Origin of the sequence: Nonomuraea sp. NPDC003709 (assembly GCF_040610775.1) — a bacterium.
Lineage (GTDB): Bacteria > Actinomycetota > Actinomycetes > Streptosporangiales > Streptosporangiaceae > Nonomuraea > Nonomuraea angiospora_A.
This window is the reverse complement of record NZ_JBEXMW010000003.1, coordinates 633,983-691,015: the sequence shown is the minus strand read 5'-3', so window position 1 is coordinate 691,015 and position 57,033 is coordinate 633,983. Positions and strand designations below refer to the sequence as shown.

52 protein-coding genes are annotated in these 57,033 nt (G+C 70.6%); 24 read left to right on the top strand and 28 right to left on the bottom strand.

The window, feature by feature from the left end:
• Nucleotides 1-208 precede the first annotated feature (208 nt).
• The 11 genes from ABZX61_RS11895 to ABZX61_RS11845 all read left to right on the top strand — a co-directional run bounded on the left by ABZX61_RS11895 (nt 209) and on the right by ABZX61_RS11845 (nt 12,359).
• Nucleotides 209-841 carry a GPP34 family phosphoprotein gene (locus ABZX61_RS11895; protein ID WP_355193756.1) on the top strand — a complete coding sequence of 211 codons (633 nt, stop codon included), beginning with the start codon at nt 209-211 and terminating at the stop codon, nt 839-841.
• Between the two features lie 25 nt (nt 842-866).
• Complete coding sequence (locus ABZX61_RS11890; RefSeq protein WP_355193754.1) at nt 867-2,342, top strand: APC family permease; 1,476 nt, start codon at nt 867-869, stop codon at nt 2,340-2,342.
• Nucleotides 2,343-2,364: 22 nt separating this feature from the next.
• Nucleotides 2,365-2,958 carry a GNAT family N-acetyltransferase gene (locus tag ABZX61_RS11885; RefSeq protein ID WP_355193752.1) on the top strand — a complete coding sequence of 198 codons (594 nt, stop codon included), beginning with the start codon at nt 2,365-2,367 and terminating at the stop codon, nt 2,956-2,958.
• Between the two features lie 97 nt (nt 2,959-3,055).
• Nucleotides 3,056-5,566, top strand: coding sequence for a glycoside hydrolase family 9 protein (locus ABZX61_RS11880; protein ID WP_355193750.1), 2,511 nt, complete (start codon nt 3,056-3,058; stop codon nt 5,564-5,566).
• Between the two features lie 77 nt (nt 5,567-5,643).
• Complete coding sequence (locus tag ABZX61_RS11875; RefSeq protein ID WP_355193748.1) at nt 5,644-5,964, top strand: PadR family transcriptional regulator; 321 nt, start codon at nt 5,644-5,646, stop codon at nt 5,962-5,964.
• On the top strand, nt 5,961-6,872 hold the full coding sequence (locus ABZX61_RS11870; protein WP_355193746.1) for a hypothetical protein: 912 nt from the start codon (nt 5,961-5,963) through the stop codon (nt 6,870-6,872). Before ABZX61_RS11875 ends, ABZX61_RS11870 begins: the two co-directional genes overlap by 4 nt.
• A 34-nt stretch (nt 6,873-6,906) precedes the next feature.
• Complete coding sequence (locus tag ABZX61_RS11865; protein ID WP_355193744.1) at nt 6,907-7,806, top strand: hypothetical protein; 900 nt, start codon at nt 6,907-6,909, stop codon at nt 7,804-7,806.
• Nucleotides 7,807-7,834: 28 nt separating this feature from the next.
• Nucleotides 7,835-8,725 carry a hypothetical protein gene (locus ABZX61_RS11860; protein WP_355193742.1) on the top strand — a complete coding sequence of 297 codons (891 nt, stop codon included), beginning with the start codon at nt 7,835-7,837 and terminating at the stop codon, nt 8,723-8,725.
• Between the two features lie 7 nt (nt 8,726-8,732).
• Nucleotides 8,733-10,442 (top strand): peptidoglycan-binding protein, encoded by a 1,710-nt coding sequence (locus ABZX61_RS11855; RefSeq protein ID WP_355193740.1) that lies wholly within the window; start codon nt 8,733-8,735, stop codon nt 10,440-10,442.
• Nucleotides 10,435-11,181, top strand: coding sequence for an ABC transporter ATP-binding protein (locus ABZX61_RS11850; RefSeq protein WP_355193738.1), 747 nt, complete (start codon nt 10,435-10,437; stop codon nt 11,179-11,181). The genes ABZX61_RS11855 and ABZX61_RS11850 overlap by 8 nt, the downstream gene beginning before the upstream one ends.
• A complete protein-coding gene (locus tag ABZX61_RS11845) occupies nt 11,181-12,359 on the top strand; it encodes an ABC transporter permease (protein WP_355193736.1) in 1,179 nt (392 codons plus the stop codon). Before ABZX61_RS11850 ends, ABZX61_RS11845 begins: the two co-directional genes overlap by 1 nt.
• Here ABZX61_RS11845 and ABZX61_RS11840 read toward each other — a convergent pair.
• From ABZX61_RS11840 to ABZX61_RS11815, 6 genes are read right to left on the bottom strand one after another with little or no spacing between them, the layout of a single operon-like run.
• Nucleotides 12,352-13,767: an aspartate aminotransferase family protein gene (locus tag ABZX61_RS11840; protein ID WP_355193735.1), complete on the bottom strand. Its 1,416-nt coding sequence runs from the start codon at nt 13,765-13,767 to the stop codon at nt 12,352-12,354. The two genes, ABZX61_RS11845 and ABZX61_RS11840, sit on opposite strands and share 8 nt — an antisense overlap.
• Entirely contained in the window at nt 13,764-14,399 is a 636-nt protein-coding gene (locus tag ABZX61_RS11835) for a TetR/AcrR family transcriptional regulator (protein WP_355193733.1), read from the bottom strand. Before ABZX61_RS11835 ends, ABZX61_RS11840 begins: the two co-directional genes overlap by 4 nt.
• 57 nt (nt 14,400-14,456) lie before the next feature.
• A complete protein-coding gene (locus tag ABZX61_RS11830; protein ID WP_355193731.1) occupies nt 14,457-14,876 on the bottom strand; it encodes a hypothetical protein in 420 nt (139 codons plus the stop codon).
• Nucleotides 14,877-14,923: 47 nt separating this feature from the next.
• The gene (locus ABZX61_RS11825; protein ID WP_350723572.1) at nt 14,924-15,829 is read right to left on the bottom strand and encodes a substrate-binding domain-containing protein; all 906 of its coding nucleotides are present in this window, start codon (nt 15,827-15,829) and stop codon (nt 14,924-14,926) included.
• Between the two features lie 11 nt (nt 15,830-15,840).
• The gene (locus tag ABZX61_RS11820) at nt 15,841-16,806 is read right to left on the bottom strand and encodes an ABC transporter permease (RefSeq protein ID WP_355193729.1); all 966 of its coding nucleotides are present in this window, start codon (nt 16,804-16,806) and stop codon (nt 15,841-15,843) included.
• Nucleotides 16,796-18,298, bottom strand: a complete 1,503-nt coding sequence (locus tag ABZX61_RS11815; RefSeq protein ID WP_355193727.1) for a sugar ABC transporter ATP-binding protein — start codon at nt 18,296-18,298, stop codon at nt 16,796-16,798. Before ABZX61_RS11815 ends, ABZX61_RS11820 begins: the two co-directional genes overlap by 11 nt.
• An 89-nt stretch (nt 18,299-18,387) precedes the next feature.
• Between ABZX61_RS11815 and ABZX61_RS11810 the strand changes: the two genes are divergently transcribed.
• On the top strand, nt 18,388-19,362 hold the full coding sequence (locus ABZX61_RS11810) for an ABC transporter substrate-binding protein (RefSeq protein ID WP_355193725.1): 975 nt from the start codon (nt 18,388-18,390) through the stop codon (nt 19,360-19,362).
• A gap of 51 nt (nt 19,363-19,413) precedes the next feature.
• On the opposite strand, the gene ABZX61_RS11805 is transcribed toward ABZX61_RS11810, so the two are convergent.
• From ABZX61_RS11805 to ABZX61_RS11790, 4 genes are all read right to left on the bottom strand, one after another.
• The gene (locus ABZX61_RS11805) at nt 19,414-20,553 is read right to left on the bottom strand and encodes a monooxygenase (protein WP_355193723.1); all 1,140 of its coding nucleotides are present in this window, start codon (nt 20,551-20,553) and stop codon (nt 19,414-19,416) included.
• A 113-nt stretch (nt 20,554-20,666) separates the two neighbouring features.
• Nucleotides 20,667-21,335 (bottom strand): hypothetical protein, encoded by a 669-nt coding sequence (locus ABZX61_RS11800; RefSeq protein WP_355193721.1) that lies wholly within the window; start codon nt 21,333-21,335, stop codon nt 20,667-20,669.
• Nucleotides 21,336-21,341: 6 nt separating this feature from the next.
• On the bottom strand, nt 21,342-22,259 hold the full coding sequence (locus ABZX61_RS11795; RefSeq protein ID WP_355193719.1) for a hypothetical protein: 918 nt from the start codon (nt 22,257-22,259) through the stop codon (nt 21,342-21,344).
• Nucleotides 22,256-22,576, bottom strand: coding sequence for a hypothetical protein (locus tag ABZX61_RS11790; protein ID WP_355193717.1), 321 nt, complete (start codon nt 22,574-22,576; stop codon nt 22,256-22,258). The genes ABZX61_RS11795 and ABZX61_RS11790 overlap by 4 nt, the downstream gene beginning before the upstream one ends.
• An 89-nt stretch (nt 22,577-22,665) precedes the next feature.
• On the opposite strand from ABZX61_RS11790, the gene ABZX61_RS11785 reads away from it, so the two are divergent.
• Nucleotides 22,666-23,100, top strand: coding sequence for a YbaB/EbfC family nucleoid-associated protein (locus ABZX61_RS11785; RefSeq protein ID WP_355193715.1), 435 nt, complete (start codon nt 22,666-22,668; stop codon nt 23,098-23,100).
• Between the two features lie 14 nt (nt 23,101-23,114).
• Nucleotides 23,115-23,492: a YbaB/EbfC family nucleoid-associated protein gene (locus tag ABZX61_RS11780; RefSeq protein WP_355193713.1), complete on the top strand. Its 378-nt coding sequence runs from the start codon at nt 23,115-23,117 to the stop codon at nt 23,490-23,492.
• Between the two features lie 8 nt (nt 23,493-23,500).
• Here the strand turns inward: ABZX61_RS11780 and ABZX61_RS11775 are convergent, their stop codons facing one another.
• Entirely contained in the window at nt 23,501-24,583 is a 1,083-nt protein-coding gene (locus ABZX61_RS11775) for a histidine kinase (protein WP_355193711.1), read from the bottom strand.
• Nucleotides 24,584-24,648: 65 nt separating this feature from the next.
• The gene (locus tag ABZX61_RS11770) at nt 24,649-26,592 is read right to left on the bottom strand and encodes a family 10 glycosylhydrolase (protein ID WP_355193709.1); all 1,944 of its coding nucleotides are present in this window, start codon (nt 26,590-26,592) and stop codon (nt 24,649-24,651) included.
• A gap of 322 nt (nt 26,593-26,914) precedes the next feature.
• Between ABZX61_RS11770 and ABZX61_RS11765 the strand changes: the two genes are divergently transcribed.
• Nucleotides 26,915-28,429: an N-acetylmuramoyl-L-alanine amidase gene (locus ABZX61_RS11765; RefSeq protein WP_355193707.1), complete on the top strand. Its 1,515-nt coding sequence runs from the start codon at nt 26,915-26,917 to the stop codon at nt 28,427-28,429.
• Between the two features lie 54 nt (nt 28,430-28,483).
• Here ABZX61_RS11765 and ABZX61_RS11760 read toward each other — a convergent pair whose 3' ends face one another.
• From ABZX61_RS11760 to ABZX61_RS11750, 3 genes are all read right to left on the bottom strand, one after another.
• Nucleotides 28,484-28,837 carry a DUF2809 domain-containing protein gene (locus ABZX61_RS11760; protein ID WP_355193705.1) on the bottom strand — a complete coding sequence of 118 codons (354 nt, stop codon included), beginning with the start codon at nt 28,835-28,837 and terminating at the stop codon, nt 28,484-28,486.
• Nucleotides 28,838-28,974: 137 nt separating this feature from the next.
• A complete protein-coding gene (locus ABZX61_RS11755; RefSeq protein ID WP_355193703.1) occupies nt 28,975-29,199 on the bottom strand; it encodes a DUF397 domain-containing protein in 225 nt (74 codons plus the stop codon).
• Nucleotides 29,186-30,019: a helix-turn-helix transcriptional regulator gene (locus tag ABZX61_RS11750; RefSeq protein WP_355193701.1), complete on the bottom strand. Its 834-nt coding sequence runs from the start codon at nt 30,017-30,019 to the stop codon at nt 29,186-29,188. The genes ABZX61_RS11755 and ABZX61_RS11750 overlap by 14 nt, the downstream gene beginning before the upstream one ends.
• A 136-nt stretch (nt 30,020-30,155) precedes the next feature.
• Here ABZX61_RS11750 and ABZX61_RS11745 point away from each other — a divergent pair, with 136 nt between their 5' ends.
• On the top strand, nt 30,156-30,599 hold the full coding sequence (locus ABZX61_RS11745) for an ATP-binding protein (protein ID WP_355193699.1): 444 nt from the start codon (nt 30,156-30,158) through the stop codon (nt 30,597-30,599).
• On the top strand, nt 30,596-30,799 hold the full coding sequence (locus ABZX61_RS11740) for a hypothetical protein (RefSeq protein ID WP_355193698.1): 204 nt from the start codon (nt 30,596-30,598) through the stop codon (nt 30,797-30,799). Before ABZX61_RS11745 ends, ABZX61_RS11740 begins: the two co-directional genes overlap by 4 nt.
• Before the next feature lie 19 nt (nt 30,800-30,818).
• Here ABZX61_RS11740 and ABZX61_RS11735 read toward each other — a convergent pair whose 3' ends face one another.
• Genes ABZX61_RS11735 through ABZX61_RS11715 form a run of 5 tightly spaced genes read right to left on the bottom strand, consistent with a single transcriptional unit; the run spans nt 30,819 to nt 35,510 of the window.
• Complete coding sequence (locus ABZX61_RS11735; protein WP_355193696.1) at nt 30,819-31,577, bottom strand: SDR family oxidoreductase; 759 nt, start codon at nt 31,575-31,577, stop codon at nt 30,819-30,821.
• A 20-nt stretch (nt 31,578-31,597) separates the two neighbouring features.
• Entirely contained in the window at nt 31,598-32,176 is a 579-nt protein-coding gene (locus ABZX61_RS11730) for a TetR family transcriptional regulator (protein WP_355193694.1), read from the bottom strand.
• A gap of 38 nt (nt 32,177-32,214) precedes the next feature.
• Nucleotides 32,215-33,408 (bottom strand): hypothetical protein, encoded by a 1,194-nt coding sequence (locus tag ABZX61_RS11725; protein ID WP_355193692.1) that lies wholly within the window; start codon nt 33,406-33,408, stop codon nt 32,215-32,217.
• Entirely contained in the window at nt 33,405-33,920 is a 516-nt protein-coding gene (locus tag ABZX61_RS11720) for a SigE family RNA polymerase sigma factor (protein WP_350723616.1), read from the bottom strand. The genes ABZX61_RS11725 and ABZX61_RS11720 overlap by 4 nt, the downstream gene beginning before the upstream one ends.
• A 54-nt stretch (nt 33,921-33,974) precedes the next feature.
• Nucleotides 33,975-35,510: an IucA/IucC family C-terminal-domain containing protein gene (locus ABZX61_RS11715; protein WP_355193690.1), complete on the bottom strand. Its 1,536-nt coding sequence runs from the start codon at nt 35,508-35,510 to the stop codon at nt 33,975-33,977.
• 81 nt (nt 35,511-35,591) lie between these two features.
• On the opposite strand from ABZX61_RS11715, the gene ABZX61_RS11710 reads away from it, so the two are divergent.
• Nucleotides 35,592-37,097 (top strand): IucA/IucC family protein, encoded by a 1,506-nt coding sequence (locus ABZX61_RS11710; RefSeq protein ID WP_355193688.1) that lies wholly within the window; start codon nt 35,592-35,594, stop codon nt 37,095-37,097.
• Nucleotides 37,098-37,101: 4 nt separating this feature from the next.
• Here ABZX61_RS11710 and ABZX61_RS11705 read toward each other — a convergent pair whose 3' ends face one another.
• The gene (locus tag ABZX61_RS11705) at nt 37,102-38,190 is read right to left on the bottom strand and encodes a sialidase family protein (RefSeq protein ID WP_355193686.1); all 1,089 of its coding nucleotides are present in this window, start codon (nt 38,188-38,190) and stop codon (nt 37,102-37,104) included.
• A gap of 165 nt (nt 38,191-38,355) precedes the next feature.
• Between ABZX61_RS11705 and ABZX61_RS11700 the strand changes: the two genes are divergently transcribed.
• The gene (locus ABZX61_RS11700) at nt 38,356-39,762 is read left to right on the top strand and encodes an NAD(P)/FAD-dependent oxidoreductase (protein ID WP_355193684.1); all 1,407 of its coding nucleotides are present in this window, start codon (nt 38,356-38,358) and stop codon (nt 39,760-39,762) included.
• A gap of 11 nt (nt 39,763-39,773) precedes the next feature.
• On the opposite strand, the gene ABZX61_RS11695 is transcribed toward ABZX61_RS11700, so the two are convergent.
• Genes ABZX61_RS11695 through ABZX61_RS11680 form a run of 4 tightly spaced genes read right to left on the bottom strand, consistent with a single transcriptional unit; the run spans nt 39,774 to nt 42,978 of the window.
• A complete protein-coding gene (locus tag ABZX61_RS11695; RefSeq protein ID WP_355193682.1) occupies nt 39,774-40,178 on the bottom strand; it encodes an STAS domain-containing protein in 405 nt (134 codons plus the stop codon).
• Nucleotides 40,179-40,220: 42 nt separating this feature from the next.
• Nucleotides 40,221-40,742, bottom strand: a complete 522-nt coding sequence (locus tag ABZX61_RS11690) for a MarR family transcriptional regulator (protein WP_355193680.1) — start codon at nt 40,740-40,742, stop codon at nt 40,221-40,223.
• Between the two features lie 41 nt (nt 40,743-40,783).
• On the bottom strand, nt 40,784-41,782 hold the full coding sequence (locus tag ABZX61_RS11685) for a hypothetical protein (protein ID WP_355193678.1): 999 nt from the start codon (nt 41,780-41,782) through the stop codon (nt 40,784-40,786).
• Nucleotides 41,779-42,978, bottom strand: a complete 1,200-nt coding sequence (locus tag ABZX61_RS11680) for a hypothetical protein (protein WP_355193676.1) — start codon at nt 42,976-42,978, stop codon at nt 41,779-41,781. The genes ABZX61_RS11685 and ABZX61_RS11680 overlap by 4 nt, the downstream gene beginning before the upstream one ends.
• 390 nt (nt 42,979-43,368) lie before the next feature.
• Here ABZX61_RS11680 and ABZX61_RS11675 point away from each other — a divergent pair, with 390 nt between their 5' ends.
• The 5 genes from ABZX61_RS11675 to ABZX61_RS11655 all read left to right on the top strand — a co-directional run bounded on the left by ABZX61_RS11675 (nt 43,369) and on the right by ABZX61_RS11655 (nt 49,757).
• The gene (locus ABZX61_RS11675) at nt 43,369-45,510 is read left to right on the top strand and encodes a transglycosylase domain-containing protein (RefSeq protein WP_355193674.1); all 2,142 of its coding nucleotides are present in this window, start codon (nt 43,369-43,371) and stop codon (nt 45,508-45,510) included.
• A 202-nt stretch (nt 45,511-45,712) separates the two neighbouring features.
• A complete protein-coding gene (locus ABZX61_RS11670) occupies nt 45,713-46,684 on the top strand; it encodes a LacI family DNA-binding transcriptional regulator (protein WP_355193672.1) in 972 nt (323 codons plus the stop codon).
• A complete protein-coding gene (locus ABZX61_RS11665) occupies nt 46,671-47,924 on the top strand; it encodes a serine/threonine-protein kinase (RefSeq protein WP_355193670.1) in 1,254 nt (417 codons plus the stop codon). Before ABZX61_RS11670 ends, ABZX61_RS11665 begins: the two co-directional genes overlap by 14 nt.
• Nucleotides 47,925-48,165: 241 nt before the next feature.
• Entirely contained in the window at nt 48,166-49,233 is a 1,068-nt protein-coding gene (locus ABZX61_RS11660; protein ID WP_355193668.1) for a lytic polysaccharide monooxygenase, read from the top strand.
• A gap of 23 nt (nt 49,234-49,256) precedes the next feature.
• The gene (locus ABZX61_RS11655) at nt 49,257-49,757 is read left to right on the top strand and encodes a hypothetical protein (protein ID WP_355193666.1); all 501 of its coding nucleotides are present in this window, start codon (nt 49,257-49,259) and stop codon (nt 49,755-49,757) included.
• Between the two features lie 236 nt (nt 49,758-49,993).
• Here the strand turns inward: ABZX61_RS11655 and ABZX61_RS11650 are convergent, their stop codons facing one another.
• The 3 genes from ABZX61_RS11650 to ABZX61_RS11640 all read right to left on the bottom strand — a co-directional run bounded on the left by ABZX61_RS11650 (nt 49,994) and on the right by ABZX61_RS11640 (nt 57,011).
• Entirely contained in the window at nt 49,994-51,577 is a 1,584-nt protein-coding gene (locus ABZX61_RS11650; RefSeq protein WP_355193665.1) for a cellulase family glycosylhydrolase, read from the bottom strand.
• Between the two features lie 65 nt (nt 51,578-51,642).
• Entirely contained in the window at nt 51,643-54,129 is a 2,487-nt protein-coding gene (locus tag ABZX61_RS11645; RefSeq protein ID WP_355194069.1) for a glycoside hydrolase family 9 protein, read from the bottom strand.
• A 17-nt stretch (nt 54,130-54,146) separates the two neighbouring features.
• Nucleotides 54,147-57,011, bottom strand: coding sequence for a glycoside hydrolase family 48 protein (locus ABZX61_RS11640; protein WP_355193663.1), 2,865 nt, complete (start codon nt 57,009-57,011; stop codon nt 54,147-54,149).
• Nucleotides 57,012-57,033 lie beyond the last annotated feature (22 nt).

Sequence of the window (57,033 nt, the reverse complement as noted above, 5' to 3'; positions counted from 1 at the left end):
TTCGTGTCGCGGTACGGCTTTCCGGCACCCGAGAATTCCTCATTTTATTATATGACACTTTGACTATAAATCACCATTTTCCGGACTTGGGGATAAATGGGCCTACCCGGGCGATCACGTTCTTGGTAGATATTTCCGCTGGCGGCCGAACGCCGCCGGCCGAAAGCGGGTTGTCCTTTTAAGGCGATAGTGAGCGGACCGATTCAAGGTGCTTGCCGATGATTTCTTCCTCGTCTCATGGGACACGACCGGCACGGGCAAACCCCGCCTCCACGTGCAGGGCATCGCGCTCGGCCTGGCGGGTGCCCTGATCGGCGAACTCGTGCTGCACCAGAGAATCGCCGTGCACGGCGTGCGGCTCGACGTGATCGACTCCGAGGACGTCACGGACAAAGTGACCAATCGGGTGCTGGCCGATATCGGGGATTCGCCGCACCACACCGACGTGCGCACGTGGCTGGCGTATCTGGCGCAGCGCTCGGTCGATGACGTGGGCGCGCGGTTGGTCGACGCCGGACTGCTGGAGCGCGAGGCCCCCAAACTGCTCAGGCGCAAGCCGCCCCGGTTCTTCTCCACCGACTTCAGCAAGGCCATGTGGCCCGCGACCCGGCTGCGGCTGGCGCTGGTCCGGCACTGGCCGCTGTCGCCGCAGGACATGGCGCTGGCCACGCTGGTGGACGCGTGCGACATGACGGAGACCGTGCTCGACGATCCGGCCGACCGGCGGGTGGCCCGCCAGTACCTGACCACGCTGCCGGCCTCGATGCCCCAGCCGCTGCGCGACCTGAGCCGCCAGGTGAGCGCCGCCGTCGGCGACGCCGTGCTGACCTACCGCACCTGAACACCCCCACCCCCGGAGGAATCCGATGCTTCCCGTGAAGTCCGGGCCCGACCTCGTCGCCGGCGCGCTCGCCGCCGACCGGCTGGGCGCGCCCTCGGTCGTCTACTTCGTGCTCTCCGCCGCGGCGCCGCTCACCGTCGTCGCGGGCGTGGTCACCACCGCGTACGCGGTCACCGGGATCACCGGGCTGCCCGTCGCGTTCCTGGTGGTCGGGGTGGTGCTGGCGGTCTTCGCGGTCGGGTACGTGGCGATGGCCCGCCACATGGCCAACGCCGGCGCGTTCTACACCTACATCAGCCGCGGCCTGGGCCGGCCCGCGGGCATCGCGGCCGCCTGGGTGGCGCTCATCGCGTACAACGCGCTGCAGGTGGGCCTGTACGGCGCGTTCGGGACGGCGGCCACGCCGCTGCTGGAGCGCTGGCTGGGCCTCACGCCGCCCTGGTGGCTGGTCGCCCTGGTCGCGTGGGCGCTGGTCGCGGTCCTGGGCCTGATGCGGGTGGACGTGAACGGCCGCCTGCTGGCCGTGCTGCTGACCGCCGAGGTGGCGGTCATCCTGCTGTTCGACTTCGCGGACCTGGCCCATCCGGCGGCCTCCGGGTTCTCGATGGAGACGCTGTCGCCGGGCGCGCTGTTCGCGCCCGGCGTGGGGGCGCTGCTGGTGATCGCGACGCTGGGGTTCGTCGGGTTCGAGTCGTCCGTGGTGTTCTCGGAGGAGAGCCGGGAGCCGCGCCGTACGGTCCCGCTGGCCACCTACTCGGCCGTGGCGATCATCGCGGCCGTGTACGCGCTGTCGTCATGGGCGATGACGGTCGCCACCGGGCCCGCGGACATCGTGGCCGTCGCGAACCGCGACCAGGCCGACACCATCTTCAAGCTGGCCGGGGCGCACCTGGGCGACGGCGTGGTGGACATCGCCAGGGTGCTCTTCGTGACCAGCCTGTTCGCGGCGATGATCTCGTTCCACAACACCACCGCCCGCTACTTCTTCGCGCTCGGGCGCGAGCGGGTGCTGCCGGCGGTCTTCGGCCGGACGCGGGCGCGCAGCGGAGCGCCCAAGGCGGGCTCGATCGCCCAGAGCGTGTTCGGGCTGGCGGTCATCCTGGTCTACGCGGCGCTCGGGCTCGACCCGCTGGTGCAGCTGTTCTTCTACGGCGGCTCGTTCGGCGGGTTCGGGGTGCTGCTGCTGATCTTCGTGACGTCCGTCGCGGTGATCGTCTTCTTCGTCAGGGAGCCGGGCGGGGAGACGCTCGCGCGGCGGGTGATCGCTCCGGTGCCCGCCGCGCTCGCGCTGGCCGTGATGGTCTGGCTGGCGGTGACGAACTTCGCCGCACTGCTCAACGTACCCGAGAGTGATCCGTTGACCTGGATTCTGCCCGGTGTTTACGGGGTAGCTGCGGTAATTGGGGTGATTTGGGCGTTCATCCTGCGTGCCGGACAACCCGCCGTTTACTCACTGGTCGGGATGGGCGCCAAGGCGGCGACCGCCCAGGACGGCAGCTGACAGAACGAGAGGAGTCTGGGCGATGAAACAGCAGACGTGGGCGATGCGGCCGGTCATCCGTCACGCGACGGCGGGCGACGCGGGACGGGTGGCGGAGCTCATCGCGACCGCGTTCTCCGGGCTGAGGGTGATGCACTATCTCGTGCCGGAGCGCAGGGAGCGGCACCGGGTCATGACCGCCAACTTCCGGATCCTCGTCGACCACGCCGTCGAGCACGGGGAGATCCACCTCATCGACGACGGGCCCGCGGTGGCGGTCTGGTTCCCGCGCACCGCGCCGCTGCCCGAGCCGCCCGACTACGACCGCCGCCTGGCCGAGACGACGGGCGAATGGGTCGAGCGCTTCCGCGTGCTCGACGAGTTGTTCGAGGCGAACCATCCGGCGGAGCCGTACCACCATCTGGCCTTCCTGGCGGTGCACCCGGACCGCCAGAACGAGGGGCTCGGGTCGGCGCTGCTGCGCTACCAGCACGCCCGGCTGGGCGGCGTGCCCGCGTACCTGGAGGCCAGCGACCCGCGCAACCGCGACCTGTACGCGCGCCACGGCTACCGGCAGAGCGAGCCGTTCGCGCTGCCGGACGGGACGCTGTTCTGGCCGATGCGCCGCCCCGCCTGAAAGTTTCAGAGTTTCCGCAGGCCGTTGACGGGACGGCGACGGGAAAGGAGGATCGGAGGGCTCCGATTGGGAGCGCTCCCAACCATTGAGGACCTCCATGACCCGAAGCCGGGCCGCCTTACTGGCCCTCCTCACCATGGTCGCCCTGTCCCCCGTCACGACGGCACTGGCGGACGAGGGACCCGAGCAGATCGTGAACGGCACCTTCGACTCCGGAACCGCCCCCTGGTGGAGCACCGGCAACACCACCCTCGCCATAGACGCGGGCCGGCTCTGCGCCGACATCCCCGGCGGCACCGCCAACCCGTGGGACGTGATCATCGGCCAGAACGACATCCCGCTGGTGGCGGGCGACACGTACGCGTACCGGTTCAGCGCCTCGGCGACCCCCGCCAAGGTCGGCAAGGCGCTGATCCAGCTCCCGGTGGACCCGTGGACGCAGTACCTGTCGGCGAACCCGGAGCTGAGCGTCTCGGGCAACGACTACTCCTACACGTTCACCGCCCCCGTGTCGCTGCCGAACTCCCAGGTCGTCTTCCAACTGGGCGGCAGCGCCGAGCCATGGAGGTTCTGCATGGACAACGTGTCGCTCAAAGGCGGCGCCGAACCCGAGGTGTACGAGCCCGACACGGGCCCGCGCGTCCGCGTGAACATGGTCGGCTACCTCCCCCAGGGCCCCAAGAACGCCACCGTGGTCACCTCCGCGACCACGGCCCTGGACTGGGAGCTCAAGAACGCCGACAAGCAGACGGTCGCCAAGGGCCGGACCACCCCCAGAGGCGTGGACGCCAGCTCCGGCCAGAACGTGCACACGCTCGACTTCGGCTCCTACCGCAAGCCCGGCAAGGACTACACGCTGACGGCCGACGGCGAGACGAGCCGGCCGTTCGACATCGCCGCGGACATCTACGACCAGCTCCCCACGGACGCGCTGAAGTTCTACTACACCCAGCGCAGCGGCATCGAGATCCTCGACAGCCTCAGGCCCGGCTACGCCCGGCCCGCCGGGCACGCCGGCGTCGCGCCGAACCAGGGCGACGTGAGCGTCCCCTGCCAGCCCGGCGTCTGCGACTACTCCCTCGACGTCAAGGGCGGCTGGTACGACGCCGGCGACCACGGCAAGTACGTCGTCAACGGCGGCATCTCGGTCTACCAGCTCATGGCCGCGTACGAGCGGGACAGGGCGGCCTTCAAGGACGGCCAGCTCGCCATCCCGGAGAGCGGCAACGGCAAGCCGGACATCCTGGACGAGGCCCGCTGGGAGCAGGAGTTCCTGCTGAGCATGCAGGTGCCGGAGGGCAAGCCGTTCGCGGGCATGGCCCACCACAAGATCCACGACCGGAACTGGACGGGCCTGCCGCTGCTGCCGCACCTGGACCCGCAGCCGCGCGAGCTGCACCCCACCTCCACGGCCGCCACGCTCAACCTCGCGGCCACGGCGGCCCAGGCGGCCAGGCTGTTCGCCCCGTACGACCCGGCGTTCGCGGCCAGGAACCTCAAGGCCGCCCGCAGGGCGTGGGCCGCGGCCAAGGCCAACCCGGCCAGGTACGCCGACCCGAACGACGGCACCGGCGGCGGCGCCTACAACGACGCCGACGTGAGCGACGAGTTCTACTGGGCGGCGGCGGAGCTGTTCATCACGACGGGCGAGAAGGAGTTCAAGGACTTCGTGCTGGCCTCGCCGCACCACACGGGCGACATCTGGCGCGACCGGGGCTTCGACTGGGGCAACACCGCCCAGCTCGGCCGCCTCGACCTGGCCACGGTGCCCAACGCGCTCCCCGACCGGGCGCGGGTGCGGCAGTCCGTGGTCGCGGGGGCCGAGAAGTATCTGGCGGTCCAGCGGGCGCACCCGTACGGGCTGCCGTACAACCCGCCGGACTTCGACTGGGGCTCGAACAACCTGGTGCTGAACAACCTGGTCGTCCTGGCCACGGCGTACGACCTGACCGGCCACGAGAAGTACCGGGCGGCCGTGCGCGAGGGCATGGACTACATTCTCGGCCGCAACGCGCTCAACCACTCGTACGTGACCGGCTACGGCGAGGTGGCCTCGCACAACCAGCACAGCCGCTGGTACTCCCACCAGCTCGACCCGGCGCTGCCCAACCCGCCGCGCGGCACGCTGGCCGGCGGCCCGAACTCCGGCATCCAGGACCCGCTCGCGCAGCGGCTGCTGAAGGGCTGCAAGCCGCAGTTCTGCTACATCGACGACATCGAGTCGTGGGCGACGAACGAGCTGACCATCAACTGGAACTCCCCGCTGGCCTGGGTCTCCGCGTTCCTGGCCGACAAGAGCGGGCGGTCCGACTGCCGGGTGCGCTACACGGCGCACGGCTCGGGCCAGTTCACCGGCCAGATCGTGATCGAGAACACCGGCAGGCAGACCGTGGACGGCTGGACCCTGCGCTGGTCCTTCCCGGGCGGCCAGCGCGTCCGGCAGGACTGGGGCGCGGCGCTGTCGCAGTCCGGCTCGGTGGTGACGGCCACGAGCTCCGGCAAGATCAAGCCGGGCAGGTCCGTGACGTTCGGCTTCGTGGCCACGAACCCCTCGGGCCCCAACCCGTCCCCCGAGGTCTTCCACCTGAACGGCGAGCGCTGCGGATGACCCCGCCCGTCCGGCGGCCTCTCCGCGAGAGGCCGCCGGACGTTGCGGACGCTCCGTTGAACGGAATAATCTGGGCCATGCCCAGGGGAACCTCAGAAGTCAGCGAGCCGATGTTCTTCGTGCTCGCCGCCCTACGCGCCGGCCCGCTGCACGGCCACGCGATCAGCAAGTCGATCAAAGAACTGTCGGGCGGGCGGGTCCAGCCGTCGGTCGGCACTCTCTACGGCATCCTGGAGCGCCTGAACGAGCGCGGCGTGATCACCGTGGACCGGGAGGAGACGGTCAACGGCCGCAACAGGCGCTACTTCCGGATCACCGACGAGGGACGGACCCTGGTCGAGGCCGAGGCCAGGCGCATGCAGGAGGCAGCCTCCCTCGTGCTGCGCCCCATCACATGACCGCCACCGTGCCCCAGCCCATGACGTCCCTCGAACGGCGTTACCGCCGGTTACTGCGGGCATACCCGAGGCAGTATCGCGCGGCGCACGGCGACGAGCTGGTCGACATCCTGCTGGAGTCGGCCGACCCCGGCAGGAACGTCCCGGTGCCCAAGGAGGCGTGGGGCCTGCTGGTGGGCGGCGTGCGCAGCCGCATCGTCCACCTGGCGACGGGCAGCGCGTGGGAGGACGGCCTGCACCTGGGCATCACGGCCGTGGCTGTCGCGAACCTGGCGGCACTGCTCCCCTACGCGGGCGCGGTGCCGCTGTGGACGCTGCTGTCGGCGCTCGCGCTGCTGGCCGTCCTGCGCGGACGGCTGCCGGTGGCGTTCCCGCTCACGCTCGTCGCGGGTGTGAAGGCGGTCGCGGTCGCGGGTGGCTGGCAGATGTTCGAGCCGACGCTGATGCCGGTGTACCCGTCGGCCCTCACCGGGCGTGCCCTGTTCCAGGACAGCAGCCCCTTCACCGTGGCCTTCGGGTACGCGGTGGTGCTGCTCGGGCTGCTGGTGCTCATGGCGAGAAGGCGGGAGACGCCGCGGATCCGGTCATGGTGGTGGCCGGCGGCCGTGGTGGCCGTCGCGTGGGCGGGCCCACCATGGATGGAGGAGGGCACCTGGTACCCGCTCAGCCTGAGCCGGCTGGCGACGGAGGCGGCGGTGTTCGGGCTGGCCGTAGCGGGCTGCTACCTGGCGCGCGACCACCGTTGGGCGCTCGCGTCGGGCATCTACCTGCTGGTGAGATCGGTCGAGCTGTCCATGAACGCCGACTCCCTGACCAGGCAGCACCTGGCCTACTGGGGCGTGCTGGCCGTGCTGGCCCTCGGGGCCGCCTCCGTGCCGTTCCGGAGGCGGCGGCACTGTCTGGATTGACCATACTCCGTTAAACGGAGTATGGTCTCCCGCCATGACGAGGAAGACGCTGCCTACCGCGCTGCTCGCCCTGGCCGTCCTCTGCGGCTGCGGGGGCGCCGCAGAGACCGCCGCCCCGCCCTCCCCCAGCGCGACGGCGGCAGCCAAGGACAAGAAGCACCAGCTCGAAGCGGCCAAGGCCGACTGCATGAAGCAGAAGGGCTTCAAGTACGTCGCGTGGGTGAAGCCGGAGCAGCCCCAGAGCGACGAGGACCGCCGCCGGGACGCGGGCGACCACCAGGCCATGAAGAAATATCGCGAAAAATACGGCTTCGGGGTCTTCGCCGAGTTCATCTACCCCAAGGAGATGAACGCCCCGGCGGCCCAGAGGGAAAGCCCCAATCAAGATCCGAACATGAAGATCCAAGAGGCGCTCTCCGAGGCTCAACTGGGCGCCTACCACAAGGCCAAGGACGTCTGCATGGTCACGGCGGGCAAGCAGGTCCTCGGCGTGACCCTGAAGTCGAGCCTCGACTACTACAACCAGATAGCCCTGACCAGGAAGCGCGCGACCGCCGCCACGCTCGACGGCGACCCCAAGCTGGTGGAGCTGGCCGGCGCCATGGCCACCTGCCTGAAGGGCAAGGGCTACGCCGTCACCGACACCGGGCCGACGGCCATGGCCAAGCGCGGCCAGGACGCGTTCTACAAGGAGCAGGACAAGGTGGGCCGGGAGCAGGACGACAGCGTGCCCGATGTCGCGCCTCCGGCGAAGAAGGGCGAGAGCCAGCCGATCAACATGCCGTCGCTCACCGCCGAGCAGGCCAAGCCCTACCTGGCCAAGGAGATCAAGGCCGCGCTCGACGACCTGGAGTGCGGCAAGGACTTCTACCCGGCCTTCGCGCCGCGCAAGTCGGCGATCGACGCGCAGGTCAGGGCCCAGTTCGCCTACTGACACCCAGGATCGGAGGACGGACTTCGCCATGCTCACCAGACTCACCGTGACCACCACCGCCCTGCTGGCCCTGGCCGCGCTCTCCGGCTGCGGAGGCGCCACCGAGAGCGCCGCGCCCACGCCCGGCTCGACCGCCGAGGGCAAGGAGGTTCAGCTCGAGGCGGCGAAGGCGGACTGCATGAAGGAGAAAGGCTTCAAGTACGTCGCGTACGTGACGCCGCACAAGCCGGGCACCGAGGACGACAAGAGCCGCGCTTCTGGCAACTACCAGGCAATGAGGAAATATCGCGAAAAATACGGCTTCGGGGTCTTCGCCCAGCACGTCTATCCCAAGGAGATGGGAAGCACGACCGGCCTCGACAACGAGCCCAACCCCAACATGAAGATCCAGTCCGCGCTCTCCAAGGCGCAGCTGCAGGCGTACCGGAAGGCGATGGACGCCTGCCAGGTCTCGGCGGCCAACAAGGTCCTCGGCCTGAAGCTGAAGTCGACGGAAGACTTCTACGACGCGCAGTTCAAGGCCTCCGTCCGAGCCCGCAAGGGCAAGCTGAACACCGATCCCGAGCTGGTCGAGCTGGCCACGGCCATGGCCACGTGCCTGAAGGGCAAGGGCTACGCCGTCGGCGACACCGCGCCGGTCGCCATGTCCGAGCTGGGGCAGAAGACGTGGCTCCTCAAGGAGGACAAGCTGGGCCGGGAGCAGATGGACGACGTGCCCGACGTGGCTCCCTCCGCCAAGGACGACAAGGTGCCGATGTACTACGCGCCGACGCTCACTCCCGAGCAGGCCAAGCCATATCTGGCCAAGGAGATCAGGGCGGCGCTCGACGACCTGGAGTGCGGCAAGGACTTCTACCCTGCCTTCCTGCCGAAGGAGCAGGCGGTCCAGGGGCAGGTCAGCGCCCAGTTCGGCATGTGACCACCTCATGAAGTCACCGCGCAAGCTCCTCGCCGGCACCGTCGCCGGAGTAGTGATCATCGCGGGCGCAGGCTGGGCCGTGGGCTCCCGGCTGCGCTCCCCCGCCGACGAGGCGGCCCGCCGCGCCGCGCCGCGGGCCTCGCTCGTCACCGCCGCCGTCGAGCGCCGCAAGCTCGTCAGCACCGTCGTGGTCAGCGGCACGCTGGAGTACGGCTCGCCCCTGCCGGTCAGCCTCGCCGGGGCGGTCGGCGGCACGGCCGAGCAGCAGCGGGCCACCCGGGCGCCGCGCCAGGGCCGGCTCACGGAGGGCTCGGTCTTCCTGGAGGTCAACGGCCGCCCGGTGTTCGCGCTGCGCGGGTCCGTGCCGATGCACCGCACGATCGCCCCCGGCAGCAAGGGGGACGACGTCAAGCAGCTCCAGCGGGCGCTGCGCAGGCTGGGGTACGGCGGTCCCGTCTCCGGCGTGTTCGACCAGGCCACGATCGCCGCCGTCACCCGCATGTACACGAAGAAGGGGTACGAGGCGCAGCAGCCGACGCTGACCGACCGGCAGGCGTACGACACGCTGCGCAAGGCCGTACAGACCGCCCAGGAGACCCTCGCCGCCGAGAAGAAGGCGCTGGACCAGGGGCGCGACGTGCTGCCGCTCAAGATGAGGCTGGCCAACGCCAAGGCGGACCTGAAGACGGCCGAGCGCGCCCTCCAGGAGGCCGAGGCCCGGGAGGTGACGCCGGAGGACGAGACCAGGATGGCGGCGGCCGAGGCGGCCGTGCGCGCGGCGCAGGAGAAGCTGGCCGAGGCCGAGCAGGCGCTGGCCGAGGCCAGGAAACCGCCCACGCCGGCGGCCACCGCCGCCCCCCAGCCCACGGTCTCCACCGACACGAGCCTGCTGGAGCTGCGGGTCCAGAACGCCCAGGCCGACCTGGCGGCGGCCCTGGAGGCGCGCGAGCGGGTCGCGGAGGAGGCGCGGCAGGCCAGGGAGAAGAGCCTGGTGGAGCTGCGCAAGGCCGTACGGACCGCGAAGGAGGCCAAGGCCACCGCCGAGCAGGCGCTGCGCCAGGCCAGGCAGCTCTCCCCGACCAGGCTCAAGGTGACCAACGCCGGTAAGGACGTGGCGGCGGCCAAGGGAATGCTGGCGGAGTTCGCGCGTACCTACGGGACCTCCATCCCGCCCGGCGAGGTGGTGTTCCTGCCGAAGCTGCCCGCCCGGGTGCGCAAGGTCTCGGTCAAGCAGGGGCAGCAGGTCGAGAAGGAGGTCGCCACGGTGACCAGCTCGGCGTTCACGGTGACGGGGGCGGTGGAGGCGACGGAGGCCGAGCTGCTGCGCACGGGCATGGAGGCGGCCATCGAGCTCGACACGGGCAAGACGTACAAGGCGCGCCTCACCGCGGTCGGCGACCAGGCCAAGGTGCCCGGCGCCGAGGAGGCCAAGGACGGGTCGGAGCCCGTCCTGATCACGCCCGCCTCGATGAAGGGGCTCAAGCCGGGGACCGCCGTCACGGCGCGGGTGACGGTGGGGGCGACCAAGGAGCCGGTGCTGGTCGTGCCGGTGGCGGCCGTGATCACGGGGGCCGACGGGAGGGCCCGGGTGCGGGTCGAGTACGCCACGGACCAGACCAGGGACGTCGAGGTGCGTACGGGCCTGACCGCCGACGGGAACGTCCAGGTCGCCGGCGCGATCAAGGAGGGCGACCGGGTGGTGGTCAGCGGTGCCTGAGCCGGTGATCTCGCTGGCGGAGGTCAGCAGGGAGTTCGACGCCGAACCGCCGGTCCGGGCGCTCGACCGCGTCACGCTCCGGGTGGACAGGGGTGACTACCTGGCCATCATCGGCCCGTCGGGCTCGGGCAAGTCGACCCTCCTGAACGTGCTCGGCCTGCTCGACCGCCCCAGCTCGGGCAGCTACCGCCTCGACGGCACGGAGACCACCACCCTGCGCGACGGGGCCAGGACCAGGTTGCGCGGCGACCGGATCGGCTTCGTCTTCCAGTCCTTCCACCTGCTCTCCCACCGCAGCGTGGTCGAGAACGTCATGCTCGCTGAAACCTATCGGAGCAGAGGAGCTCGGAGGGAGAGAGCGAAGCCAACGAGCTCCGAAGCGGCTGCGACCATCAACGCAGCCGGGCAGGCGCGTAAGGGCAGGCGGGAGCGGGCCCTGGCGGCGTTGGAACGAGTCGGCCTCGGCCACCGGACCGGGTTCGCGCCCGACCGGCTGTCCGGGGGCGAGCGCCAGCGTACGGCCATCGCCAGGGCCCTCATGGGCGAGCCGTCCCTGCTGCTGTGCGACGAGCCCACGGGCAACCTCGACAGTCGCAACACCGAATCGGTGCTCGGCCTGTTCGACGAGCTGCGGGGGCAGGGGATGACGCTCGTGGTCATCACCCACGAGCAGGAGGTCAGCAAGCGGGCCGGGCGCCGGGTGCGGATCACCGACGGCGTGCTGGTGGAGGAGGAGTGATGCACGTACGCGACCTGTTCGGGGAGGCCGTGGCCGGCATGCTCGCCCGGCCGGTGCGCTCGGCGCTCACCACGCTCGGGACCGTGCTCGGCATCACCACGCTGGTCATCACGCTCGGCGTGGCCGCCACCGCGGGCAACCAGATCGTCGGCCGCTTCGACGCGCTGGTGGCCACGGCCATCACGGTGGAGGTGCCGGAGTCGCCGAACACGCCGCTCGTGGAGTGGGACTCGATCGACCGGCTGACCAGGCTGCGCGGCGTCGAGTCCGCCGCCGCGCTGGCCGAGTCGGAGGACAGCGCGAACCTGTCCGTGCGCTCCAACGACATCGTGGACCCCACCAGGGTCACCGCCCAGTCGTTGACCGTGCTGGCCGCGACGACCGGGCTGCCCGAGGCGGCGCGCGGCAGGATGGTGCAGGGCAGGTTCTACGACCGAGGGCACATCGAGCGGCGCGACCGGGTGGCGGTGATCGGCGACCAGGCGGCCAAGCTGCTCGGCGTCGGCCGCCTCGACCGGGCGCCGGCCATCTTCATCGGCAAGCACGCGTACACGGTCATCGGCATCCTGGGCGACCTGCGCCGCGAGCGGAACCTGAGCACCGCCGTGTTCGTGCCGCCCACGGTGGGCAGGCAGTTCGGGCTGCGGGACGTCACCAGGGTGCTGGTCAACACGAGCCTGGGCGCGGCGGACCTGGTGGCCCGGCAGGCGCCCACCGCGCTCAGCCCGGGGAACGGCGACATGCTGCAGGTGATGGCCCCGCCCAGCCCCACCAGGGCGCGTGACCAGGCGCAGGACGACGTCAACGCGCTCTTCCTGATCCTCGGCCTGGTCTCGCTCGTGGTCGGCGCGGTCGGCATCGCGAACGTCACGCTCGTCACCGTGATGGAACGCGTGCCGGAGATCGGCCTGCGCCGCTCGCTCGGGGCGGCCAGGCGGCACATCGCCGCGCAGTTCCTGCTGGAGTCGACGCTGATCGGCCTCGCGGGCGGCGTGATCGGCGCCAGCCTGGGTGTCGTCACGGTCGTCGCGGTGTCGGCCGCCAAGCAGTGGACGCCGCTGCTGGACGTGCGCCTCGCGGTCGCGGCGCCGGTGGCGGGAGCCCTGGTGGGGCTGCTGGCCGGGCTGTACCCGGCGCTGCGGGCGGCCAGGATGGAGCCGGTGGACGCGCTCAGATAGCGTAAACGGCCGACAGGAACCGGACGAGCACCGCCTCCCGGGCGGGCGCGGGCAGCGCGTCCAGGATCGTGTTGACCGTCGCCATCTCCGGCTGCCCCGCCTCCGGCCGCAGGTCCACCCCCACGGAGGAGGCCAGCTCGGCGAAGTCCGCCTCGTCGAGCGTTTCCAGGTCCGTGGCCGCCACCAGCTCGACCAGCCCGTCGGGCAGCACGACCGGCCCCCGCTCCCGGGCGGCCTCGGCCGACTCGGCGATCACCTTCAGCATGTCCTCGACCCCTGCCAGCGTCACCCCGGTGACCGTGATGTGCAGGTTGGCCGGGATCCCGGCGTACGAGAGCTGCGGCTGCAGGAACCAGCCCCGCTCCCGCGCCTCGTCCGCCAGCACGAACACGTCGATCCCGTCCCCGGCGAACGCCACCAGCGACGACTCCGGCTCGCCGAGCACCCGCAGCCCGGGGATCCGCGCGAGCCCTTCGCGCAGCTTGGCCGTCGCCTCCAGGGTCGCCCGGCCCAGCTCCAGGTAGCCCTCCGTGCCCAACGCCCGCAACGTGGCCCAGGCGCCGCCGAGCGGCCCGGCGGACCTGGAGCTCTGCACGGTCGCGTTGACGATCGTGTAGCCGGGCCACGCGGCGGAGGCGAAGTACGCCTTGCGCCGCATCGCGGGATCGGCGAAGAGCACGACCGAGGCGCCCTTGGGGGCGTACCCGAACTTGTGCAGGTCGCACGAGAGCGACGTGACGCCCGGCACGGACAGGTCGAACGGCGGCACCGCCGCGCCCGCCGCGCGCAGCCACGGCAGCAGCCACCCGCCGACGCAGGCGTCCACGTGGCACGGCACGCCCGCCGCCGCGGCCACGGCGGCGACCTCCTCGACCGGGTCGACCACCCCTTGGGGGTAGGAGGGCGCGGAGGCGACGACCATGATCGTGCTCTCGTCGATCGCGTCCGCCACGTCCCGCGCCCGCACCTTGTACGTCTCCAGGTCCACCGGCACGGCCACGACCTCGACGCCGAGGTAGTGCGCCGCCTTGTGGAAGGCGGGGTGGGCGCTGACGGCGAGCACCAGGTTCGGGCGGGCCTTGCGCGCGGCGTCGCGGGCGGCCTTGACCGCCAGCATGATCGACTCGGTGCCGCCGCTGGTGAAGATGCCATGGCCGCCGCCGAGCAGGTCCGCGACCGCGCCGACGACCTGCCGCTCCATCTCGACCACGCTGGGGAACGCGGTCGGGTCGAGGCAGTTCACCTCCAGCATCTCGAAGTACGCCCGCGCCGCCGCCTCGTGGACCTCGGCCCGGCCGGTGTCGTAGACGTACGCCGTCACCTGGCCGCCGCGCACGGGTAAGTCGTGCGACCTCAGCCTGGCCACCTCGGCCAGCAGCTCCTCGGTGGTCCTCGCTGCGGGGTTCACATGGGCTCCTTCGTGCTGGGGTCGCCGGGCAGGCCGAGCGTGCGGTGGACGCTCAGATGCAGGTGGGAGCGGAAGCGGCGCAGGGCGGCCCGGTCGCCGGCGGCCCTGCGGCGGCCCTCCGCGTCCAGCACGCCTCCCTTGGCGAACCCGTGCACGGACCAGATGACCATCCACATCGCGTACTCGAGATCGACCTTCTCGTCGATCAGCCCGCCCTCGACGGCGGGCCGGACGGCGGCGGTCACCGAGGCCACCAGCGGCTGCACGTACTCGCGCTCCAGCTCGGTGATGTCACTGGCGTCGGAGAGCCAGCGGTGCATCCACAGGGCGGGCACCTCGGGGTTGTCCACGCAGAAGTCGAGGTAGTCGTCCAGCAGCCGGTGGACGGCCGCGACGAGGTCGTCACCGGGCAGCCGGGCGAACGCCAGGTCCAGGGCCGCCTTCTCCGCCCGGTGCGCGCGCTCCATGACGGCCAGGTACAGCTCGCGCTTGCCACCGACGTGGTAGTTGACGGTGGCGATGTTCATCCCCGCGGCCTCGGCGATCTGGCGCGTGGAGGTGCCGTCGAAGCCTCGCGCGGCGAACAGCTGTGTCGCGACCTTCAGGATCAGGTTGACCTGTCCGCTGTCCATGCGGCCGAAGGTAGTGCCACCCTCACCTTTCGGTCAATCACTTGATGGAGAGCCGGCTCAGTCCGGCGCCCAGTACTTCACCATGATCTTGTCGAGCTGCTGCACCACCGGCTGCCAGCTCGGCGGCAGCGTGTAGCGGCTCACGCGGTGCTTCTTATAAACAAGCGTGTACTTGAGGAAGTCCGCCCCCTGCGGGGTGGCCTCGGACCGACCGAGCTTCAGTGTCTTGAGGGACGTGCGCAGCCTGCGGTCCTCCTTGCCGGTGAGGCACTTGTCGACGGTCGGCCCCGTACGGTGGCTGAGCCGCACACAGCCGTTCGCGTAGACGATCACATGGTCGCTCAGCCCCGCGAACCCGCCTTGCTTCCGGTAGTCGATCAGCACCTTCTTCGCCGCGACGGCCGCCTGCGCGGGAGCCGGGACAGCGGACAGGGTCAGGGCCGGCAGGAGCACCGGCACGAGCACGATTCGCCACATCTTCTTCACACCTACTTGGACGGATGGGAGCGCCGAACGGCTCAGCCTCAGCCGAACTGGTCCGCGTTCTCCTTGGTCGCCGGTTTCACGGGCACGGCCACCGCCTTGGGGATGCTCTCCCCCTTGGCGGCCCTCACCGCGGCGTCCACCGCCTGCTGCCCCAGCAGCCTGGGCTGCTGGGCGACGGTGACGGAGAGCGTGCCGGCCCGGACCGCCTTGATCGCGTCGGGCGTGCCGTCGAACCCGACCACCTTGACCCGCTGCCCGGCCCGGGCCCCCAGGGCCTTGATCGCGCCCAGGGCCATCTCGTCGTTCTCGGCGAACACGCCGGCGAGGTCGGGGTGCGACTGGATCAGGTTCGTCATGACGTCCAGGCCCTTGGCCCGGTCGAAGTACGCCGGCTGCTGGGCCACGACCTTGATGTTCGGGTACGCGGCGATGCCCTCGGCGAACCCCCTGCCGCGGTCGCGGGAGGCGGAGGTGCCCGGCACGCCCTGGAGCACGGCCACGTTCCCCTTCTCACCGAGCAGCCTGGCCAGCTCCTGGGCGGCGAGCCGCCCGCCGGCCACGTTGTCGGAAGCGACGGTCTGGGCCACCTCGGCGCCGTTGACTCCGCGGTCGGCGGCGATCACCGGGACGGCGGCCCGGTCGGCCGCCTTGACCGCGGGAGCGGCCGCGTCGGAGTCGACCGGGTTGATGATGATCGCCTTCATGTTCTGGCTGGTGAAGTTCTGGACCTGGTTCACCTGCTGCGACGGATCGTTCTGGGCGTCGGTGACGGTCAGCCTGGCGCCCAGCTTCTTCGCCTCGGCCTGCGCGCCGTCCCGGAACTGCACGAAGTACGGGTTGTTCAGCGTCGACACCGACAGGCCGATCTTGACGTCGCCCGTGGCTCCCCCGCCGCCGCACGCTGCCAGGCCGGCCAGTGCGGCACCCGCTATGAGCATCCGCATGATCTCTCCCCCTAAGTGGTTCCCCTGCGCCGCAGGGTGTCGACGAGCACCGCCAGGGCGATGACCACACCGATCACGACCTGCTGCCAGAACGCCGAGACCGACAGCAGGTTCAGGCCGTTGCGCAGGACGGCCAGGATGAGCGCGCCGACGAACGTGCCGAGCGCCCTGCCCTTCCCCCCGGACAGGCTGGCGCCGCCGATCACCACGGCCGCGATGGCGTCGAGCTCGTACCCGGCCGCCGCCTGCGGCTGCGCCGAGGCCAGGCGGCTGGCCAGCACGATCCCGGCCACCGCCGCGAAGCCGCCGGACAGCGCGTACGTGATCAGCTTCTGGCGGCCGACCTTGATGCCCGACAGGCGGGCGGCCTCCTCGTTGCCGCCGATGGCGTACATGGCGCGGCCCGCGTACGTGCGGTTGAGAATCACGGCGGCGATCACCCCCATGGCCACCATCACGATCACGGGGACCGGCAGGACTCCGCCGGCCGTGTCGCCCAGGTGCGAGACGGCGTCCGGCATCGGGATCGGGCTGCCCGCCGAGATGACCAGGGCCAGGCCGCGGGCGACCCCGAGCATGGCCAGCGTGGCGATGAACGGCGGCAGCCTGCCGTACGCGATCAGGACCGCGTTGACCAGCCCGCACACCACCCCGACCAGGAGGGACACGAGGGTGGCCAGTGGCCACGGGAGGCCGGCGACGGTGGCGGTCCAGGCCAGGACGATCGCGGAGAGCGCCGCGACCGAGCCCACGGACAGGTCGATGCCGCTCGTCACGATCACGAACGTCTGCCCGAACGCCAGGATCGCGGTGACGGCGGCCTGGACGCCGACGTTGAGCAGGTTCGTCACGCTCAGGAAGTCGGGCGACAGCAGCGACAGCGCCACGACCAGCACCACGAGCGCCGCCAGCGCGCCGTTCTCGGCGAACCAGGCGGCCGCCGGTGACCGGCGGCCCAGGAGCGCGTCACTCGGCACGGGAACCCTCCACCTCCGCGACGGCCAGGGCCATCACGTCGTCCTGCGTGGCCCCGGCCGCGCGCAGCTCGCCGACGAGCCGCCCCCGTGCCATGACCAGGATCCGATCGCTCATCCCGAGGACCTCCGGCAGGTCGCTGGAGACCATCAGCACGGCGTCCCCCTCGGCCGTGAGCTCGTTGACGAGCTCGTAGATCTCGACCTTGGCGCCGACGTCGATGCCGCGCGTCGGCTCGTCGAGGATGAGCACGCGGGCGTCCGCCATCAGCCACTTGCCGATGACGACCTTCTGCTGGTTGCCGCCGGAGAGCGTGCGCACCTCCTGGTCCAGCCCGGCCATCCGGATGCCGAGCCGTTCGGCCGCCTTCGCGGCGGCCGAACGCATCCAGGAACGGTCCACGAAACCGGCCCTGGTGGCGGCGCGCATGGTGACCAGGCCCAGGTTCTCGGCGACGCCCGCCTGCGGCACCAGGCCCTGGCCCTTGCGGTCCTCGGGGACGAGGCCGAGCCCGGCCTCCATGGCGGCGTGCACGTCGCCGGGCGGCAGCCGCGTCCCCCGCACGGTGACCTCGCCCGCGTCGTAGCGGTCGGCCCCGAACACCGCCCGCACCACCTCCGTGCGGCCCGCGCCCACGAGCCCGGCCATCCCGACCACCTCACCGGCCCGCACCTCGAACGACACGTCGCCGAACGCTCCCCTGCGGGTCAGCCCGGACACCTCGAGCAGCGGCCTGCCCCGCCTGGCCGGTCGCCGCGGGTACTGCTGGTCGACGGGCCGCCCGACCATGAGGGCGACCAGCTCGTCCCTGCGGGTGTCCGCCGGGACCCGGGCCACGGACCTGCCGTCGCGCAGCACGGTCACCCGATCGCCGATCTCGGCGATCTCCTCCAGGTGATGGGTGATGAACACGACCGCCACACCCTCCTCGCGCAGTTGCCGCACGATCGCGAACAGCCGGGCGACCTCGCCGGTGGTGAGCACGGCCGTGGGCTCGTCCATGATCAGCACCCGGGCGTCCAGGGCCAGCGCCTTGGCGATCTCGACCATCTGCATGCGCGCGATGCCCAGCCCGGCGACCGGCGTACGCGGGTGCACGTCCACGCCGACCCGGTCCAGCAGCCCCTTGGCCTGCTGCTCCATGCGCCCGGTGGCCACGAACCCGAACCTGCGCGGCGGGCGGCCGAGCGCGAGGTTCTCCGCGACCGTGAGCTGGGGGACGAGGTTGAACTCCTGGTAGATGGTGGAGATCCCCAGCCGCTGCGCGTCCCCCGCGGTGCGGAGGTGCACCGGGCGGCCGTCCACCAGGATGCGGCCCTCGTCGGGGTGGTAGGCGCCGGAGAGGATCTTGATCAGCGTGCTCTTGCCCGCGCCGTTCTCGCCCAGCAGGACGTGCACCTCGCCGGTGCGCAGGCTCAGGTCCACGCCGTCGAGGGCGACCACGCCGGGGAAGGTCTTGCGCAGCCCCTCGGCCTTGAGAATCTCCTCGCTCACGTGGTGGTCTCTATCCGCTCACGAGGCCGGTGAACCACTGAATGCCCAGGTCAGGGTTATTGCCTTGCTGAGTGGGGAGTGAAAATGGGATGACGTCCTCGCGGCTCCGCATCGGGGTGCCCGTCTCCCTGTCCGGGAAGCACGCCCATTTCGGCGGGCAGGTCCGGCTCGGCCTCGAAGTCTGGCAGTCCCTCGACCCGGCCGTGGAGCTGATCGTCGAGGACGACCACAGCGAGCCCCGCTCCCTGGACGTCGTGCTCCCCCGGCTGGCGGGCCAGTGCGACCTCCTGCTGGGGCCGTACTCCACTCAGCTCATGCGGCGGGCGGGGCGCATCGGCGCGGCGCTCGACATGCTGATCTGGAACCACGGCGGTTCGGGCGACGACGTGCAGGCGGCCAACCCGGGGCATGTCGTCTCCGTCCAGACGCCGGCCGGCCGGTATGCCGAGCCGTTCGTCCGCCGGCTCGCGGAGAGTGGCGACCACAGCCCGCTGCGGATCGTGAGCGGCAAGGGGCGCTTCGCCCTGCAGGTCGCGGAGGGCGCCGCGCGGGCCGCGCACGCGGCGGGCATCCCGGTGGTCTTCGGGGGCCCGGTGGACGACTCCTGGAATCTCTTCTGCGCCGGGGCCTTCGACGAGGACGTGGAGGTGGTCAGGCGGGCCGGGCGCGCGCGCACCATCTGCGCCGTGGCCGCCGGGGTGCGGGAGTTCGGCGCGGCCGTGGGCGATCCGCGCGGGATCTACGGCGTCGGCCAGTGGTTCCCCGGCGGCGCGGGCGAGGCGGCCTTCGGGGTCTCCGAGGGGGAGTTCGTCGCGGCCTACGAGAAGCGGACCGGAGTGCCGCCGAACTACATCGCGGTCCAGGGGGTCGCCGCCGCGATCATCGCGACGTACTGCGCCGCCCGGGCGGGTGGGACCGGGCGGGCGGAGCTGTGGTCGGCCGCCGCCGGCCTGGAGACGGCGACCCTGTTCGGCGACTTCGCGATCGACCCGGGCACCGGGCTGCAGACCGGGCACCGGGCGGTGCTCACCCGGTGGGAGAGCGAGGGGCCCGTCGCCGCCTGAGGTCAGGCGGCTCGGGGATCGGGCGGCTCGGGGGTCAGGCGGCTCCGGGGGTCAGGCGGCTCCGGGGGTCACGATCGCGATGCCCAGGCACATCTCGTCGCTGGTCCCGTCGCCCCACACCACGTACCGGGGCGGCAGCTTCTGCAGCTGGGGCAGCAGGGCGCGCAGGCCCGCGTCGTGCGTGCACGTCACCCGTACGACGTCGCCCTTGTTGACCGTGACGGGCTTGGGCAGGACCCGCAGCGACTGGTCGTCGAAGTTGTACTCGGGCACGTCCAGGAGCGTCTGCGCCTTCGGCGTGCCGGGGTTGAGCTCGACCTTGATGGCGCGGCCGAGCAGGTGCATGTGGCCCGCCATGGCGTGGACCGTGGCGGTGCCCTCGATGGGCATGTCACAGTGCTGGGTCGGCCCCGGCTTGCTCGGCCCGCAGTACTTGGTGAGGATCGCCACCTGCTGCGTCAGCTCCTCGCCGAACCTGGCGCCGACGTCCTTGACCGCGGCGGCCCGGTCGCAGAGCGGTCCCGACTCCTTCGGCGTGCAGGGGAGCTCCACCGGGGCCTGGAACAGGGCGGTCTCCAGGGGCCGCAGGGTCTGGTCGGTCACGCGGAGGCGGATGCCCGAGCGGTCGGTGCCCGGCTTGCCCTCCACGCCCAGCAGGTTGTAGTGGACCTGCATGACGAGCCGGCTGCCCGGCGGCAGCTCGTAGCCGTACTTGGGGTCGAGCAGCGTCTCGCTGGTGCCGGGGGCCCAGTGCGCCACCCATGAGGAGTCGCCGACGCCGTCGTCGCCGAAGCACGTCCAGCCCTGGCCGGGGGTGCGCCGGTCGATCTCGCGAGCCTTGGCGGCGTGCTCGGGGTCGATCCTGAAGAAGATCGCGTGGTGGACGAGGTCGAGGTTTTGAGGCTGGAACTGGGCGCCGGTCAGGAACACCTTGCTCGCCAGCTTGGGGTCGATGAGGAAGCAACGGTAGTCGTCCGTGCCGCCGTTGGGCGGGTTCGGCGTGTACGGCTCCGCCATCGTCAGGTTGACGAACCGTTCACCGGCCCGCAGCGGGGCCGCCGCAACCGTGGCCTTGGCGGCATGTCCGGTGTGACCGGTGTGACCGGCCGGCGTGGTGGTGCTCCGGGCGCCGCACGAGGCGAGCAGGACGACCGCGAAGAGCAACACGGCCGTCCGGGCGAGTCGATTCATACATCAACACTCGCCCGGGAAGCGGCTCCGGACATCCTTCCACGGGACGTTCTCGTTCGTTCCCTGGTAGGACTCCGGCATCAGACCCGGGTCGCCCCTGGGACGAGACCGGGTCAGTCCGACCCGCTCAGCCATCTCTCGGCGAAAGCCCGGATCTCCTCGTCCTCCGCGTTGACCGCGTGCTCCAGGAGGCCCGTGTCCTCGTCGGACAGGCGCCCGGCGGCCGCCGCGGCGAACAGCCGGGCCGTCGGGTCGGGCCCTTCGAGCCGGGCGAGGACCGCACGCGGGTCGGGCGCCTCGTCGTCCAGGCGGACCAGCCATTCAGCCATGTCCTTGACCGGACCGGGCTCCAGGTTCGCCGCCCCGGCTGCCAGCTGGTCCGTCGTGGCCGAAGCCAGGAAGCCGAGAACCTGCCAGCGGACACCGGTGTCGTAATCCGTGCTCAGGCTCATGACGCGCGCGATGGTGGATCCGTGCGGGGCGTCGCCGTTGACCAGGACGACTTCGACCGCGTAGAACCGCACCTGGGCGAACGGATGGGCGAGCAGAGCGGGGACCTCGTCCATCATCGGGGCGGCGAGCTCTCCCAGCTCCGACAGCAGCCAGGTCGCCGTCCGCACGGCCACGTCGTCGCCGCTGTGCAGGAGCTCGGTGAGGTTCCCGACGGGGTATCCGTCGTACAACTCGCTCAGCAGGTCGTTGGCCGCCGGGCCGACGACGTCGCCGTCGTGCGAATGCGCGCGGATGCGACGGATCAGGTCGTCGCCTGCTTGCGTCTGCATCGGCGGTTAACTTCCCCCCAGGAAGCGCTTGAGCATGTTGATTGCTCCCTTTTCCTCATCAACCCTGTGCACGTGCCCACGGTCGTTGTCGTTGTACCACTTCAGCTGCAGCTCCCGTTCTTGGACGCTCTTTTCCAGCTGCGCCTTGAGCGCCTCCGCCTCCTCTTTCGTCATGTTCTCTGTGCTTTTGGGGACTTTTCCATGGAATTTGATTCCTTGGTCTCTCCAACCGCCGCGGCCGCCGCCCCCGCCCCTGCCGCCCTTCTTCCCGGCCATCTGGGCCATGCCGTCCTTGAGGGAACGGGGGCCCGACGGCCCCGGCCGTAGCGGGACGGTCCGGCCGCCCGCGCCCGCCAGGGCCGGGCTTCCGCCGCGGCCGCCCGGGCGGCGCAGGTCGTCGAGGATGCGGCGCATGGGACCGGTGATCCGGCGGCGCACGATGGGGGCGATGACCTTGCCGGTGCCCTCGCTACCCTCGCGCAGGACCTTCCCGACGATCTTGCGGCGCATGAGCACGCGTGCGGTGGCGGCCGTCGCTCCCACTGCCCCGCCGAACGCCAGCAGCCTGGCCAGCTCGACCGAGGTGTAGACCGCCTGAGTGCCCGCCGCCACCTTCACCGCCGACACCACCGACGCGGCGCCTTCGAGCACCGCGGGAGCCAGCTTCAGAGCGGCGTTGGCCTGGGCGACGTGGCCGTTCTGCGTGCCCGTGCGCTCCCAGTGGGCCTGCATGGCGTCGGCGGACTCGCCTCGGTAGACCTGCTGCGTGGCGCGTACCGACGAGTCGGCCCCCGCCGCGGCGGGGACCGTGTTCGCGTGCGCCAGGCGCACCGCGCCGCCTTCCCGCCTGGCGTCGTCCTCGTCGAAGGTCGGGTAGGGCCCGAGCATCTGCATGACCCCGGCGGCCTCCGGGGGAAGTGTCACGCCCACGCGCGTCCCAGGTTCTGCACGGCCTCGACGTTGGCGGCCTCGGTCTCGCTCGTGTTCTTCACCACGGTCTGCAGGCCCTCGCCGGTCGCGCCCATCTCCTGGGAGAGCCCGGAGAGCGCGGCCATGGACACCGCGCGGGATTCGGCGTACGTGCTGGTGAACACGGCGAAGAGGCCGTCGTCCCCCCAGGACGACACGCCATCCCCGCGTCCGTGCATCGGCGCGAGAGCGGCGCCGTAGTCCTCCCCGTGGGTCCTGATCCGGGAGGCATCCTGCCCCACCGCTCCCAGAGCTATCTCAAGTCCCGTCATGCCAAATGACCATATAGGGGCATATCGCCGCGCGCGTAACGCTTCCCGTTAATGAGACTTACATCGCTCATTAATGATCTTGTCGGTGTATGTCTAGACTTGGCCGCCTGTGCTCTCCTGACCACCCGGAGGTCGCCATGTCCTTCCCCTCACCCGACCACGACGCCGAATACCTGGAGGAGTACGCCGCCCAGGGGCGGCGGGTCATCCGTGACCTGCGCGCGGCACAGGCCGCGATCCGGCAGGTGGAAGGCCTGGCCAGGAGCAAGGACGGGCTGCTGGAGGCGGCCGCCGACGGCCAGGGCGGGCTGACCCGCCTGCGCATCGACCCGCGCGCTCTGCGGCTCGATGAGGCGACGCTCGGACGCGAGGTGACCGCCGTGCTCCAGGCGGCCCAGGAGGACGCGGCCCGCAAGGCGCAGGAGATCGCGGACGAGGCCATGGGCGCCGCGCACCTGCCCGAACCTCTCGACGAGACATTCGTACGCCAGCGGGTCGAGCAGGCGGCCCGCGATCTTCTTTAGGCTCGGAGGCAAGCGTGTACCGCCATCCCTACGACCCGGCCAACATCAGGGAACAGGACCTGGACGAGGCCGGCCGCCAGAGTGAGCAGATGCTGGCCTGGCTCGAGACGGCCCAGGAGGATCTCGAAAAGATCGTCGGCACCGGCGAGGCGGCCTCCGGCCAGGTCAAGGCGACCGTCGACGTCAACGGGCGCGTCCTGGACGTCCGGTACGGCTCGCGCGCGACCCGTCTGAGCAGCCACGAACTGGCCGAGCAGACGCTGGCCGCGGTGGGCGAGGCGTGCGCGGACGCCCAGCGCCAGACCCATGACTTCATGCGCGAGGCGCTGCCCGGCTACGACCCCGTGGAAGCGAACGCCCATTTCGAGCGCCTGCTGAACGACTGGGACTGATCTCCCGTTCACGGGGGCGGCGTGGGGAACGTCGCCTCGACCCGGAAGCCGCCCTCCCGGTCCTCCCCGGTCTCCAGGGTGCCGCCCACCAGCTCCACCTGCCGCCGCAGGTCCAGCAGCCCCATCCCGGGCCCGGTGCCGCCGACCCAGGCGTCCGGCTGGCCGGGGGTGTTGCGCACGGCGATCCGTACCGATCCCGGGCGATAGCGCACCCGCACCCGCGCCTCCGCCCCGGGCGCGTGCTTGCGGACGTTGGTGAGGGCCTCCTCGACCATCAGGTACGCGGTGCGCCCCACCACGCCCGACACGGGCACCGGCGTGCCGTCCACCACCAGCTCCGCGGGGACGCCCGCGCAGGCCGACTCGGTGACCAGCGGCCGCAGGTCGGGCAGCGGGAGCCCCAGGTCGAAGCCCTCCCCGGTGCCGCGCCGCAGCAGCGCCACCATGTGACGCAGCTCGTCCAGCGCCTCGAACCCGGTCGCCCGGATCTCCTCCGCCGCCGCCCTCCCGCGCTCGTCGCGCGCCGCCATGGCCAGCACCCCGGCCTGCAGCACCATCCGGCTGACCCGGTGGGTCACGACATCGTGCATCTCGCCCGCCAGCCGTTCGCGCTCGACCCGCTGGGCCCGCTCCGCCAGCTCGCGGCGCAGGCGCTCCCTGACGGCCACGTACATGCCGTACAGGGTGGCCAGGGCGAGCGCCGCCTCGGTGCGCAGGATCAGCGGGAGGCGGTCGGGCAGTGACAGGACGGCCAGGCCCAGGATGATCACCGGCAGCCAGCGCTGGATGCCGCGATACCGCTCCGCCGCGAACGCCATCGCGCCGTACGCGGCGAAGGCGCACGTGGGCGGCCAGAGCGGCGCCGCGTCCGGCAGCGGCACGTGCCAGACCACTGACAGCACGGGCAGGGCGATCGCCGTCCCCGCGCTGACCCAGGCGACGGTGAGCGGCGCCCTGCGCGTCCAGAGCACCGGCACCGCCGCCGCGAGCAGGACCACGAGGACCGGGCCGGTGTAGCCGGTCGCCAGCGTCAAGCCTCCCGCGGCCAGGACCGCGACCGCGTCGATCGGCCGCGGACGGACACCGTCCACCGGCTCATCGTACGATCACGCACCGGCCCTGCCCAGACTCCAACCGGGCCCTCTGACCGACTGCGTCAGGTCTTGGTGATGCGGACGGCGTCGGCGATGACGTAGCCCGTCGCCGAGGTCCACCGGCTCACCCCGACCACGTTGTACGTGCCCGCCGCCAGCGTGTACGTGCCCAGCACCCGCCACTGCCCGCCGCCGCTGCGCTGGTCCACGGTGACCGTCTGGTTCCCGCCGGAGGTGGCGACGATGTACGGCGTCGCGCTGTTGTAGCCGGAGTCGGCCGGGTACCACACCTCCACCCGGTAGGTCCCGGCGCTGGGGATGGTCGTCTGGTACCAGGCGGGATCGCTGGCCGAGACCGGGTTGGCGAAGCGGTAGTCGGCGCCGTGCAGCTGCCCGGAGAAGGCGGACGTGCCCCAGTTCGTGCTGGCGGTGAAGCCCGCGTCCGAGTTGTCGATCACGACGCTGAACCCGTCGCCGGACTGCCCCACGGGCTTGCCCGTGCTCGGCGCGCTCTCCTGGTGGGTGCGGTTGAGGGCGGTCACGTAGTACGTGAACGCCCCGGAGGCGGCGGACGAGTCCGTGAAGGACGTCTTCCGGGTCGTCGTGAGCAGGTTGCGGGCGTCGGCGAAGGAGCACGGGTCCGCGGTGGACTGCAACCCGTTCACCCGGTACACCGCGTAGTACGTGCCCGAGCCCGTCCACGCGAGCTGGACGCCGGTCGAGCCCTGGGTGGCCGAGGTGATCGCGGGCGCGGGCGGCGGCGCCGCCGAGCCGCGGGCGGGCAGCAGCGCGGGCTTGGAGTAGTGGGCGTTCACCACCCGGGTGAACGACCCGATCCGGTCCGCCTTGACGTCCTTCGCGCTGAAGAAGATGTCCCCGGACACCTCGGGATGCCGGCGGTTGTCGGTCAGGTGGTCGCTCAGCTCCGCCGGGTCCTGCCAGGCGGCGTCCTGCCCGGAGGCCCCGGCGCGGTAGGCGGCCTGGCCGACGACGAGCTGCACGCCGGTGCCCCGCACCTGGTCGGACCACCAGGCCGTGAGCACTTCGTAGGCGGCGGCGGAGAAGCCGATGTGCCAGTAGATCTGGGGCGAGATGTAGTCCACCCAGCCCTGCTTGACCCATTTCCGGCTGTCGGCGTAGATCGCGTCGTACGACTGCAGCCCCGACGTGCGCGAGCCCAGCGGGTCGGTCGCGGCGTTGCGCCAGATGCCGAACGGGCTGATCCCGAACGACACGTGCGGCTTCGCGGTGTGAATGCGCTGGCCCAGCTCCTGCACGAGCAGGTTGACGTTGTTGCGCCGCCAGTCGGCGATGTTGCCGAACCCGCCGCCGTGCTGGGCGAACGTGCCCGCGTCGGGGATGGTCTGGCCGTCCACCGGATAGGGGTAGAAGTAGTCGTCGAGGTGCACGCCGTCCACGTCGTACTTGGAGACGGCGTCCATGATCGCGTCCTCGATGAAGGCGCGTACCGCCGGGATGCCCGGGTTGTAGTAGAGCTTCCCGCCGTACGCGAAGCGCCACTCGGGATGCTGCCGCGCGGGATGCGTGGACACGAGCTTGTTCGGATCGGCGTGGTTGGCGATCCGGTACGGGTTGAACCAGGCGTGGAACTCCAGGTTGCGCGCGTGCGCCTCGTTGACCATGAAGGCCAGCGGGTCGTACCCGGGATTCCCGCCCTGGGTGCCGCTCAGCCACTCCGACCACGGCTCGAACGGTGACGGCCAGAACGCGTCGGCCGTGGGCCTGATCTGCACGACCACGGCGTTCATCCGCTTCTGCACGGCCATGTCCAGCCACGCGCGGAACTCGGCCTGCTGCTTCGCCGCGCTCAGCCCCGTGTCGCTGGGCCAGTCGATGTTCGCGACCGTGGAGACCCACATGGCCCTGAGCTGGCGTTTCGGGGTGGCGGGGTCAGGCGTGCAGGCGGCCGCGGCGGCGGAGAAAGTGGAGGTCACAAGATGGACGAGTACGGCGAAGGCCGCCAGAGCGGTGCGCAACGCGATCACGAAGAGAAGTTTCAGCGCGTTCAGAAGAAAGTGCAATAGTCTTCACCGCTTCGGTGGGGCCCAATCTCGGGGCGCAGAACACGCACCACGTCAGGCGCGCCCGCTCTCTTTGAAGCGGCACTCGAAGCTCTTCCCCCGGGCGGCCTCGACACCGGACGACCGCCGTCAAAGGGGCGAAAAGTTTCACCTAACACGTGAGTAATGTCAATTATCGACATATGTCAAGACGTGCCATACGGTGGGCGCGTCTAGCGGTCCACCCGGAGGTAGCAGGTTCCGCGCGCCCACGGTGCGCCGCTTACCACCAACGAGGAGCACCCCCATGACTCTCGTCCGCACGCGATTAGCAGCCCTCGCCACCTCGACTCTCGCCGTCCTCCTCATCGCCGCAGGCCAGCCCGCCCTGGCGGTGGCCAAGGACAGCCCGCTCCAAGCGGCGTTCGCCAAGGCGGCCGCCGCACAGGACGTCCCCCGCGACCTGCTCGTCGCGCTCGCCTACGCCGAGACCCACCTCGACGGCCACAAGGGCGAGCCCAGCGCCAGCGGCGGATACGGCGTGATGCACCTGGTCAGCAATCCGACCAACCACTCGCTCGAGAAGGCCGCCGAGCTGACCAAGCTCCCGGCCGACAAGCTGAAGGCCGACGACGAGGCGAACATCCTCGGCGGCGCGACCGTGCTGCGTTCCCTCGCCGACGGGCTGGGCCTCGACGAGACGGCCAGGAAGGACGCCGGGCGCTGGTACCAGGCCGTGGCCAAGTACGGCAACGCCTCCTCGCCCGAGCTGGCCCGCCTCTACGCCGACGCCGTGTACGAGCAGCTCGGCCTCGGCATCGACATCCGCGGCGTCCAGGTCAAGCCGCAGGAGGTCACCGCCGACCGGGGCGAGCTCGCCAAGGCCCGCCAGCTGAACGCGCAGGCCGAAGTGGCCAGCCCCGACTACCCGCCGGCCGCGTGGGTGGCCGCCAGCTCCAGCAACTACACCGCCTCCAGCCGCCCGTCGGCCTACGCCATCGACCGGGTGGTCATCCACGTCACCCAGGGCTCGTACGCCGGCACCATCTCCTGGTTCCAGAACTCCGCCGCGCAGGTCTCCGCCCACTACGTGGTCAAGTCCTCCAACGGCGCCATCACCCAGATGGTGCGCGACAAGGACATCGCCTGGCACGCCGGCAACTGGACCTACAACACCAGGTCCATCGGCATCGAGCACGAGGGCTACGTCGCCGACGCCTCGTGGTTCACCGACGCGATGTACCGGGCTTCCGCGGCCCTGACCAAGGCCATCTGCGACAAGTACGGCATCCCGAAGGACCGCAGTCACATCATCGGACACAACGAGGTCCCGGGCGCGACCCACACCGACCCGGGCTCGTACTGGAACTGGACCACGTACATGAACTACGTGACCGGTGGCGGCACCCCGTCGTGGTCCACGACCATCGACAACACCACCTCCGGCCAGTTCACCGCCAGCGCGAACTGGGGCACCTCCACCTACTCCAGCCAGCGCTACGGCGCCGACTACCGCTACGCCGACCCCGTCGCCGCCAGCGACCCGGCGTGGTACTCGGCGACCATCCCGAGCGCGGGCACGTACCGGGTCGAGGTCTGGTATCCGGACGATCCCGGATACAACAGCTCGGCGCCGTTCATCGTGGCGGCGTCGGGCGGCAACCAGACCGTCTACGTCGACCAACGCTCCGGCGGAGGGGCCTGGAAGAGCCTGGGCACCTTCTCGCTCAACGCCGGCACGTACAACGCCGTCGGCGTGAGCCGCTGGACCTCGGGCACGGGCTACGTCATCGCCGACGCCGTCCGCATCAGCCGGGTCTGAGAATCACCTCGTACGGCCCGCGTCCCCTCCGCAGCGGGGGCGCGGGCCGTACCTTCACGTCTCAGGGCGACATCGGCGTTCCCAGGCCAGGGCCGCGACCACACCGATGGCATAGGCGACCAGGTCCCATGGGTCGGGGAACGCACCGACCAGGACACCGCCGATCCCCGGCGGGGTCATGCCGACTATTTGGTAGAGCTCGACGGCGACGGCGATCGCGGCCGTGGCCAGGGTGCGGCGTGCGGCGGTGGTGCGCCACAGCAGCCCCAAGAACGCGTAGACCAGCATGGTGGCGGCGACGTCGCTCACGTAACCGCGGATGAACGGTTGTCCCGGGCCCCGGTAGAAGAGGACGAACGCGCCGACGGCGAGGGCGGCGCCACCCAGAAGGACCATGGTGCGGCGCATGAGATTGACATCTTCTCCGAATCTCAACGATCAGGACGACCTGATCATAGAGTTCGTCCCCTATGGCGGCCACGCCCGCCGGGTCCGCAGCGCGAACACCATCAGATGAGCGCCTGCCGGCCGCCGCAAGAGACGGGTCAGAAGTCGAATTCGCCGACTTTCGCGCCGCCCACGAAGGCGCGGAAGACGCCTCCGCGCACGATCATCGGCGGGACATCGGGCTGCTCGGAATCCCTGATCGCGTACCGGTCGCCACTCAGCTTGGCCGCGTAGAGGCAGTCCCCTCCGCTGGAGCCGGAGAGCGTGGACTTCTTCCACTGCGCCGCATCCAACTCGGCGCGCAGCTCATCACTGATCTTCATACCTTGCCGCCACCTCACGTACTAGTCGCTGGCTCGTGTGCAGGGGATGCGCCCATTTGTGAATAGCGTCGTATCTGAGACTAACGCGGCGCACGGTGTCCTCGTGGGCGGACACAGAGCCCAGGGCGGCGTCTTCGAGGGAGATGTGGTCCGGTATGTCGTCACTCTGGGCAAGGGCGAATCCTCCGAGTAGACCTGCTGTGGCGCCCACCTCCAGCGGCACTACCTGGAACGAAATGTTGGGTCGCTCGGTCATCTTCAGCAGGTGCTCCAGTTGCTCCCGCATCACTTCCTTCCCGCCGACCGGCCGGAGGAGAGCGCATTCATCGAGCAAGGCCCAGTACATGGGTGGGCTCTCGCGCTCGAATACAGACTGCCGCCGGAGGCGCGTCTCGACGGCCGCTTCGATCCATTGCTCGGTGACCCACGGCTCGGCAGAGAGGATGGCCCGCGCATAACGAGCCGTCTGGAGGAGTCCCGGGACCACGAGCGGTTGCCAGGTTCGGATGGTGTGTGCCCTTTCCTCGACCTTCGGCCACTCGCTGAACCACTTCGGAGTGGACATGACCGTGGTGTTGGGCAGGAGCCCGAAGAGCTCCCCGTTCAGCCCCAGAACCGCTTCGGCCGCCAGAGTGAATTTCTTGCCCGGCCTCCGCTTACCGCGCTCGATCAGGCCGACCAGGCTCTCGCTGCATGAGAGCAGGTCTCCCAGAGCCGTCTGGGAAAGACCTGCCGCGTTGCGCGCCTTCTTCAGTACCTCGCCGTAAACCTCTGTCGTCATGCCATTGCCCTTTCTCAGGACCCGGACAAGCGCCAGCACGTCCGTCTGGAAACGGACTGTGACGTGCCGATTACAAATTAGCCCGGCGGCGGCACTCTGGGGAGTGCTTCCAGACACATGCTCAGCCTGTTGTCCGAGCCAAATACCGGCACAACAGAACAAAGGCGGTGATTTTGTGCGGGCAAGAACTACATCAGCAGAGCTCGCCGATGTCGTCCTATGGCGCGATACGACGCTGCGCCGCAACGACAAGACGTCGTGGCAGGCGCGGCAGGCGACCGGGCTTTGGCTCACCGACAGCCATCCGACGGTCCGCTCCGACGCGCTCCAGATCGTCTCCGAACTGGTGGCCAACGTCATCCAGCACGTCCCGGGCGGCAGGCGGCGCGACTGGGTCAAGGTCCGGCTGGGCTTCGGCGACGGCTTCGTCCGCCTTGAGGTGATCGACCCGGGCGCTCCGGAACCGGAGCCGCGCTTCGTCCCTCGCCAGTTGGGCCCCATGGAGGAGTCGGGTCGCGGCCTCGGCATCGTGGCCCGGCTGAGCGCCAGATGCGGCACGCACGTCACCGAGGACGGCCACCGCGTCGTGTGGGCCGACCTCGTAGCGGGCGTGCCGTGACGGCGATCAGGAGGATTCCCGGCTGGGAGATCATCGAAGGCGCCGGAGGCGGCTACATCGCCATCCGCACCGTCCAGGTGCCCGAGCACAGCGCGCTGTCCAACGTACGGTGCGGCGCGACCCTGCCGGAGTTGTTCGAGCATCTGGAGGAGGAGACGCGCCGCAGGGCCAACTCGAACGCCCGCCATCGAGCAGGATGACCAGCGGCGAGCCATCCGGTCAGGCGGTGGCGCCGCCGTCGATCACGTGGTCCTGGCCCACGACGAAGCTCGACTCCGGCGACGACAGCCACAGCGCCGCCGCCGCGACCTCCTCTGGCGTGGCGACCCGGCCGATCGGCAGCGCGCCCCTCATGCGCTCGTCCCGCTCCTCCCGGGTCTCGCCGGGCCGCGTCGCCATGGGTGAGTCGATCGGGCCGGGGCTGACGGCGTTGATCCGTACGCCGTCGGCGATGTGGTCGCGGGCGGCGGTGCGGGTCAGGAAGCTCACCCCCGCCTTCGAGGCGGCGTACGCGGCGGCTCCCGGCAGCCGCCAGTGCGCGCCCAGGTTGGAGGCCACGTTGACGATGACCCCGCCGCCGTGGGCGCGCATGTGGGCGATCTCGTGCTTCATCGACAGGAACACGCCCTTGAGGTTCACCGCGAGCGCGGTGTCCCAGACGTCCTCGTCGTAGTCGGCCAGCGGCGCTAGCATGCCGAAGACACCGGCCGCGTTGAGCGCGACGTCGAGGCCCCCGTACCGGGAGACCGCGGCCTCGACCATGGCGGCGACGTCGGCCGACCGCGTGACGTCCACGGCGAACGCGCTCGCCCGCCCGCCCCGCTCCTCGATCAGCTTCACGACCTCGGCCAGCCTGGCCGTGTCGCGCCCCGCGACCAGCACGGACGCGCCCTCACCCGCGTACGCCAGCGCCGCGGCCCGTCCCAGGACGCCGCTCGCGCCGGTGACCAGGGCGACCTTGCCCTCAAAGCGATTCATCTATTCCATACCAATCGTTCTCAAATTTGGACGGCGACCATGGCCTGGTCGACCGCGTCGCGCAGGCGGCGCGGATCGGGGTCGGCCCTGCCGAGCACCCTGATGCCCTGCAGCAGCACGAGCAGGAACCTGGCCAGCGCGTGCGGGTCCTTCCCCGCCGGGATCTCGCCCTGGGCCCGCGCCCGGACCAGGGTGGCGGCGAGCACGGTCTCCAGCCCCGCCCAGCTCTCCGTCACCTTGCGGGACACGGCGGCGTCGCGCGTGGCGAACTCCACCGCCGTGTTCACCACCATGCAGCCCCGCCGCAGCTCGTCGGCCAGGCACTCCGCGACGTACGAGTCGAGGAAGGCCCGGACGGCGGGCAGCGCGGGCCCCGGCTGGGACAGCCGCTCGACCACGTTGTGCTGCTCCAGGTAGCGCTCCAGCGCCTTCAGGTAGAGCTCGCGCTTGCCGCCGAAGGTGCCGTAGATGCTCGCCCGGGCGATCCCGAGGTGCTCCACGAGGTCCGCCATCGACGTCGCCTCGTATCCGCGTTCCCAGAACAGCTCCAGGGCCTTCTGCAACGCGACCTCGGGATCGAACTCCTTGCTCCTCGCCACGAGGCCAAAGCTAGCACATTCAAGAACGATCGATCCAGTTACCTAGGAGTGAGCACCCATTGCCAGGCGCCGTCCTTGTCGGAGTCGCGGTTCGCGCCGAGCTGCGTCGTCCGCTGACCGTCCACGCTCACCAGGACCAACCCGTTGTTGAACTCGCTCTCGCACGACCCGGCGCACCCCACGGCGATGACGTTGTCGTCGTCGGCCCAGGCGTGCCACTGCAGCACCTTCTGCCCCCCGACGGGATCGGCCGGCACGCCGCGGCCCAGGACCAGGCGGCCGTTCGGCGAGGTCGCCGAGATGCCCGTGTAGTCCACATACCGGTCCCCTTCAGGCGCTTCGCGCCGCTGACCATCGAGACTGTAGAAGACGCGATCCGGCATGGTGCTGGTGGGCGCCCAGAGCATCGTGCCGTCGAGGCTCCAGCCGAGATCCTGCCGGCCGTTCCCGTTGAAGATCTTGTCGTCGGTGACCGTCGCGCCGGCCATCGGCGGCAGCTCGTGGTATGCGGCCGTGCCTGCCTCGACGTCGACGATGTAGTAGCCGGTACGGGGGCTGTTCCCGGTGTGGCCCAGCTCGTCGCCCTTCCCCCGAAGGATGTCCGGGTAGCCGGAGTACGCCGTGGCCAGGACCTTGGTGCCGTCCGGGGACCACACGACCGACCCGACCGGGTGTTCCAGGTCGATCCACTTGAGGATCTGCCGGGTGTTCAGGTCGAGGATCCCCAGTCGCTTGCTGATCAGCTCCCCCTCCAGCACGGCGGCCACCTGCAGCCCGGGGGCCACGTCCACCCAGGCCCACGAGGTCTTCTCGTAGCCGTCGGTGCGCGGGTCGTACAGCGACCACCTGTACACGACCCGCTGCTGGTCGTCCGAGACCCGCTCCAGGCGGGTGGTGTAGTAGGCGGACACGGCCATGCGTCCCGCGGCGATCAGCTTGACCGGCGGGCTGTGCTCCGTGTCGGTCCGCACGTCGGTCGGCGCGGGCGACGGGCGAGGGGGCAGCGTGACGCCGGTGGCCGCGTGCATGGTGGCCTGCGGGTCGCGTACGTCCGGTCCGGCGCCGCGCAGGCCCACGGCGGACACCGCGATCGCCGTCACCAGCCCCACGGCCAGCACCACCATGCCGACGGGCTTCCAGGCGCGCCTCCGCAGCGCCCGGTCCGCCAGATCGTGCGGCACCCTCGTCTCGTCGGCCCACTCCTGCAGCGTGTCCCGAAGCAGTCGCGTCATTTGGCCACCTCCAGTTCCCTGGCCAGTTCGGGGGCGATCTCGCGCAGGCGGGCCAGCGACCTGTGCGCCGTGCTCCTGACCGTTCCGACGGAACAGCCCAGCGCCCGCGCCACGTCCTGCTCGGGCAGGTCCTCGAAATACCGCAGCACCAGCACGGTGCGCTGCCGCGCCGTGAGCCGCGCCAGCGCCGACCGCAACACCATGCGCAGCTCGCTCTGGTGGTTGAGGTCCCGGTCCGCCAGCTCGGGCGGCTCCGCCTGCACGATCTCGCCGCGCCGCCTGCTCGCCCGCCACCAGCTGATCTGCTGGCGGTACATGATCTGCTTGGCGTACGCCTCAGGCGCGTCCACCCGCCGCCACCGGCTCGCCAGCTTCGCCAGCGCGGTCTGCACCAGGTCCTCGGCTGCGTGCTGGTCACCACCGGTGAGCAGGAACCCGAGTCGCATGAGTGCGGGGGAGCGCGCAGAGACGAACTCGCGGAAACGTTGCTCGTCCGCGACGTCCACGATCACCTCCAGGGGATAGTCATCACCCCCTCAGACGCCCCCCGGCCGGCCCGCTATGCGTCACGGGGCCAGGGGGTTGGGTACGGGGACCGCCCGCATGTCGCCGCCCCCGGCGTTCAGCCAGCGCAGCAGCAGGTTGGCCTTGGCCGGGATGTGCGTGGCGCCCAGCAGATCGCGCAGCTCGTCCGGATCCCCGTGATCCTTGCCGCACCCCGTGAACACCGTCCTGGCCCGTGCCCACAGCTCTCCCCGCAACCCCGGATGGCGCTCGGCCAGGGCTCCCGCGATCTCGCAGAGGTTGTTGGTCACCAGGCAGTACACCAGCCGCTCCCACGCCCGCGCACCCCCGACGCCCTTCAGCGACGGGTGCCGCTCCGCGACGAGCTTGACCCCCTCGTGGTCGCGGAAGACGGCCTGCGCGGGAAGCCCGTGCTCGTCCACCGCGATCAGCACGTTCTGCAGATGGCACTCCAGCACGACCCCATGACGGAAATAGGCGTGCAGGAGCGGGGGAACCACGTGATCCAGGTACCGCTCCCACCACACGAGCGCCAGTTCCTCGCCCAGCCCGTCGAGCGGGTTGCCGGGGAAGCCCTCGCTGATCCCCGCCGCGAGCAGCACCGTCAGCCCCGGGCGCACGTGTTCGCGCAGGCCGTCGCGGACGATCACCGCCAGCGCCTCCCCGCCGTCCCGGTCCAGCTCGGCGCTGCGGTAGCCGCGGTCGCGCAGCACGGCGGGCCGGGCCACGTGGTCGGGCAGGTCGTCGAACGCCTGCCCGACGACCTCGGCCACCACGGCCAGCCGGCTCAGGTCGCGCAGCCACAGCCGCCGGATGTCGTTCGTGATCCGCACGTCCAGGCTGAACTTGCAGAACAGGTCCAGCTCGGGCAGGTACACCGTACGGATCGACGAGGTCGGTGAGGCGAGGGCCCCGGTGACGCCCACGTGGCGCAGCGGCGGGCCGCCCAGCAGCTCCACCTGCCAGGGATGCGCGGGCAGCAGGGCCAGGCCGTCGCCGGGCGGCTGCCCCAGCCGGTCGAGCGCGCCCACCTCCCCCACCTCCACCAGCCGCTCGGCCGGCACGCCGAACAGCGGCAGCGCGAAGCTCGCGTACGCCTCCGGCGCGTACGGGAGCCAGGCCCCCGCACCGGACCCGCCGCGGGCCTTGGGCGCGGGGTGGTAGCGATGGCCCGCGACGAGGGCCTGTTCGGAACGCAGGTAGAGGTCCGCGGGCGGCGTCGCGGCCCGCCTGGCGGCCAGCAGCGCGGCCATGACGTCCCGGCTGTGCGTGATCTCGGCGGGCAGCGTGTCGTTGTCGACCCCGGTCCCCGCACGCAGTTCGGCGGCCGTCAGCGCGACCAGGTCGTCCAGGGAGAGGGGGCGCCAGCCGCCGGGCGTCCGCTGCTCGGCCCGGTCCGGGAACCGCCCGCCGGCGACGCGCAGGAGCCGGCCGGTCGCGGGCAGCAGGAAAGCGCCGACGCGCGCGGGCCGGGCCACTTCGCGGATCAGGCAGTTGAGCAGTGCCGTCGTCGCGAGGTTCGCGGCGTCTGTCTGTGCCTCTCGCGGGAGAGGAAGAAGGCCGTCGGTAGGTGCCATGGCGACCTTATCCCTACCCTTTGTCCCTATTGGTGCCAACAGAGTAGCTACTGGGCGGGTTTCCTGGAAATGGTGGGAATTATGAGGCGTTGGGAGGCGGAATTCGCGGCCGACCTTTCCTTGGTGCGCCCGGAGCTCTCGGCAGCGTACTTCGCGGCCCTCCCGGACGCGCGGGCCGCCGTACTCGGCCGTCTCTGGCGCGGCCTCCTCCACGAACCGCTCCCCGGGCTCCTGGGCACGCGGGGACAGGCCCGCGTCGAGCTGGCGGACGGCCGCGTGCTCACCGGGGCGGCGCGGGAGCCGTACGACCTCGGGGGCGAGCCCGCGCTCTGGCTGGACGGCCACCCCCACACGCACCCCGCCGAACTGCTCGCCGCCCTGGGCCTGCCCGGCACCGCCGGGCTGGTCGAGGACCTGGACAACAGCGTGGCCTCGCTGGCGCTGTCCCGTGCGGAGCCCGCCCGCGTCCCGGCCACCCCCGAGGAGTACGAGCAGAGCGTGGTGGACGGCCATCCGTACCATCCGGGCTGCCGCAGCCGCCCCGGCGTCTCCGTGGCGGAGCAGCTCTCCTACATGCCGGAGCACCGCGCCGTCGTCCGCCTGGACCTGCTCGCGCTGCCCGCCGCGGACTGCCTGGTCTCGGGCCCGTGGCCGGCCGCGCTCATGGACGGCGACCGGCTCCTGCTCCCCGTGCACCCCTGGCAGAGCGCCCACGTCCTGCCCGCGCTGGGCCTGCGCCCGCACGTCACGGGCGCCGTCCCGGCCCGCCCGCTGATGTCCGTACGGACCCTCGCGCCCCTCGACGGCGGCCCGCACGTCAAGACGGCGTTCAGCACCCGGATGACCTCCGGCGTCAGGGACATCTCCCCCGGCTCGGTACGCGACTGCGTCCACCTGTCGGACCTGCTCTCCACCCTGTCCGGCCGGCTGGGCGGGCGGCTCGGCATCGCCCGCTACCTGGCCGGCGCCGCCGGGAAGGTGAACGGCGAGCACAGCCCCGACGTGTCGGCCATGCTCCGCGAGCCGACCGGGAACGCGATCCCCGTCGGCGCCGTCACCCGCGCGACCGTGCGGGACCCGGCGGCCTGGCTGGCCGCGTTCGCCCGCCTGGTCTGGAGGGACGCGCTGGGCCTGCTGGCGCTCGGCGTGGCGCTCGAGGCGCACGGCCAGAACCTGCTCGTCGAGCTCGACCCGGACGGCCTCCCGCGCCGGCTGGTCTACCGGGACCTGGCCGACGTCAGGATCAGCCCCGCCAGGCTCGCCCGCAACGGGATCGAGGTCCCACCGGTCAGCGCCAGGCTGCTCACCGACGACCCCGGGACGCTGCACGCCAAGCTCTTCGGCGGGCTCGTCGGCACCACGTTCGGCAGCCTGATCGCGCTGTTCTGCCGGGGCGACCGGGCCGCCGAGTCCCGCCTCTGGGACGTCGTGGCCACGGCCGCACGCTCCGCGGAATCCGCGTGCGCCGAGGACCGCCGGGCCCTGTTCGGCCCGCACCTCACGGTCAAGGCCCACCTGCTCGCCCGCCTGGAGGGCGCGCCGCCCGGTGACAGCTGGACCAGGCTGCCCAACCCGCTCGGCGCGTAACGGGTCAGGGGGCGAGTTCGGCGATGGGGAGGCGGCGGAAGGCGATGCTCTCGTACGCGCCGAAGTCGCCGGTCTCGAACAGCAGGCCCACCGTGTCCCCATCCACCCGGACCAGGTCGGAGTAGGCCGCCGGCAGCCCCGACACCGTGTGCGCGACCCGCCAGGTCACCCCCAGGTCGTCGCTGGCGCGTACGGTCATCAGCGCCCGCGCGTCCGGCGCGGCCGGCCCCGAGAACAGGAGCACGTCCGGCGACGAGCACCACAGCGTGCTGCCCTCCACCACCGGCCCCACCAGCCCCGCCTGGGGCCGGAAGGGCAGCAGGAGGGTCTGGCCGCCGTCGGCCGAGTAGGCGTCGGCCCTGGTGCCGGGGGCGGTGGACTCGGTGCGCGTGTTGAGGTAGAGGCGCCCGTCCGGCAGCTCGGTGGCCGTGGTCTCGTTGACGTTGACGTATCCGTCGGGGTTGTCGTCGACGTATCCGATACGCCAGGTCTGGCCGCCGTCGTCGCTCAGCAGCCCGTGGCCGCCGTTGTACTTGCCCTCGGTCCCGTTGTCGGACCCGCCGGGCGGCAGCGAGTGGTTGGCGGGGACCACGATCCGCCCGCTGCGCAGCGCTACGGCGTGGCCGGGAGCGGTCGCGTACCAGCGCCACTCGGAGCGCTTCACGCTGCCGGTGATCTCGCGAGGCGCCGACCACGTGACCCCGTCGTCCGAGCTGACCTGCACGAACACCCGCCGCCCGTCGGCCGCCGACACCTGGCCGCGCCGGATCTTGTCCTCGGTGGCCTGCGGCCCCTGCCTGACGAAGACCAGCACGATCCTGCCGTCGGCCAGCGCCACGGGCGCGGGGTTGCCCGCGGTGCCCCGGCGCGGCTCCGTGGCGACCACCTGCAGCGCGCCCCACGTCCTGCCGCCGTCCGTGGAGCGCCTGAGCACGACGTCGATGTGACCGGAGTCCCCGGCAGAGGCGTGCCGCCCCTCCGCGAACGCCAGCACGGTGCCCGCCTTCGTCACCACCGCCGCGGGAATCCGGTAGGTGTTGTAGCCGTCCGTCCGCTGCCGGTACGGCACTGACGTCGGGTAACGATCCGCCATGCGGGCACGCTACGGCCGCCGGGTGAACGAGACGTGAAGACGAGTGTGACGGGCGGTGGAGGAGGGATGTAAGGGACAGAGGGGGCCCAACCGGCCTGTCCCCAGCATGGCCGGGCCGGCGGCATGAAAGAGTTCACCTCATAAGCGAGTGCTTCTGGAGGCGTGGTGGCTGACGAGTTCGACGTCATCGTGATCGGTGCCGGTCCCGCCGGTGAGAACGTCGTGGACCGGGCGGTCCGCGGCGGCCTGACCGCGGCGATCGTCGAGGAGCGGCTGGCCGGCGGCGAGTGCGCCTACTGGGCGTGTGTCCCGAGCAAGGCGCTGCTGCGGCCGGTCGACCTGATGGGCGAGGTGGCGCGGGTCCCCGGGCTGTCGCTGGGGCCCGTCGACGTGGAGGCTGTGCTGGCCCGGCGCGACGAGACCGTCTCGAACTACAACGACTCCGGGCAGGTCGGGTGGATCGAGAGCGTGCCGGCCGAGTTCGTACGCGGGCACGGGCGGCTCGACGGCCCCAAGCGCGTACGCGTCACCACCGAGGACGGCGGCGAGCGGGTGCTGACGGCCCGGCAGGCCGTCGTCCTGGCCATGGGCAGCACGGCGGCCCTCCCCCGGGTTCCCGGGCTGGTCGAGGCGGAGCCCTGGACCAGCCATGAGGTGACCGCAGCCCGCTCCGTCCCCGAGCGGCTGGTCGTGCTCGGCGGCGGCGTGGTCGCCTGCGAGATGGCCCAGGCCATGCACGGGCTCGGCGCGCGGCAGACGACCGTGCTGGTACGCGGCGGCGGGCTGCTGGCCAGGATGGAGCCGTTCGCGGGAGAGCTGGTGGCCGAGTCGTTCGCGGAGGCGGGCATCGAGGTGCGCACCCGCACCGACGCCGTCAGGATCGAGCGCCCCGAGCCCGGCGGGAAGGTGACCGTCCACCTGCCCGAGGGGCCCCCGGTGGAGGCCGACGAGCTGCTGGTCGCGACCGGCCGCCGGCCCGCGACCGGCGACATCGGGCTGGGCACGATCGGTCTGGCCGACGGGAAGTACGTCGAGGTGGACGACAGCATGCGGGCGACCGGCGTCCCCGACGGCTGGCTGTACGCGGTCGGCGACGTCAACGGGCGCGCGCTGCTCACCCACATAGGCAAGTACCAGGCCAGGATCTGCGGTGACGTGATCGCCGCGCGGGCGCGTGGCGACGAGCTGCCCGCGATGCGGGATCTGGCGGACGGGTTCGGCGCGCCGCAGGTCGTCTTCACCGATCCGCAGGTCTGCGCGGTCGGCAGGACCGAGGCGGTGGCCCGGGAGGACGGGTTCCGCGTGCGCGTGGTGGACTACGAGCTGGGCTCGGTCACCGGGGCCTACCTGCTGGGCGACGGCTACCGCGGCCGGGCCAGGGCCGTGGTGGACGAGGACAGGAAAGTGCTGCTCGGCGTCACGTTCGTCGGGCCGGGCACGGCCGAGCTGCTGCACAGTGCCACGATCGCGGTGACGGCCGAGGTGCCGCTGGAGCGCCTCTGGCACGCCGTCCCGTCCTTCCCGACGGTCAGCGAGGTGTGGCTGCGCCTGCTGGAGGCGTACGGCCTCTGACGCCTGGGGAGTCAGCGGCGGTGGTCGGAGAAGCGCGGGTGCGGGGACGACGGTGAGCCGCGGGCTGAGTTGTGCACCATCAGCTCCGCCACCGTCTCCTCGACGCTCTCACGCAGCTCCACCCGCGACAGCAGGTCAGTCAGCCGCAGCACCGACAGCAGATGGTCCGACGGCCGGACCAGAATGATCCGGCCGCTCTCCTGCTCCTCCATCCGCTGCATCGCCATCGCCAGCACCCCAATGACGGATGAGTCGTAAAAATCCAGATCCGCAAGATCGAATACGAGCACGGGCCCCACACTCCAGTCCCACACCGCGTTGATGCAGGCGCTGAAGCGGACCCGGCCCGCGTGGTCAAGCTCGCCGCCGGCGCGCAAGACCGTGCAATGGAGGTGCCGGATCGTCTCGATGTACAAGCCGTTCCTCACCTAAAAACGACTTCCCCCTGAGCGGGGATATCACGGATTTTCGCGATTTTTTGGGAGCTCCGGGTTGCCGAGCGGCCCGTCCAGCAGCTTGCGCAGGATCGCGGCGAGCGTCTCGGTGTCCTCGGGGGTGAGCGGGGAGGCCAGGTCGGCCAGGTTGGCGGCGTGCTCGGTGAGCGTCTCGTCGATGATCCGCAGGCCCTCGCCGGTCAGCCGGACGTGGAAGCTGCGCCGGTCGGCGGGGTCGAGGCTGCGCTCGACCAGCCCCGCCGCCTCCAGCCGGTCGAGCCGGTTGGTCATCCCGGCCCGCGACATCATCAGCACCGCCGACAGCTCCGACGGGATCAGCGTGTACGGCGGGCCGGCCCGGCGCAGCGCGGCCAGCACGTCGAACTCCCCCTGCCGCAGCCCGCGCCGGGTGAGCACCCGGTCGACCCGCGGCTCCAGGACGCGCATCACCTGGGCGAGCCGCCCGAAGACGCCCATGGCCGTCAGATCGAGATCAGGCCGCTCGCGCCGCCACTCCCCGAGGATCCTTTCGACCGCGTCGTCCATGACCCAGGATTTTATTCGAGCAGGGATAGTTCACGCCCGTACTAGTGCGTGGCGCCCGACTCCAGCGTCGGCACCGCGCCCAGGCACGGACCCATGATCACCAGGTACGGCGAGTTCGTGGGGCTGGGCAGCGTGAGCTCGGTGACGTTGCCGTCCGTGCGCAGCTCGGGCAGCCCCAGGTCCCCGTCCCTGATGCTGATGACCCGCTCCACCGGCGGCGCCGCGATGCCCAGCAGCTTCCTGGTGGCGTGCCGCATCCAGCGCCACTCGCTGTTGACCCGCCGCCACGTCGCGGGGATGAGGCTGGCCGGCTCCGCCTTCGTGCCCAGCCTGAGCGTGAGGCGGCCGCTCGACCCGAACGTGTCCTTCAGCACCGGGTTGACCACGAACATGCCCGCGCGCAGCACGCGCGTGCCCTGCCGGTTGCGGTTGGCCAGGCCGCCCGCGCTGATCAGCGAGGACACCTCGCAGCGCAACCCGTCGAGCGTGTCGGGATCGAAGTCCACCGCCGGCGGCTCCTCGAACACCACCTTGTCCAGCCGCAGCCCGGCCACGCCGTCGGGCACGACGTGCCCCGACACGGCCTGGCGGACCTCCTCGCTGACCCCGTCGCCCTCCGTGATGTCGAGCACCTCGACGCAGATCAGCCCGTCGTCGGGGATCTCATCCGCCGTCAGGTCGAAGGCCACCTGGGCGTGCGCCCGCCGCCCCCTGAGCAGCACGCACTGGCGCAGCCGCCCCTGGGAGCGCACCTGTACCAGGCGCGGCTGCAGGCCGACCAGGTCGGTCTTGCCGGCGTCCCAGCCGCTCACGGACCGATCGTCGGTCGACAGCGACACCAGCACCCGCAGCGCGCGCCCCTGCGCCGAGACCTTGAACCCGGCCAGCCCCGAGGTCTCGAACCTGCCCACGATCGAACTGCCGCGCTGCAGCCTGTCGGTCACCTGCAGCGCGGCGATCTGGCCGCTGCGCACGTGGACGGGCGGGATCGCGGGGAGGATCAGCTGGTCCAGCTCGGTGGCGGATCCTGGGGTGCTCATGGGGTGCTCCTCGTGAATGACGACTCTTCCGGCTCGTGGAAGCTGCTCATGGGGTCTTCGTCGGTACGGACGACATCGCCGAACCGCGGGAACCGGTCAAAGGCGTTCCTGATGAACGGGCCCGCCGGGTCGTGGAAGTCGAACCGCGTGAGCATGGGTTCGCGCCTGGTCCACATGCGGGCGACCGCGCTGTAGAGAGGGTCGCCGTCGCGCTCCACGTGCCACAGGTTCACGGCCAGCGCCCGCGCGTAGTCGACGCCGTACTCCCAGTGCGGCAGGAGCTGGGTGGGCACGTCCGCGCCGCAGCGGCGCAGCCAGAGCCACAGGCGGGCGCGGTCGCGCTGCTCGGGCTCCAGGATGGACTCGCCCTTCTCGTGCTTGGCGATGGCCTCGTCCAGCCACAGGCGGATGTCCGACGGGTCGCGCGCCACGTGCGTGCCGCCGCAGGCGCTCCCCACCGACCAGCCCGCCTGGACGACCGGGATGCCGAACGCGGGCAGGTCGCTGTCGCCGAACGTGACGCACACGTCCGCCATGCTCCACAGGAGGTTCGTGGACAGAGCTCCCGTCACGCACCTCACCCGGGAGTGCGGATAGCCGACGGGGTCGAGGAACAGCCAGTTCGCCGACGGGTCCGACGAGGCGAAGTCCACCGTCGACTGGAACAGCTCGGTGTCCTCGCCCGGCGTGTGGCCGAAGACCGCGATGGTCGGCCGCCGCGGGTCCAGGCCCAGACGGGCGCAGCCGTAGTCGCGCAGCTGGTTTCGCTCGGTCTCCGTGCGGATCTGGTAGCCGCTCTTGGCCCGCCAGGCCGTCCGCTCCGCGCCCGGCCTGATCGTCTCCCGGTACGGCCAGACGTGCCGCTCGAAGAACGCGCCGACCCTGGCGGGCAGCTCCTCGCGGAACGAGCAGGGCCCCTGGTCGGGGAAGATCGCGTACGCCTTCAGCGACCCCGTCCCGTGGACATGCACGACCGGGATGTCCCTGATCACGTACGGGTCCGCCCGGCTGGTGACCAGCGCGGCCGGCGGCACCCGCGGCCGGCCGTCCCCCTCGGCCCCGAACATCTCCGCCAGCCTCCGCCACTCGGGCTCGACCAGCGCGAACAGCCGCGCGGAGAGCAGCTCGCAAACCGCCTTCGCGACCATGAGCGTCCGTACCACGACTCTGATGTCCTGGTCGAACGCCTCGGCCACGACGCAGCTCTCACCACTGGGGCTCTCGCCCCAATATGTCCTCGCAGCGGCGAGCAACCGATCGAAATGCTCGCCATCTCCGGCACGACGCATAAGTCCCCCCACCATGACCGGCAGGAAACAGACATTGCCAGACGGGCGCACGCCCACCCGCGCGTCAACACGCTTCTTTGCCCGCACCTGGCAGAAACTGAAGATCGTCACAGGCGCCACAGGCGCCCCACCCGGCACGATCCGGCGTAACGACGCCAGAGCCGGAAAAATCCCGCTTCCCGCGCGAACAAAACTGCCCCATGCGGCGTCCAAGCTTTTACCGAGAGCACGTCATGGCGGGGTTTAGGATGCACCCTAATGCCACGAGGGGGAGGTTTTACAACCATGGGTTCCCGTTTGTCGAGTATCGCGCGCCTGACCGGGGCGGCGGCAGCGGCCGGTGTAGTGGCCGCGGCCATCGCACTGCCCGCGGTCGGAGGCACCGGAGCGATGTTCGTCTCGGCATCCGAGGACCTAGGCCTCAAGGCGCGGGACCTCAAGGAGCCGCCCCTCGCGGAGCGGACGACGGTGCTCGACTCCACGGGCAAGCCGATCGCGACGTTCTACGAGGAGTACCGCGAGAACGTCAAGCTCGACGACATCGCCGAGATCATGAAGACGGCCATCATCTCGATCGAGGACTACCGCTTCTACGAGCACGGCCCGATCGACATCGAGGGCACCGTCCGCGCCCTGGCCAAGAACCTCACCTCGGGCGGCATCGCCCAGGGCGGCTCGTCCATCACCCAGCAGTACGTCAAGCAGGTGCTGCTCAACTCGGCGAGCACCACCAAGGAGAAGAACGCGGCCCTCGAGGCCAGCTACGCCCGTAAGCTCAACGAGCTGCGCTACGCGATGGCGATCGAGGAGAAGTACACCAAGAACGAGATCCTCGAGAAATACCTGAACATCGCGTACTTCGGCGCCCGGGCCTACGGCATCGAGGCGGCCGCGAAGCGCTTCTTCGGGGTCAAGGCCGCCGACCTGACCCTGTCCCAGGCCGCCACCCTGGCCGGCGCCGTGCAGGACCCGCTCCAGACCGACCCCAGCCGCGGCAAGGAGTTCAAGGAGCGACTGCTGTTCCGGCGCAACGTCGTGCTCGACCGGATGGCCGAGCTGAAGAAGATCACGCCGGAGCAGGCCGCCGAGGCCAAGAAGACCAAGCTCGGCTACAAGGGCACCCCGCTGCCCGGTGGCTGCGAGGCCAGCGACTACCCGTACTTCTGCATGTACGTCCGCAACGAGATCCTCAGCAACACGGACTTCGGCAAGACGAAGAAGGCCAGGACCGCGTTCCTCAACCGGGGCGGCCTGGAGATCAAGACCACGCTCGACCCGAAGATGCAGAAGGCCGCCGAGCTGGCCATCAAGAAGCACGTGTTCGCCTCCGACAACCCGGTCGCCTCCGAGGCGCTCGTCCAGCCGGGCACCGGCGCGATCAAGGCCATGGCCGCCAGCCGCAAGTACGGCACCAACAAACGCAAGAACGAGATGTCCTACAACCTCGTCGCCGACGCGGTGCACGGCGGCGGCACCGGCTTCCAGGCCGGCTCGACGTTCAAGACGTTCACCCTGCTCACCGCCCTCAAGCAGGGAATGAAGATCAACGACGGGATCTCGGTGGGCAGCGGCTACCGCGCTCCCGCCTTCTGGTCGTTCAAGAACTGCAAGGGCCAGAACATGGGCGAGCCCAGCTTCACCGTCACCAACGCCGAGGGCGGCGGCGGTGGCTTCAAGTCGCTGGCCACCGGCACCTGGGGCTCGGTCAACACCTTCTTCATGGCGCTGGAGCAGAAGGTGGGCCTGTGCAACGTGGTCAAGACGGCCAAGTCGCTGGGCATCGAGCGCTCCGACGGGCAGGACCTGCAGGAGTTCGAGACGTTCACGCTCGGCATCAACGAGATGGACCCGGTGACCGTGGCCAACGCGTACGCCGCGATCGGCGCGCGCGGCAAGTACTGCGAGCCGATGGCCATCTCCTCGATCAAGGACCGCGACGGCAAGGTCACGAACTACAAGCCCAAGTGCAAGCAGGCGCTCGACGCGGAGGTCGCGGACGCCGCCTCCAGCATCCTTTCCGGCGTGTTCACCAAGGGCACCATGAAGGGCGTCGGCGGCATCGGCCGGCCGGCCGCCGGCAAGACCGGCACCACGGACGAGCAGTCCACCGCCTGGTTCGCCGGGTTCACCCCCGACCTCGCGGGCGCGGTCAGCATCGGTGACCCGCGCGGCGCGGTGACGCACAAGCTGAACCGCATCACCATCGGCGGCCGGTACTACCCCTCGGTCTTCGGGGCCTCCATCCCCGGCCCGATCTGGAAGGACACCATGCTGTCCGCGCTCAAGGGCATCCCGGCGACGGACTTCACCCCGGTGAACACCGCGCGCTTCGGCGGCTGCGGTTCGAGCTGCCAGCCCCAGCAGCCGGTGCGCCCCCAGCCGGACGACACGGACGGGGGCCTCGACGAGGCAGAGATCGGCACCAACGTGACTCAATGACCGGATAGGGCTAAATCAGACACGCAAATATTGCGTGATCAACGTTCGGCACAAAAACAACTGTCGGTTACTAGGGCCTCTAGCTGAGCAAATTCGGAGTGCGTCCGCACAGTGGGACGCACTCCCAGCAAAGGCCCTATTAACAGCGCCGAAACATTGGTAACGTGGGAGCGCTCCCAGGATCTTTTCCGCGAGGTGCTCCATGACCGAGCAGCCCACACTGGCACAGGTGGCGGCCGCTGCAGGGGTTTCCCCCGCGACCGCATCTCGAGTCCTCACGGGCTCGGTGCGGGTCAGTACCTCGACCCGCCGGCAAGTCTACGACGCCGTGTCCCGCATGGGATACGTCCGCCAACGAGCCCCTCGGGGAACGGCCGCCAAGACCATGGCCGACGGCGTCACGGCGGTGATCTGCGACCACCTCCCACGCCTCTTCTCCGAGCCCTACTACGCACGGCTCCTGTCCGCCGCAGGGGCCGTGATCGCCGAACACGGCACCCATCTCATGGTGACCACCGTCACGCCCACATCGTCCGTACTGCCGGTGCTGTCCGGCGCGGTGCTGATCGTGGGCGCGCGCGAGCGTCACCCCCTGGCGATCAAGTTGTCCACCTCGGGCGTCCCCGTGCGCAACATCGGCCGCCCGCCACACGATCTCAAACTCCCGTACGCCGACGTGGACAACCTCGACGGCGGCCGCCAGGCGGCGGAGCACTTCCTGTTATCCGGCCGCCGCAACGTCGCCGCCATCGGCGGACCACCGTCCTTACCCGGCGCGCGCGACCGATTAGAAGGCCTGGTACGCACCCTGCAGGCGGCGGGCGCACCCGACGTTCCCGTGGCCTACGGGGACTTCACCGCGGCCTCCGGCACCCACGCCATGCAGTGGCTGTTACGCCACGCCCCAGGTCTGGACGCCGTCTTCGTCGCCTCGGACCTGATGGCGGCAGGCGCGATCCAGGCACTGCGCAGGGCCGGGCGCAAGGTGCCGGCGGACGTGGCGGTGATCGGGTTCGATGACGCCCCGGTCGCCAGGCACACCGTCCCGGCCCTGACCACCATCCGCCAGCCCGTCGAGGAGCTCGCCACCGTCGCCACCCGGCTGCTCCTGTCGGGGGCCGCGGGGATCGACCCCGTACTCCCTACGGAACTGGTCGTCCGTGAGTCGGCTTGAGCCGGGGGACATACTGGCCCGCAGGTATCTGTTGCTGGATCCGCTGGCCCGCGGGGGCATGTCGGTCATCTGGCGTGCCTTCGACCAGTCGCTGCACCGGATGATCGCCGTCAAGGTGCTCACCGCCTCACTTCATGCCGGCGGCGGCGAGCGCATGAGCGCCCGCAGCGAGGCGCGCGCCGCCGCCCGGTTCATCCACCCCGACTCCATCGACATCTACGACTACGGCGAGACCGTCACCACGTACGGCGGCGTCGCCGCCTACGTGGTGATGCCGCTGCTCGACGGCACGCCGCTGGCCGAGCGCATCGAGCAGGGGCCGCTGCCGTGGACCGAAGCGGCGGCCATCGCGCTGCGGCTGGCCCGGGTCCTGATGGCCGGGCACGCCCGCGGCCTGGTCCACCGCGACGTCACGGCCGAGAACGTGCTGCTCACCGCCGACGGACCCAAGCTGCTCGACTTCGGCATCGCGGCCTGGGCCGGAGACCCCGACGACGACCGCGGCACCCCTCCCTACGTCGCCCCCGAGCGGCTGCTCGGCGCGCCGACCCATCCCGCGGTCGACGTGTACGCCCTCGGCGTGCTGCTGCACGCCATGCTCACCGGGCGGACGCCGTACCCGGAGACGACGTGGGAGGAGATCGAGGCCGCGCGCAGGACGTATCCCCCGCCCCGCGTCGCCGGCGTGCCGTACTCCGTGGCCACGCTCTGCCAGCGCTGCCTGGCGGACCGGCCGGACCGGCGGCCGACCGCGGCCGAGATCGTCTCGGCGCTGACCTCCGCGCTGAGTGCGGCGACCCTCGGGCGGCACGTCAGACGTGGCCTCACGGTCGCCGGTTCGGCGGCCGTCGCGCTCTCGGCCCTGCTGTGGTTCCAGCAGACGGGACTCCAGCAGGAGCAGCAGAGGCCGCAGCCGGAGGTGACGGTCAAGACACCGCCGACCGCCAGGCTGATCGAGAGCACGCCGGTCTCGGCCGCCACCGTCGAGCAGGCCGTGGACGGCTTCAACACGGTGCTGGAGGCCAGGACGCCGTGCGGCGCGACCGACGCGGACGTGGTGCTGGACCTCAAACAGGTGCTGCACGCCGCGGTGGGACCGCACGGCCCGTCGGTGTCGAGGACGGACAATCTGCGCCAGAAGCTGTCCGACCGCTTCGGCGAGGGGCGGCTCGCGCCCGCCTGCCTGAGCGAGCTGCAGGCCAGGCTCGACGACATCGACGCCGCGCTGGATCGTGATTGAGGAGGGGTACGGCAGCACCCGCCGTACCCCTCATACGCGGTCCGTACCCCTCGCAAAGCACGCCGCGTGCCACATCCCCTGATGGGAGCGCTCCCAGAGTAGCGCCTGCACCGGCTATGACCAAGATCGAATGAAACTTTCACAGCGCGTTGTCGAGGTCGTGCGGGGCGTGATTCAATGCGCAGGCCGGGCGGGCTGCTCGTGGGCAGGTTTCCTCATTCGTCAGCGCAAGGGAATCCCCATGAGGTTATTCAAGTCGGCGGCGATCACCGCCGTCATGGTTCTGATCACGACTGTTCTGATGGTGCCCACGCAGGCACTGGCGCACGGGGTGTCGATGTTCCCCGCGGCGAGGACGTTCCTGTGCTGGCAGGACGGCCTGCGGGAGAACGGCCAGATCATCCCCTACAACCCCGCGTGCGCGGCGGCCGTCGCGCAGAGCGGCACGACCCCGCTGTACAACTGGTTCGCGGTGCTGCGTTCCGACGGCGGGGGCCGGACCACCGGGTTCATCCCCGACGGGCAGCTCTGCAGCGGCGGCACCGGCGGTCCCTACGACTTCTCGGCCTACAACGCGGTGCGCAGCGACTGGCCGCTGACCCACCTGACCTCGGGCGCCACCATCCAGATGCGGCACAGCAACTGGGCCAAGCACCCCGGCGCCTTCAACTACTACGTCACCAAGAACGGCTGGAACCCCAACGGGCCGCTGAAGTGGTCCGACCTGGAGCCGTTCGGCAGCGCCACCAACCCGCCGGACACCGGACCCGCCGGCGCGCTCAACTACTACTACTGGAACGCCCAGCTCCCGTCCGGCAAGACCGGCCGGCACATCATCTACACGATGTGGGTGCGCTCCGACAGCAACGAGAACTTCTACAGCTGCTCCGACGTCGTCTTCGACGGCGGCAAGGGCGAGGTCACCGGTGTCGGCCCCGGCCAGGGCACACCCACCGCCACCCCGACGGTGACGCCGACGGTCACGCCGACGGCCAACCCGGGCGCCTGCACCGCCACCTGGAAGGCCACGGACACCGGCTGGGCCGGCCACTTCCAGGGCGAGGTGACCGTGAAGAACACGAGCACCTCGTCGATCAACGGCTGGTCGGTCAAGTGGACCTACTCCGGCGGCCAGGGCTTCGACGGCTCGCCATGGAACGGCGTGCTGTCCGGGCAACCGCCCAACGTGGTGGTCAAGAACGCCACCTACAACGGGCAGCTCGCGCCGAACGCGACCACCACGTTCGGCTTCAACGCCACCGGATCGATCCCCAACCCGGCCCCGGCCCTGACCTGCACCAGCCCGTGATCAAATCACGTCGCGGGCTTGCCGTGGCACTCGTCACCCTGGCCGGCCTGACCCTGGCCGGGGTGATGTTTTTCGCCGCCCGCCAGCCGTCCTCCCAGCTGAACCAGGAGCTCGCCGCCCAGGTGACGCTCATCCTCGAACAGTCCTCGCCCGACGAGCACCACGCGCACGGCCACGACTTCGACTCGCGCGTCGTGTGCGCCGTGGAGCCCTTCGGGTTCGATCCGCCCGACGCGACCTCCCTCGTCGAGGTGAAGTGGGTCTACGCCCGCCACATGTGCGCGATCACCGGCGCGGGCACCGACTGGGCCACCTCCGTACGGGCCGCGGGCCCGATCGCGGTGCGCGTCGGCATCCCTCCCCTGGTCCGGGTGCCGGAGCCGGGCGTGGGCTATCCGGACCGCGTCAAGCGGCTCATCCCGGCCCGCTACCACGAGGCGGCCTTCGCCGAGTTCCAGGACGAGTCGGCGATCGACGCCGCCCGCGAGCGCTTCGCCGAGGCCGTGAAAAGCCAAGCCCGATAACGCGAGGGAGCGCCGTCGCCTGGACTGAGGAGCGCAGGGAGCGTAGCGACCGGAGCGACGAGGGAAGGCGACGGCTCCCCAGCGACCGAGCGCGCCTCTGCGGAGCAGAGGCCATAAACACGGACGCGGCCGGCTGGAGGTACCGGCCGCGTCCGTCCCATCCGGGCGGGATGGTGTCGTGGGGCAGGATGGTTGTTTCGCCTCACCTCCTCATACGCAGCGGTACGACGGGCGGTTCAGTTGGCACACGTGTAGCCGGACGGCACGGACGTGTTGCCGCTGGGCCGGCTCGCCTGCACCCCGAAGCTCGTGCCGGCGTTGGGTGCGAGTGTGCCGTTGTAGCTCAGGTTCTTGGCCGTCACGGTCTGGCCGCTGACCGTCACTGCAGCGTTCCAGGAGCCGGTGAGCGTGTGGCCGGCCGGCAGCGTGAAGGTCACCGTCCAGCTCGACTTGGTCGAGGTGCTGGTGTTGGTCACGGTCACGGGCTGCACGACGTACCCGGTGCCCCACTGGCTCTGTACGGTGCCGGCAGCGGTGCAGCCGCCGCCGGTGCCGCCGCCGCTGAGCGTGGTGAACGACGCCGTCGGCGACGCGGCGGACTGGTTGCCGGCCGCGTCCCTGGCCTTGACGTACACCTGGTACGTGGTCGCCGGCGACAGCCCGGTCAGCGTGATCGAGTTCGTCGCGGTCGAGCCGAGCGAGGTCCCGGTCGAGGTGTAGACGTCGTAGCCGGTCACGCCGACGTTGTCCGTGGAGGCCGTCCAGGACAGGTTCGCCCCCGACGAGGTGATGCCGGACGCCGACGGGGTGCCGGGCGTGCTCGGCGGGGTCGGGTCGGTGGTGCCGCCGCCGTAGATCGAGGCCTGCTTGGAGGTGGCGGCGATGCCGTTGGCGCCGTTGAACAGCCGCCGGCCCCAATCCGTGAGCTGGGTGACGTCGAAGTTGGTGACCTGGTCGAGGTATTCGACGCCGCCGCCGTTGCCGCTCCATGACCAGCCCAGGTAGCCGAGGCCGCGGCTCACGGACTGCGCCATGATCGTGTCCTCGTCCGGGTTGCCGTCGGAGTGGTTGAAGCCGAACTCGCCGACGACCAGCGGCAGCCCCGCGGTCTTGAACGCGTCCATGTACGCGTTGATCTCCGCGGCCGTGTCGAAGACGCCGTACATGTGGATGGAGAAGATCGTGTTCTTGTTCGGGTCGCTGTCGAAGACCGCCCGCGCGTTGTCGCGCATGCCGAACTGCCAGTCCTGACCCCAGTTGGGCGCGTCCACCATCAGCGCGTGCTGGAAGCCGTTGCTGCGCAGCTTCTGGATCGCGGCCGTGGTGGCGGCGGCCCAGCCCGGGGTGACGGCGTTGTTGCCGATCGGCTCGTTGCCGATGTTGACGATGACGTAGTCCTCCTGGCCGACCAGGGCGGACTTGACGCTGATCCAGTAGTTGGCGGCCTGGTCGAGGGTGTAGGCGCCGCTCTGCTCGCCGTACCCGGTGGTGTCGTGGTTCTCCAGCACGCAGATGAGCTTGTTCTGCTTGCAGAGGGAGACGACGTTGGCCACGTCGGAGACGCTGTTGGGGGTCCAGCGGCCGCCGCTCAGCACGACCCGCACGGTGTTGGCCTTCAGCGACTTGATGTCCGCGAACGCCTTGGTCTGCGTCGCGTACCACGTGTGCGCGTGGCTGGTGCCGCGCATGACGAACTCCTGGCCGTTGGCCTCGACGATCTTCGTACCGCTCACGTGAATGCCGACGGCGGCGTTCGCGGGGGCGACGGGGGCGACGCAGAAGGCGAGGAGGCAGGCCAGCGCGGTGATCAGTGATCTCATGTGCTGCCTTTCACTGAGCTGTGGAACCGCCCCCGCCGCTACTGCGGCGGGGGCGGGGTCTTCACTCAGGCGGGAGTGCAGGTGATGGGGTCGGGGACGGTGGGTGCGCCGTTGGCGATGAAGCCGAACGTGGTGGTGGCCCCCGGGGCGAGCGCCCCGTTGTACGCCTCGTTCCTGACGGTGACGCCGGACCCCGACTGGGTGTGCTTGCCGCCCCAGAGCTGGGTGATCTGGTTCGCCGACGTCCAGGCGACCGTCCATCCGGTGGTCGCCGAGGTGCCGTTGTTCTTCACCGTCACCTCGGCCTGGAAGGCGCCGCCCCACGAGCTCGTCACCTTGTACGTCGCCGCGCACCCGCCGGTCGGCGGCGGCGTCGTGTTCGTCGTGGTGAACGAGGTGCCGTCGGACGACGCCGAGGCGTTGCCCGCCGCGTCCCGCGCCACCACGGAGGCGGTGTAGGAGGTGCTAGGGGTGAGCCCGCTCAGGTTGAAGGACGCGCTCGTGGCCGTGCCTACCTTTTGGGACCCCAGGTAGACGTCGTAGCCGCTCACGCCCACGTTGTCCGTGGAGGCGGTCCAGCTCAGCTTGGCCGTCGAGCCCGTGATCTCGGAGACCGCGGGCTTGCCCGGCTTGCTAGGTGCTGTCGTGTCCTGCTCCTCCGGACCCGGGGGCTCACCCCAGATCTTGGTCGCGCCGCTGTAGAGAGTGATGTTCCCGGTGCGCACCGGCGTCGCGCCGGGCGTGGTGGGGATGTTCCGGTACGACCAGTCGTTCGCCGGGTCCCACGTGCCCGCGCTGGTGATCCTGAACTGCACCTCTCTGCGGTGCTGCGACTGCCCGGCCGGGGCGATGGCCTGCCCGGAGCAGTCGATGTTCACGTAGTACGTGGTGCCGCTCAGCTGGTGCAGCGTGGGCGCCTTGCACTGCGTGTAGGCCGACGACACGGTGATCTGCGAGGCCGTCGTCGTGCCGTCGAGCGTGAAGTAGTAGCGGAACGAGCCGTCGGACAGGACCCTGGCGGGCCAGGCCGACTGGTTGCGGACGATGGCCTTGATCTCCGTGAATCCGGTGCCCGAGGCGTTCACGCCCGCCTCGACGAAGAGCTCGGGACCGTCCGGGGTCTCCGCCACCGGGAAGTTCGCCGCGGGAGCGCCGCCGTACTCCTTGTAGAGCCGGGCCAGCGCGCTGGTGAAGCCGGCGTTGTAGTCGGTGGCGACCTCGTTCATGACGTAGTCGTCGCGCTTGTCGGTGTAGGCGTCGTTCGGGTCGGGCGGTCCGCCGACGAGCGCGCCGTACAGGGTGTGGCGGGTCTGCTCGGGGTTGGTGATCTGGTCGGTCCACGAGCCGTGCGCCGTGCGGTGATGCGGGTTCTTGGGCGGGTTGGCGCCGAACCCGATCAGGTACGAGGAGTTGCGCGGGTTGTCACCGAGCGCGTAGTTGATCTGCCGCACCGCGAAGTCGTGGTAGCGGGCCTTGCGCGTGGCGTCGGTGATGGTGTCGCTGTGCACGAGCGCCGTGAACGAGGTGTTGGCCGCGTACCGCAGCGAACCCCACCGGTCGAGCACGGCCTGGCCGCCCGGCGAGTACGCCACCTTCGCGCCGTTCACGCCGACGGTCCACCAGTCGAGCCAGCGGTTGGCGTCGTCCAGGTAGCGCTGCTTGCCGGTCAGCTTGTACAGCAGCACGTACGCGCCGTACGACTTGTCGTCCCACGCGATCGTCCACTTGTACGACTTGGTGGTGGTCTGCGGCTCGTTGCCGAGGTTGTCGTACCCGGTCTCGGCCTTGGCCAGGTAGGAGGCGTCGTTCGTGGCCCGGTAGAGCCAGATCGCGCCCCACACCAGCTCGTCGTTGTAACCGCTCCACGAGTTGTAGTAGCCCTGCGCGTCGGTGATGCAGTCGGTGTACTTCTTCCTGACCGTGTCGGCGAAGGAGTACAGCTGCTTGGCGTGCGTCAGGAGCGTGTCAGCATAAGTCGGATTTGTCGGGCGGAAGACGATCGAGGAGGCGGCCATCGCCGCCGCCGTCTCGCCCGCCAGGTCCGACCCGCCGCACGACGCGTCGATCTTGTACGCGGGCCGCGTCATCTGCATGGCCTCGGCCGGGCCCCACCAGGCGTGGTCCGTGCCGCCATTGCCGACCTGCCCGTACAGCACGTTCGCCGACGGGTGGGCCTTGATGAAGTAGTCGTTGACGAACTTGAGGTTGTTCAGCAGGTGCGTGAGCTGCCCGGAGTTCGCGTACGCGTCGCGGTACTCGACCGCGCCCCAGGCCAGCATGGTCGTGGAGAACGCCATCGGGAAGCCGAACTTGACGTGGTCGCCCGCGTCGTACCAGCCGCCCGTGAGGTCCACGCCCACGTCCTTGCCGTCGTTCATGCCGGAGTCGCCGCGCCAGCCGACGCGGTTCCAGCTCGGCAGGTCGCCCGACTGCTGGGCCTCGTAGAACCACAGCGCCTTCTGCAGCGCCTCACCGTACGCGAACGCCGGTGCGGCGGCGTGGGCCGCCGGCCCCGCCCCCATCGAGATGAGGGGCAGGACCAGCGACGCCACGGCGATCAGTGCTTTTCTCACGGGAAGAGCCGTCCGTACTCGCCCAGGGCGACGGCGACGTCCACCTGTGCCCAGAACCGGTGGTAGTTGAAGACCGGCGCGGGGCCCGTGCCCTTCAGGAAGGCGTCGACCTTCGGCCAGTCCGGGTCGTTCTTGTAGAAGGACCTGATCGAGATGAACGTCGAGCTGGAGTTGATGGTGTCGCCGTTGGGCATCTTGCCGCTCCAGCCGGACGGCACGTAGACCGGGTCGTCCACGCGGTTGTAGTCGGTCTTGGTCTCGGCGACCGACACGCCCTTGGCGTCGCGGTTCTTCCACACGCCGTCGAGCAGCGCCTTGGCCATGTTCTTGGCCGCCGTGTTGTTCGCCTTGGCCGCGTAGTACATGAGCACCTTGGCGTACGCGCCGGCCACGCCCACGTCGTTCGTGTAGTCGGCGATCGTCACGTGCAGGCCGGGGTTGGCCGGAGGCATCCCGGAGGTGGCGGTGAAGTCACCCACGGGCTGACCGGTCCACCGCAGCGTGGACGGGATCTGGTACGAGCCGTCCGCGTTGATGGTGGTGTTGTTCATGGCCCAGGTGACCCACTTGTCGAGCACCGCCTTGGCGTCGGCGTTCCCCGAGGCGTAGTACAGCTCGGCCACCCGCTCCATCGTCCACGCCTGGAAGCCGAACCACTGGTTCGACGGCGGGTCGTGGTAGACGGGCTGCCAGTCGTAGGTCAGGCCGTGGAACTTCGGCAGGCCGGCCGGCGGCGTCGCGTAGTGGCCCTCCCAGCTGTTGGTCGCGCCACCGGCGATGGCGCCCTCGGCCGACTGCAGCCAGCCGTAGAACTGCAGCTGCCGGGTGAGGCTGGTGCTCCAGTCGGCCACGCCGGTGCTGCTCTTGGGCTTCAGCTCGGTCACGTTCGCCAGCGCCCAGGCCGCGAGCGGGTTCTGGTAGCCGGAGTGGTTGTGGCTGGAGCCGATGCGCCATGCCCAGCCGGCGCTGGAGTCGGTCGCGCCGCCCCAGGCGTAGTACCAGCTCAGCAGGTAGTTGGAGGAGTCCTTGCCGGTGCCGGCCGCGCACTGCGGGCTCGTGCAGCCGGGCTTCTTGAAGTACTTGTCGTACATCGCGTAGCGCAGGTAGTCGCCCATCTTCGCGGCCTTGGCGACCGACCCGGAGATCTGCGACTCCTTGCCCTGCGCCTTGGCCCACGTCTGCGCCCAGTACGCGGCCTGCACGGCGCGCGCGTCGGCGTCGGGGGCGTTGGTGTACCTCCACTGCTTGGCGTAGGAGCTGTCCTTGATGAACAGGTCCAGGTAGCCGTTGGTGCCGCCGTGCTTGAAGGTGTCGCAGGACGGCTGCGGGATCGTCTCGAAGACCGACTCCTCCGGGCCGCGCTGGTAGGTGTTGATGTAGGCGGGCTTGGTGGTGCCGTCGCCGCAGCGGCCGAAGCCGTAGGTGTTGTCGACGTCGAGCAGCCAATGCATGCCGTAGATGTCGCGGGTGCCGTACGCGCTCTGCAGCTCGCCCGCGATCGGGTCGGTGCCCGGGGTCACGCCGGTGTCGAGCGGGCTCGGGTAGTTGCTGATCTGGTTCGACTCCGGCGCGTACGTGGCCGGCTTGTTCGGCGTGTAGAAGGAGTTCGTCGGCTGGTCGGCCGCGGCCGGGATGATGTACTTCTCCATCGAGGTCCAGGCGTTGTTGAACTTCGTCCAGTCGCCGGTGACCTGCCCGTAGACCGCCTCCAGCCACAGGTAGTAGCTGTAGGCCTCGGACGTGGTCTCGTGCCCGTGGTCCGGTGCCTCGACCATGAACGTCTCGATCGAGTGGTACGGCACGCCCTCGGGCGAGAAGTAGCCGTTCGCCGGGTCGTGGAGCTCGTTGTACATCTCGACGAAGCGCTGGACGTAGGTGTTGTTGCCGCCGACGTCGTCGTCCGCCTCGGTGGCGGTGACGTCGACCGCGGTGTAGCCGGTGGCGCTCACCCGGAACACGCCGGAGCCGGCGGTGGTGTCGCTGTCGTTGGCCGCCGCGAGCGTGACGTTCTGCGCGGTGTTCCAGTTGGACGGCGTGAAGGTCAGGCTGGCGCCGCCGGAGACGGTCAGGTCGGTGTCACCGCTGGCGCGTGCCGTGGTGACGGTCACGTTGGCCGAGGGCGCCTGCGACAGCTTCACGCTGAAGCTCGCGGTCCCCGCCTCCGGCACGGACAGGCTCGTCGGGCTCACGACGAGCGCGGGACCCGTGTTCTGCGAGACCGTGATCCCGACCGGCGCCGAGGTGGTGGTCGCGCCGCCGTTGTCGGTGGCCCGCGCGGTGATCGAGTAGCTGCCGGCCGCCACGTTCGTCCAGCTGTAGCTGTACGGCGCCGAGGTGTCGGTGCCCAGCAGCGTGGAGCCCTGGTAGAAGTCGACCTTCGAGACCGTGCCGTCGGAGTCGGACGCGTTCGCCGCGATCGGCACGGTGGCCGGGGCGGTGAACGTCTGCCCCGCGGTCGGCGAGGTCAGCGACACCGTGGGCGCGGCGTTGGCGCCGCCGCAGGTGACCCCGTTCACGCTGAACGTGGTCGGGTTCGGGTTGCTGCCGGTCCAGGTGCCGTTGAAGCCGATGGACACGGACGCGCCGGTGCCCAGGCTGCCGTTGTACGGCATGTTGGTGGCCGTGACCCGCGTGCCCGACTGGCTCCAGTTGGCGCTCCAGCCGGTCGGGGTGTACTTCTGCCCCGTGGTCGGGAAGTCGAAGCCCAGGTTCCACGAGGTGATGGGGTCACCGGTGTTCTTCAACGTGATGCTCGCGGTGAAACCGCCCTGACCGGGGCTGCTGGTCCATTGATTGGCCGTGTACGTCACGTCGCACGCCACGGCCGCCTGCGCGGGTCCGGCCGACACTGCCGAGGTCACACCCGCCACAAGGACAAACGTC

Excerpts from the sequence above, each read along its gene's own strand:
- ABZX61_RS11890 (WP_355193754.1), top strand. The coding sequence starts at position 867 with ATGCTTCCCGTGAAGTCCGGGCCCGACCTCGTCGCCGGCGCGCTCGCC.
- ABZX61_RS11705 (WP_355193686.1), bottom strand. The coding sequence starts at position 38,190 with ATGGCGGATCGTTACCCGACGTCAGTGCCGTACCGGCAGCGGACGGAC.
- ABZX61_RS11830 (WP_355193731.1), bottom strand. The coding sequence starts at position 14,876 with ATGTGGCGAATCGTGCTCGTGCCGGTGCTCCTGCCGGCCCTGACCCTG.
- ABZX61_RS11865 (WP_355193744.1), top strand. The coding sequence starts at position 6,907 with ATGACGAGGAAGACGCTGCCTACCGCGCTGCTCGCCCTGGCCGTCCTC.
- ABZX61_RS11810 (WP_355193725.1), top strand. The coding sequence starts at position 18,388 with ATGACGTCCTCGCGGCTCCGCATCGGGGTGCCCGTCTCCCTGTCCGGG.
- ABZX61_RS11885 (WP_355193752.1), top strand. The coding sequence starts at position 2,365 with ATGAAACAGCAGACGTGGGCGATGCGGCCGGTCATCCGTCACGCGACG.
- ABZX61_RS11805 (WP_355193723.1), bottom strand. The coding sequence starts at position 20,553 with ATGAATCGACTCGCCCGGACGGCCGTGTTGCTCTTCGCGGTCGTCCTG.
- ABZX61_RS11785 (WP_355193715.1), top strand. The coding sequence starts at position 22,666 with ATGTCTAGACTTGGCCGCCTGTGCTCTCCTGACCACCCGGAGGTCGCC.
- ABZX61_RS11860 (WP_355193742.1), top strand. The coding sequence starts at position 7,835 with ATGCTCACCAGACTCACCGTGACCACCACCGCCCTGCTGGCCCTGGCC.
- ABZX61_RS11735 (WP_355193696.1), bottom strand. The coding sequence starts at position 31,577 with ATGAATCGCTTTGAGGGCAAGGTCGCCCTGGTCACCGGCGCGAGCGGC.
- ABZX61_RS11875 (WP_355193748.1), top strand. The coding sequence starts at position 5,644 with ATGCCCAGGGGAACCTCAGAAGTCAGCGAGCCGATGTTCTTCGTGCTC.
- ABZX61_RS11710 (WP_355193688.1), top strand. The coding sequence starts at position 35,592 with ATGAGGCGTTGGGAGGCGGAATTCGCGGCCGACCTTTCCTTGGTGCGC.
- ABZX61_RS11660 (WP_355193668.1), top strand. The coding sequence starts at position 48,166 with ATGAGGTTATTCAAGTCGGCGGCGATCACCGCCGTCATGGTTCTGATC.
- ABZX61_RS11825 (WP_350723572.1), bottom strand. The coding sequence starts at position 15,829 with ATGCGGATGCTCATAGCGGGTGCCGCACTGGCCGGCCTGGCAGCGTGC.
- ABZX61_RS11760 (WP_355193705.1), bottom strand. The coding sequence starts at position 28,837 with ATGCGCCGCACCATGGTCCTTCTGGGTGGCGCCGCCCTCGCCGTCGGC.
- ABZX61_RS11690 (WP_355193680.1), bottom strand. The coding sequence starts at position 40,742 with ATGGACGACGCGGTCGAAAGGATCCTCGGGGAGTGGCGGCGCGAGCGG.
- ABZX61_RS11845 (WP_355193736.1), top strand. The coding sequence starts at position 11,181 with ATGCACGTACGCGACCTGTTCGGGGAGGCCGTGGCCGGCATGCTCGCC.
- ABZX61_RS11835 (WP_355193733.1), bottom strand. The coding sequence starts at position 14,399 with ATGGACAGCGGACAGGTCAACCTGATCCTGAAGGTCGCGACACAGCTG.
- ABZX61_RS11685 (WP_355193678.1), bottom strand. The coding sequence starts at position 41,782 with ATGAGCACCCCAGGATCCGCCACCGAGCTGGACCAGCTGATCCTCCCC.
- ABZX61_RS11880 (WP_355193750.1), top strand. The coding sequence starts at position 3,056 with ATGACCCGAAGCCGGGCCGCCTTACTGGCCCTCCTCACCATGGTCGCC.
- ABZX61_RS11670 (WP_355193672.1), top strand. The coding sequence starts at position 45,713 with ATGACCGAGCAGCCCACACTGGCACAGGTGGCGGCCGCTGCAGGGGTT.
- ABZX61_RS11800 (WP_355193721.1), bottom strand. The coding sequence starts at position 21,335 with ATGCAGACGCAAGCAGGCGACGACCTGATCCGTCGCATCCGCGCGCAT.
- ABZX61_RS11725 (WP_355193692.1), bottom strand. The coding sequence starts at position 33,408 with ATGACGCGACTGCTTCGGGACACGCTGCAGGAGTGGGCCGACGAGACG.
- ABZX61_RS11765 (WP_355193707.1), top strand. The coding sequence starts at position 26,915 with ATGACTCTCGTCCGCACGCGATTAGCAGCCCTCGCCACCTCGACTCTC.
- ABZX61_RS11650 (WP_355193665.1), bottom strand. The coding sequence starts at position 51,577 with ATGAGATCACTGATCACCGCGCTGGCCTGCCTCCTCGCCTTCTGCGTC.
- ABZX61_RS11715 (WP_355193690.1), bottom strand. The coding sequence starts at position 35,510 with ATGGCACCTACCGACGGCCTTCTTCCTCTCCCGCGAGAGGCACAGACA.
- ABZX61_RS11755 (WP_355193703.1), bottom strand. The coding sequence starts at position 29,199 with ATGAAGATCAGTGATGAGCTGCGCGCCGAGTTGGATGCGGCGCAGTGG.
- ABZX61_RS11790 (WP_355193717.1), bottom strand. The coding sequence starts at position 22,576 with ATGACGGGACTTGAGATAGCTCTGGGAGCGGTGGGGCAGGATGCCTCC.
- ABZX61_RS11870 (WP_355193746.1), top strand. The coding sequence starts at position 5,961 with ATGACCGCCACCGTGCCCCAGCCCATGACGTCCCTCGAACGGCGTTAC.
- ABZX61_RS11855 (WP_355193740.1), top strand. The coding sequence starts at position 8,733 with ATGAAGTCACCGCGCAAGCTCCTCGCCGGCACCGTCGCCGGAGTAGTG.